Annotated in this window: 52 protein-coding genes (1 of these 52 only partly in view); 27 read left to right on the forward strand and 25 right to left on the reverse strand. The window is 71.9% G+C overall.

The features are described from left to right. Positions 1 to 334: PAS domain S-box protein (locus AC0699_RS17795; RefSeq protein WP_478660935.1), on the reverse strand; the 334-nt coding region annotated here is incomplete at its 3' end. Between the two features lie 385 nt (positions 335 to 719). Here AC0699_RS17795 and AC0699_RS17800 point away from each other — a divergent pair. From AC0699_RS17800 to AC0699_RS17820, 5 genes are all read left to right on the forward strand, one after another. After that, on the forward strand, positions 720 to 2,201 hold the full coding sequence (locus tag AC0699_RS17800; protein ID WP_478660937.1) for an alpha/beta hydrolase: 1,482 nt from the start codon (positions 720 to 722) through the stop codon (positions 2,199 to 2,201). A gap of 87 nt (positions 2,202 to 2,288) precedes the next feature. Next, positions 2,289 to 2,873, forward strand: a complete 585-nt coding sequence (locus tag AC0699_RS17805) for a TetR/AcrR family transcriptional regulator (protein ID WP_478660939.1) — start codon at positions 2,289 to 2,291, stop codon at positions 2,871 to 2,873. Further along, positions 2,870 to 4,279, forward strand: coding sequence for an MFS transporter (locus tag AC0699_RS17810; RefSeq protein WP_478660941.1), 1,410 nt, complete (start codon positions 2,870 to 2,872; stop codon positions 4,277 to 4,279). Before AC0699_RS17805 ends, AC0699_RS17810 begins: the two co-directional genes overlap by 4 nt. Before the next feature lie 77 nt (positions 4,280 to 4,356). Then, positions 4,357 to 5,322 (forward strand): amidohydrolase family protein, encoded by a 966-nt coding sequence (locus tag AC0699_RS17815; RefSeq protein WP_478660943.1) that lies wholly within the window; start codon positions 4,357 to 4,359, stop codon positions 5,320 to 5,322. A 183-nt stretch (positions 5,323 to 5,505) separates the two neighbouring features. Beyond that, positions 5,506 to 6,198 (forward strand): DUF4232 domain-containing protein, encoded by a 693-nt coding sequence (locus AC0699_RS17820; RefSeq protein ID WP_478660944.1) that lies wholly within the window; start codon positions 5,506 to 5,508, stop codon positions 6,196 to 6,198. A 129-nt stretch (positions 6,199 to 6,327) separates the two neighbouring features. On the opposite strand, the gene AC0699_RS17825 is transcribed toward AC0699_RS17820, so the two are convergent. The 3 genes from AC0699_RS17825 to AC0699_RS17835 all read right to left on the reverse strand — a co-directional run bounded on the left by AC0699_RS17825 (position 6,328) and on the right by AC0699_RS17835 (position 8,193). Next, entirely contained in the window at positions 6,328 to 6,954 is a 627-nt protein-coding gene (locus AC0699_RS17825) for a hypothetical protein (RefSeq protein WP_478660946.1), read from the reverse strand. A gap of 206 nt (positions 6,955 to 7,160) precedes the next feature. Further along, positions 7,161 to 7,370 (reverse strand): DUF397 domain-containing protein, encoded by a 210-nt coding sequence (locus AC0699_RS17830; protein ID WP_478660948.1) that lies wholly within the window; start codon positions 7,368 to 7,370, stop codon positions 7,161 to 7,163. Further along, positions 7,351 to 8,193, reverse strand: a complete 843-nt coding sequence (locus AC0699_RS17835; RefSeq protein WP_478661089.1) for a helix-turn-helix domain-containing protein — start codon at positions 8,191 to 8,193, stop codon at positions 7,351 to 7,353. Before AC0699_RS17835 ends, AC0699_RS17830 begins: the two co-directional genes overlap by 20 nt. 112 nt (positions 8,194 to 8,305) lie before the next feature. Between AC0699_RS17835 and AC0699_RS17840 the strand changes: the two genes are divergently transcribed. From AC0699_RS17840 to AC0699_RS17860, 5 genes are all read left to right on the forward strand, one after another. Further along, positions 8,306 to 8,527: a hypothetical protein gene (locus AC0699_RS17840; RefSeq protein WP_469766934.1), complete on the forward strand. Its 222-nt coding sequence runs from the start codon at positions 8,306 to 8,308 to the stop codon at positions 8,525 to 8,527. A 335-nt stretch (positions 8,528 to 8,862) separates the two neighbouring features. Then, complete coding sequence (locus AC0699_RS17845; RefSeq protein ID WP_478660950.1) at positions 8,863 to 9,726, forward strand: putative protein N(5)-glutamine methyltransferase; 864 nt, start codon at positions 8,863 to 8,865, stop codon at positions 9,724 to 9,726. Positions 9,727 to 9,735: 9 nt separating this feature from the next. Then, positions 9,736 to 10,986 carry an MFS transporter gene (locus AC0699_RS17850; RefSeq protein ID WP_478660952.1) on the forward strand — a complete coding sequence of 417 codons (1,251 nt, stop codon included), beginning with the start codon at positions 9,736 to 9,738 and terminating at the stop codon, positions 10,984 to 10,986. Positions 10,987 to 11,020: 34 nt separating this feature from the next. Beyond that, positions 11,021 to 12,490 (forward strand): ABC transporter permease, encoded by a 1,470-nt coding sequence (locus AC0699_RS17855; RefSeq protein WP_478660954.1) that lies wholly within the window; start codon positions 11,021 to 11,023, stop codon positions 12,488 to 12,490. A gap of 81 nt (positions 12,491 to 12,571) precedes the next feature. Beyond that, positions 12,572 to 13,261, forward strand: coding sequence for an ABC transporter ATP-binding protein (locus AC0699_RS17860; RefSeq protein WP_478660956.1), 690 nt, complete (start codon positions 12,572 to 12,574; stop codon positions 13,259 to 13,261). Positions 13,262 to 13,484: 223 nt separating this feature from the next. On the opposite strand, the gene AC0699_RS17865 is transcribed toward AC0699_RS17860, so the two are convergent. From AC0699_RS17865 to AC0699_RS17880, 4 genes are all read right to left on the reverse strand, one after another. After that, positions 13,485 to 14,063: a class F sortase gene (locus tag AC0699_RS17865; protein ID WP_478661091.1), complete on the reverse strand. Its 579-nt coding sequence runs from the start codon at positions 14,061 to 14,063 to the stop codon at positions 13,485 to 13,487. A 117-nt stretch (positions 14,064 to 14,180) separates the two neighbouring features. Further along, entirely contained in the window at positions 14,181 to 14,657 is a 477-nt protein-coding gene (locus tag AC0699_RS17870; RefSeq protein ID WP_478660959.1) for a sortase, read from the reverse strand. A gap of 363 nt (positions 14,658 to 15,020) precedes the next feature. Continuing rightward, on the reverse strand, positions 15,021 to 15,959 hold the full coding sequence (gene murQ, locus AC0699_RS17875; protein WP_478660961.1) for an N-acetylmuramic acid 6-phosphate etherase: 939 nt from the start codon (positions 15,957 to 15,959) through the stop codon (positions 15,021 to 15,023). Between the two features lie 100 nt (positions 15,960 to 16,059). After that, positions 16,060 to 17,013 (reverse strand): MurR/RpiR family transcriptional regulator, encoded by a 954-nt coding sequence (locus tag AC0699_RS17880; RefSeq protein WP_478660963.1) that lies wholly within the window; start codon positions 17,011 to 17,013, stop codon positions 16,060 to 16,062. A gap of 131 nt (positions 17,014 to 17,144) precedes the next feature. On the opposite strand from AC0699_RS17880, the gene AC0699_RS17885 reads away from it, so the two are divergent. Together AC0699_RS17885 and AC0699_RS17890 are read left to right on the forward strand one after the other, a co-directional pair. Then, entirely contained in the window at positions 17,145 to 17,498 is a 354-nt protein-coding gene (locus AC0699_RS17885) for a hypothetical protein (protein WP_453659580.1), read from the forward strand. After that, a complete protein-coding gene (locus AC0699_RS17890) occupies positions 17,495 to 17,761 on the forward strand; it encodes a DUF4031 domain-containing protein (protein WP_478660966.1) in 267 nt (88 codons plus the stop codon). Before AC0699_RS17885 ends, AC0699_RS17890 begins: the two co-directional genes overlap by 4 nt. A gap of 136 nt (positions 17,762 to 17,897) precedes the next feature. Here the strand turns inward: AC0699_RS17890 and AC0699_RS17895 are convergent, their stop codons facing one another. Next, positions 17,898 to 18,563, reverse strand: a complete 666-nt coding sequence (locus AC0699_RS17895) for an HD domain-containing protein (RefSeq protein WP_478660968.1) — start codon at positions 18,561 to 18,563, stop codon at positions 17,898 to 17,900. 103 nt (positions 18,564 to 18,666) lie between these two features. On the opposite strand from AC0699_RS17895, the gene AC0699_RS17900 reads away from it, so the two are divergent. The 3 genes from AC0699_RS17900 to AC0699_RS17910 all read left to right on the forward strand — a co-directional run bounded on the left by AC0699_RS17900 (position 18,667) and on the right by AC0699_RS17910 (position 20,821). Next, on the forward strand, positions 18,667 to 19,320 hold the full coding sequence (locus AC0699_RS17900) for a maleylpyruvate isomerase family mycothiol-dependent enzyme (protein WP_478660970.1): 654 nt from the start codon (positions 18,667 to 18,669) through the stop codon (positions 19,318 to 19,320). A 153-nt stretch (positions 19,321 to 19,473) separates the two neighbouring features. Next, positions 19,474 to 19,848 (forward strand): DUF6479 family protein, encoded by a 375-nt coding sequence (locus tag AC0699_RS17905; RefSeq protein WP_478660972.1) that lies wholly within the window; start codon positions 19,474 to 19,476, stop codon positions 19,846 to 19,848. Between the two features lie 283 nt (positions 19,849 to 20,131). Beyond that, positions 20,132 to 20,821, forward strand: a complete 690-nt coding sequence (locus tag AC0699_RS17910; RefSeq protein WP_478660974.1) for a copper homeostasis protein CutC — start codon at positions 20,132 to 20,134, stop codon at positions 20,819 to 20,821. Between the two features lie 483 nt (positions 20,822 to 21,304). Here AC0699_RS17910 and AC0699_RS17915 read toward each other — a convergent pair whose 3' ends face one another. Further along, complete coding sequence (locus AC0699_RS17915) at positions 21,305 to 22,525, reverse strand: lipase family protein (protein WP_478660975.1); 1,221 nt, start codon at positions 22,523 to 22,525, stop codon at positions 21,305 to 21,307. Positions 22,526 to 22,783: 258 nt separating this feature from the next. Then, positions 22,784 to 24,754 carry a HelD family protein gene (locus AC0699_RS17920; RefSeq protein WP_478661095.1) on the reverse strand — a complete coding sequence of 657 codons (1,971 nt, stop codon included), beginning with the start codon at positions 24,752 to 24,754 and terminating at the stop codon, positions 22,784 to 22,786. A 324-nt stretch (positions 24,755 to 25,078) separates the two neighbouring features. On the opposite strand from AC0699_RS17920, the gene AC0699_RS17925 reads away from it, so the two are divergent. Further along, positions 25,079 to 25,267, forward strand: coding sequence for a hypothetical protein (locus AC0699_RS17925; RefSeq protein WP_478660977.1), 189 nt, complete (start codon positions 25,079 to 25,081; stop codon positions 25,265 to 25,267). A gap of 366 nt (positions 25,268 to 25,633) precedes the next feature. After that, the gene (locus tag AC0699_RS17930; RefSeq protein ID WP_478661097.1) at positions 25,634 to 26,713 is read left to right on the forward strand and encodes a glycosyltransferase 87 family protein; all 1,080 of its coding nucleotides are present in this window, start codon (positions 25,634 to 25,636) and stop codon (positions 26,711 to 26,713) included. 32 nt (positions 26,714 to 26,745) lie between these two features. Here the strand turns inward: AC0699_RS17930 and AC0699_RS17935 are convergent, their stop codons facing one another. Next, on the reverse strand, positions 26,746 to 28,386 hold the full coding sequence (locus AC0699_RS17935) for a DNA repair helicase XPB (RefSeq protein WP_478660979.1): 1,641 nt from the start codon (positions 28,384 to 28,386) through the stop codon (positions 26,746 to 26,748). Between the two features lie 176 nt (positions 28,387 to 28,562). Next, positions 28,563 to 31,139: a helicase-associated domain-containing protein gene (locus AC0699_RS17940; RefSeq protein WP_478660981.1), complete on the reverse strand. Its 2,577-nt coding sequence runs from the start codon at positions 31,137 to 31,139 to the stop codon at positions 28,563 to 28,565. 81 nt (positions 31,140 to 31,220) lie between these two features. On the opposite strand from AC0699_RS17940, the gene AC0699_RS17945 reads away from it, so the two are divergent. After that, positions 31,221 to 32,234, forward strand: coding sequence for a hypothetical protein (locus AC0699_RS17945; RefSeq protein WP_478660983.1), 1,014 nt, complete (start codon positions 31,221 to 31,223; stop codon positions 32,232 to 32,234). A gap of 212 nt (positions 32,235 to 32,446) precedes the next feature. After that, entirely contained in the window at positions 32,447 to 33,100 is a 654-nt protein-coding gene (locus AC0699_RS17950; protein WP_478660985.1) for an HAD family hydrolase, read from the forward strand. On the opposite strand, the gene AC0699_RS17955 is transcribed toward AC0699_RS17950, so the two are convergent. After that, entirely contained in the window at positions 33,079 to 33,327 is a 249-nt protein-coding gene (locus tag AC0699_RS17955) for a hypothetical protein (protein ID WP_478660987.1), read from the reverse strand. The genes AC0699_RS17950 and AC0699_RS17955 overlap by 22 nt on opposite strands. 211 nt (positions 33,328 to 33,538) lie before the next feature. Here AC0699_RS17955 and AC0699_RS17960 point away from each other — a divergent pair, with 211 nt between their 5' ends. Next, on the forward strand, positions 33,539 to 33,922 hold the full coding sequence (locus tag AC0699_RS17960; protein ID WP_385414414.1) for a cold-shock protein: 384 nt from the start codon (positions 33,539 to 33,541) through the stop codon (positions 33,920 to 33,922). A gap of 64 nt (positions 33,923 to 33,986) precedes the next feature. Here the strand turns inward: AC0699_RS17960 and AC0699_RS17965 are convergent, their stop codons facing one another. The 4 genes from AC0699_RS17965 to AC0699_RS17980 form a co-directional block, all read right to left on the reverse strand. Further along, positions 33,987 to 34,868 (reverse strand): 1,4-dihydroxy-6-naphthoate synthase, encoded by an 882-nt coding sequence (locus AC0699_RS17965; protein ID WP_478660991.1) that lies wholly within the window; start codon positions 34,866 to 34,868, stop codon positions 33,987 to 33,989. Then, positions 34,865 to 35,653, reverse strand: a complete 789-nt coding sequence (locus AC0699_RS17970) for a futalosine hydrolase (protein WP_478660992.1) — start codon at positions 35,651 to 35,653, stop codon at positions 34,865 to 34,867. The genes AC0699_RS17965 and AC0699_RS17970 overlap by 4 nt, the downstream gene beginning before the upstream one ends. A 22-nt stretch (positions 35,654 to 35,675) precedes the next feature. After that, positions 35,676 to 36,152 carry a DUF2771 domain-containing protein gene (locus tag AC0699_RS17975; RefSeq protein ID WP_478660994.1) on the reverse strand — a complete coding sequence of 159 codons (477 nt, stop codon included), beginning with the start codon at positions 36,150 to 36,152 and terminating at the stop codon, positions 35,676 to 35,678. Positions 36,153 to 36,298: 146 nt separating this feature from the next. Further along, a complete protein-coding gene (locus AC0699_RS17980) occupies positions 36,299 to 37,669 on the reverse strand; it encodes an MFS transporter (RefSeq protein WP_478660996.1) in 1,371 nt (456 codons plus the stop codon). Positions 37,670 to 37,949: 280 nt separating this feature from the next. On the opposite strand from AC0699_RS17980, the gene AC0699_RS17985 reads away from it, so the two are divergent. Beyond that, positions 37,950 to 38,858, forward strand: coding sequence for a DUF3027 domain-containing protein (locus tag AC0699_RS17985; protein ID WP_478660998.1), 909 nt, complete (start codon positions 37,950 to 37,952; stop codon positions 38,856 to 38,858). A gap of 156 nt (positions 38,859 to 39,014) precedes the next feature. Here AC0699_RS17985 and AC0699_RS17990 read toward each other — a convergent pair whose 3' ends face one another. Further along, positions 39,015 to 39,371, reverse strand: a complete 357-nt coding sequence (locus AC0699_RS17990) for a hypothetical protein (RefSeq protein WP_478661000.1) — start codon at positions 39,369 to 39,371, stop codon at positions 39,015 to 39,017. Positions 39,372 to 39,798: 427 nt separating this feature from the next. Here AC0699_RS17990 and AC0699_RS17995 point away from each other — a divergent pair, with 427 nt between their 5' ends. Next, on the forward strand, positions 39,799 to 42,930 hold the full coding sequence (locus AC0699_RS17995) for a sacsin N-terminal ATP-binding-like domain-containing protein (RefSeq protein ID WP_478661002.1): 3,132 nt from the start codon (positions 39,799 to 39,801) through the stop codon (positions 42,928 to 42,930). Positions 42,931 to 43,374: 444 nt separating this feature from the next. On the opposite strand, the gene AC0699_RS18000 is transcribed toward AC0699_RS17995, so the two are convergent. After that, positions 43,375 to 45,828, reverse strand: coding sequence for an HAD-IC family P-type ATPase (locus AC0699_RS18000; RefSeq protein WP_478661004.1), 2,454 nt, complete (start codon positions 45,826 to 45,828; stop codon positions 43,375 to 43,377). A gap of 154 nt (positions 45,829 to 45,982) precedes the next feature. Next, positions 45,983 to 46,255: a DUF2530 domain-containing protein gene (locus AC0699_RS18005; protein WP_478661007.1), complete on the reverse strand. Its 273-nt coding sequence runs from the start codon at positions 46,253 to 46,255 to the stop codon at positions 45,983 to 45,985. Between the two features lie 188 nt (positions 46,256 to 46,443). On the opposite strand from AC0699_RS18005, the gene AC0699_RS18010 reads away from it, so the two are divergent. Continuing rightward, the gene (locus AC0699_RS18010) at positions 46,444 to 47,910 is read left to right on the forward strand and encodes an NCS2 family permease (RefSeq protein WP_478661009.1); all 1,467 of its coding nucleotides are present in this window, start codon (positions 46,444 to 46,446) and stop codon (positions 47,908 to 47,910) included. Between the two features lie 30 nt (positions 47,911 to 47,940). On the opposite strand, the gene AC0699_RS18015 is transcribed toward AC0699_RS18010, so the two are convergent. Then, positions 47,941 to 48,123, reverse strand: a complete 183-nt coding sequence (locus tag AC0699_RS18015; RefSeq protein ID WP_478661011.1) for a ribbon-helix-helix protein, CopG family — start codon at positions 48,121 to 48,123, stop codon at positions 47,941 to 47,943. A gap of 133 nt (positions 48,124 to 48,256) precedes the next feature. Here AC0699_RS18015 and AC0699_RS18020 point away from each other — a divergent pair, with 133 nt between their 5' ends. From AC0699_RS18020 to AC0699_RS18035, 4 genes are all read left to right on the forward strand, one after another. Further along, entirely contained in the window at positions 48,257 to 48,694 is a 438-nt protein-coding gene (locus AC0699_RS18020; protein ID WP_469766972.1) for a MarR family winged helix-turn-helix transcriptional regulator, read from the forward strand. A 28-nt stretch (positions 48,695 to 48,722) separates the two neighbouring features. Beyond that, positions 48,723 to 50,084 (forward strand): MFS transporter, encoded by a 1,362-nt coding sequence (locus AC0699_RS18025; RefSeq protein ID WP_478661015.1) that lies wholly within the window; start codon positions 48,723 to 48,725, stop codon positions 50,082 to 50,084. Between the two features lie 63 nt (positions 50,085 to 50,147). Beyond that, positions 50,148 to 50,717, forward strand: coding sequence for an RNA 2',3'-cyclic phosphodiesterase (thpR, locus tag AC0699_RS18030; protein WP_478661018.1), 570 nt, complete (start codon positions 50,148 to 50,150; stop codon positions 50,715 to 50,717). Between the two features lie 272 nt (positions 50,718 to 50,989). Beyond that, positions 50,990 to 51,979 (forward strand): aldo/keto reductase, encoded by a 990-nt coding sequence (locus AC0699_RS18035; protein WP_478661021.1) that lies wholly within the window; start codon positions 50,990 to 50,992, stop codon positions 51,977 to 51,979. A 147-nt stretch (positions 51,980 to 52,126) separates the two neighbouring features. Here the strand turns inward: AC0699_RS18035 and AC0699_RS18040 are convergent, their stop codons facing one another. From AC0699_RS18040 to AC0699_RS18050, 3 genes are all read right to left on the reverse strand, one after another. Continuing rightward, the gene (locus AC0699_RS18040) at positions 52,127 to 52,987 is read right to left on the reverse strand and encodes a geranyl diphosphate 2-C-methyltransferase (protein ID WP_478661023.1); all 861 of its coding nucleotides are present in this window, start codon (positions 52,985 to 52,987) and stop codon (positions 52,127 to 52,129) included. 65 nt (positions 52,988 to 53,052) lie between these two features. Continuing rightward, positions 53,053 to 54,414: a family 2 encapsulin nanocompartment cargo protein terpene cyclase gene (locus tag AC0699_RS18045; RefSeq protein WP_478661026.1), complete on the reverse strand. Its 1,362-nt coding sequence runs from the start codon at positions 54,412 to 54,414 to the stop codon at positions 53,053 to 53,055. Between the two features lie 35 nt (positions 54,415 to 54,449). After that, positions 54,450 to 55,858, reverse strand: the 3' portion of a protein-coding gene (locus tag AC0699_RS18050; protein WP_478661028.1) for a family 2B encapsulin nanocompartment shell protein. The gene runs 16 nt beyond the window's last position; only the last 1,409 of its 1,425 coding nucleotides appear in the window; the start codon falls outside the window, past its right edge; it ends in the stop codon at positions 54,450 to 54,452.

The following is a 55,858-nucleotide window of genomic DNA, read 5'->3' on the forward strand; positions in this document are numbered from 1 at the left end:
GGCGGACCTGGCGGTTCTGGGTGTAGCCGTTGCGGTGGTGGGCGTGGTGTTCGCGGAAGCGTCCGGGTACGAGGATCTCGACGGGGCGGCCGAGGAGCTCTTCGCGGCGGTAGCCGAAGAGGGCTTCCGTCTGGGCGTTGACGAGGCGGATGGTGCCGGCGTCGTCGACGATCACCATGGCGTCGGGTGCGGCCTCCAGCAGCCCCCGGAACCGCTCCTCCGCCGACGCCGCCGGCACCTCGGGTTTCGAGGCGGCCCCGCACCGGCAGGGCCCGGCGGTGCCCGCGTCGCCTGGGTCGGACTCCAGCGAGACTGCAGCGGTCGTACCTTCCATGGTGCCTCCCGGACGGGGTTCTGCCGCTTGTGGTGTCCGCGGCTGCGTATCCGGACATCTCACCGCAGTGCGTCCGGTTGTACCCCGGGGAGTCCGATTCTGACCGCCTCTGTCTTATATGGTCGCTCACCGGTGACCGCCCGGTCTGCGACGCCGGCTGCGGCGCTGCAGACGGCGCTTCAGACATGTGGCGCAGCCGCGTCGCCGCGACGGCTCGGGCCCAGCGCGCGGGCATGTGCCGTGGGACGGCTCAAGCCCCGAGCCGGGGTGGCGGCCGTTCGCCATCGTCAGGGTCTGCACCCCTCACGGTGCTGGGGTAACCCCCACCTCCAACAGGCCAGTTGACGGGATGGGGCCCGGCCCCGGATTCCGCGAGGCTCATCGCATGAGAATCACGCGGACCATGCAGATCACGCTCCTCGCGACCGCCGTCGTCGCCACCGCCGCACCCATGGCCGTGGCGACGACGCCCGACGACACAGTGCGTTGGGAGACGTGCACCGGCACCAGCCTCGACCCCCGCCAGGAATGCGCCACCCTCGCCGTCCCGCTCGACTACGACAACCCCCGCGGTCCGCAGATCTCCCTCGCCATCTCCCGGATCCGCAGCGACAAGCCCGAAGCCCGGCGCGGCACGCTCCTGCTGATCCCCGGCGGACCCGGCGGCTCCAGCATCAACGGCCCGTCCACGACCGGGCGGAAACTGCCCCAGTCGGTACGTGACGCCTACGACATCGTGGGCTTCGACCCGCGCGGCCTCGGCCGCAGCACACCCGTCAGCTGCGGCCTGACCCACGACCAGCTGTCCCTGCAGAACCTGCGCCCGTGGCCCGCCGCCGACGGCGGCATCGACGCGAACGTGGCGTCCGGCCGCCGTCTCGCCGACGCCTGTGCGCAGAACGGCGGCGAGGTGCTGCGCAGCATCAGCACCCGCAACGAGGCGCGGGACATCGACCGCATCCGCGAGGCCCTCGGCGAGCGGAGACTCTCGGCGTGGGGCGTGTCGTACGGGACGTACGCGGGCGCCGTGTACGCGCAGATGTTCCCGCACCGCACCGACCGCTGGGTCCTGGACAGCAACGACGACCCGGACCCGAAGCGGGTCGCGCGGACCTGGCTCGCCAACTACGCGACCGGCGTCGAGGACGCGTTCCCCGACTTCGCCGCCTGGGCCGCCGACCCCGGCAACCCGGACCGGCTCGCCGAGCACCCCGAAGACATCCGCCCGATGTTCCTGGCGCTCGCCGCCCGCCTCGACCGCTCGCCCCTGCCGTGGCCCGGCGCCAACCCCGAGCAGCTGAACGGGAATGTGCTGCGCCAGGCCCTGCTCGACAGCCTCTACTCCAAGGACCGCTTCCCCGCCCTCGCCCGGCTGATCTCCGCCGCCCGCGACGGGGACCCGCTGCCCGCCCCGCCGGTGCTGCCCGACGAGATCATGCAGAACACCGCGGCCGTCTCCGCCGCCACCATCTGCAACGACGTCGACTGGCGGGGGGCCTCGGTCCCCGCGTACCGGCGGGATGTGGCGAAGAGCCGGAAGAGCCACCCGCTCACCGCCGGGATGCCGGTGAACGTCATGCCGTGCTCCTTCTGGCAGGACCGGCCACGAGAGCGCCCGACCACCATCACCCCGCACGGCCCGTCCAACATCCTGATGATCCAGAACGAGCGCGACCCGTCGACGCCACTCGCCGGTGCACTGAAGATGCGCGAGGCCTTCGGCGACCGGGCCCGCATGATCACCGTCGACTCGGTGGGCCACGGCGCCTATCGCGCGAACGGCAACGCCTGCGGCGACCAGGCCGTGACGGACTTCCTCGTCACGGGCGAGCGCCCGGCCCGTGACACGTTCTGCGCCCGGCCGTAGGCGCCACGCCGCACGAACCGGCCCGTCGTGGTGGGACGCGACACAAGCGAGTAGACACTGTCTACCCATGTCGGGTAGACAGTGTCTATGAATGATCAGGACACGGGCCTACGAGCCCGTCTGGTGGAAGTCGGCGTCGACCTCGTGGCCAGGGAGGGCATTCAGGCCCTGTCCCTGCGGGAGATCGCCCGCCAGGCCGGGGTTTCGCACGGCGCTCCCCGGCGCTACTTCCCCACTCACCTGGAGCTGCTGTCCGCCATCGCGCGACGCGGCTTCGCCGAACTCGCCCGCAGGGCCGCCGAGGCGATCGGTGACGGGCACGCGAGCCCCCGTGCCCAGCTCATGGCGCTGAGCGGGAGCTACCTCGACTTCGCGCTGTCGAATCGCGGCATGTTCGAGCTGATGGCCCGCCACGACCTGCTGGAGAGCAACCATCTCGGCCTGCGGGAGACGAGTCTGCCGCTGTTCGACGTCGTCGTGGACCTCGTGAGCCGGGCGGAGCCACGGAGCGACGTGCCGCCGCGGGTCGTCGCGGGCGCGCTGTGGGCCAACCTCCACGGCATCGCCCAGCTGTGGGGGTGGGGAAGCCTCCCGCTCGTGACGGGAGCCGACGACGTCGAACCGCTGCTGCGCGCCGCGCTCGACGCGCACCTCGGGCCGGAAGCCCGATGAACCCAAGCCACCGACAGCGCTTCATCCTCGGCGGCAGCATCACCGGGGCCGCGATCGTCGCTCTGGACGGGACCGCGCTGACCATCGTGCAGCCCCTCATGCAGCGGGACCTCGACGCCTCCTTCGCCCAGGTCCAGTGGACCAGCACCGGGTATCTGATCGCCGTGGCAAGCCTGCTCGTCTTCGCCGGACGCCTCGGCGACCGGTACGGCCATCAGCGCGTCTTCACCATCGGGATCCTGGGCTTCGCCGCCACCTCGGCGGCCATCGGCCTGGCGGACGGCATCGGCTGGGTCATCGGCCTGCGCGTCCTCCAGGGGATCTTCGGCGCGCTGCTGCAACCGGCCACCCTCGGCATGCTGCGCGCCGCGTACCCGCGCGACCGGCTCGGCATGCCCATCGCCCTGCGCACCAGCGCCATCGGACTGGCGGCCGCCGCAGGGCCGCTCATCGGCGGCGCGCTCGCCGCCCACCTGGGCTGGCGCGCGGTCTTCTTCCTCGGCGTCGCCCCCGCGCTCGCGGCCGGCCTGCTGGCCCTCGCCGTACGCATCCCGGAGACCCGGGACGCCTCCGACGCGCCCGTACGACTCGACCTGCCCGGTGCCTGCCTGCTCGCGGTGGCGCTGGCGTGCCTGGTGCACACCCTCGTCGGCCTGCCGGAGGCCGGCCGAACAGCCCCGACCTTGCTGGGACTTGCCGCCGTGGCCGCCACCGGCACCGCCTTCGTCCTGCACGAACGACGCGCCCCGAGCCCGTTGGTGCCCGCGAGCGTGGCCCGGTCCGCGACCATCACGTCCGGGCTCGGCGTCCTGGTGGCCGCGTCTGCCGCGATGTTCGGAGCCCTCTTCCTCGGCACGTACTACCTGCAGGACGTCCTGGCCCTGGACCCGCTCCGCAGCAGCCTCACCGCACTCCCCGGTCCCGTGATGATGGTGCTGGGCGCGCCCGTCGCCGCCGTGCTGGCGCGCCGACAGGGCCCCCGCCGTACCGCAGTTGCGGGCATGGTGCTCGTCGCCGTCGGCGTCCTGCTGATGTCCCGGCTCGACCAGGCGTCGGCCTCCTTGGCGATCGGCGGGTGCTTTCTCGTGCTCGGCGCGGGATTCGGCACGGTGATGGTCACCGCGACGGCCGCCATCGTCCACCAGTCGTCCGTGGACACCGCGGGGGTGACCGGCGGACTCCAGCAGACCGCGATGAACCTCGGCCCGACACTGGGCATCGCCGTCGCGACGACGCTGACGACCCTCGCCGCGCCCACCGTGTCCGCCGCACCCGCCGCGCCGAGTGCCGTCACAGGCGGCGCGTTCACGGATGCGATGGGGACCGCGCTGGTGGTCCTCGCGGCCGTGGCGGTCATCGGCGCGCTGCTGGCCACCAGGCTGCCGGGGCTCAGAGCGACGCCCTGAGCGCGGGCGTGAGCGTGGTCCGCCACGCCCTTCCGGTCCGGTGGACACCGCGCAGGACCGGCGCGACGCTGGAAGGGATGCGGACCGATGTGCACGCCCACCTGTGGAGCGAGGGCTATCTCCGCCTCCTGGAGTCCTACGGGCGTGAGGACACCGCGACGCAGCGCGGCCTGGGAGCGGGGGACAGCACGGAGGAGTTCGACGCCCGGTTCGCGATGAACGACGCCGCCGGCATCGACCACCAGATCCTGTCCGTCTCACCGCAGACGCCGTACTTCCGGGAGGAAGCGCAGGCGGTGACGGCCGCGCGCGTTGCCAATGACCTGTACGCCGAGGTCGTACGCGACTGGCCCGAACGGTTCTCGGCATTCGCCGCGCTGCCCCTGCCGCATCTGGACGCCTCACTGGAGGAACTGGCGCGGGCGCTCGACGTACTCGGGATGGCGGGGGCCGGGCTGACGACGTCGGTCCTCGGACGGAGTCTCGGGGACCCGGCCTTCCTGCCGCTCTTCGAGGAGTTGGACCATCGGGGGTCGGTACTGAGCCTCCACCCGGCGGGGCGGGACGCCGGGTCGCCGCTGATCGCCGAGAACCGGATGCGGTGGATGGTCGGCGCGCCGATGGAGGACACCATCTGCGCGATGCACCTGATGATCGAGGGCATCCCCAGCCGCTTCCCGCGCGTGCGGATCGTGCACTCGCACCTGGGCGGCGCACTGCCGATGCTGCTGCCCCGCGCGGACGAACACGTCCCCTGGGAGGCCCCGGACATCGCCGAGATGCCGACGGTCGCTGCCCGCCGCATGTACTACGACACCGTCGCCCACGGCCACGAGCCCGCCCTGCGTGCGGCGGCCGAATCGTACGGCGCGGACCGGCTGATGCTCGGCACGGACTTCCCGTACCAGACCGGGCACGGACTGCGCCGGGCCGTCACCTTCATCGAGGAGACGCTGATGCCGGAGGTGGCCGAGGAGGTGCTGGAGGCGGGGGCGGAGCTGCTTCCGTCGGGTAGCGGAACCGGGCAGGGCCAGCGGGAGTAGTTCTTTCGCCGGCGTCCATTCCTTGCAAAGAACGCTCGGAGCCCGAGGCTCAAGCCTCGGCCCGTGCGGCGTGAGCCGTCCTCCGTGGTGGATTCGGCAAGGCTCCGTCACCATCCTGTGAAGGTTCTGCGGGACGCTTGTGCTCAGTCCAGCGCACTCGCGCTTCTCACTCGGGGGAACAAGATGACCAACCAGGCACGTCGTACCGTTCGCAGAGCCGCCGTCGTTCTCGCCGCCGTGTCCGCACTGGCCCTGACGGCTTGTGGGCCCAAGGAAGGCCCGACCGACCAGACCGGCGGCGGGGCCGAAGCGCCCACCGTGAGCCCGACCAAGCCCGCGAGCCCCTCGAAGCCGGCGGCCCCCTCGAAGCCCGGGAGCCCCTCGAAGCCGGCGACGCCCGCCGGCTCCCCGGGCAAGGGCTCGTCCGGCGGCGGTGACGGTTCGTCGTCCGACCCCGACTACAACGTCTTCCCGTGCAGCACGTTCGACGTGAAGTTCACGGCGACCCTCGCGGATGCCACGACCAGCAGCTACCTGCTCAAGATCACCAACAAGAGCGGCAAGCCGTGCAGGGTGCTGGGCCACCCGATCGTGACCTTCGGCGACCTGGACGGGCAGGCCACGGAGCGGGGTGAGGCCCCCGGCATCGAGGACGCGATGAAGCTCGCGCCGGGCGAGACGGCGTACGCCGGGCTCATGGGAGGGGCGAACGACGGCAAGGGCAAGACCGTCGACTCCATCGCGATGACCATGAACACCGAGTCCGACCTGGAGCAGAAGCCGCTCACGGCGTCGACTCCCGGCTTCTACGTCTCGCCCGACAAGAACTCCGTGACTGCCTGGTTCGGCAACGCGGAGGACGCCCTCAGCCTGTAGCGGGCGTGGTCCTTGAGCGAGCGCCGGCGGAACGCACGATTGCCGTGCCCGGCCGAAGCGGGCACGGCAATCACTTCTGCGTCCCCGAGGGGATCAGGACGGTCAGGCGGTAGGCATTCCGCCTCTGGTTCACGGTTCCGGCGTGGCCCCGGGCTCGGGTGCGTCGCGCTCGACCCAGGTGCCGCAAGAGTCGATCACCGCCCCAGTGCGCTCGCAGACGATGGTGTGCACGGTCCCGGACGTGGTGATTACGTCGACGACGATGTCACTGCCATCGGTAGGGCCGACGTCAATGGACACCCCGCAGGCGCCGACGGGCACGTCTCCTCCCTCATCGGAGAGGTCGTCCCAGTCGATGGTCCCGAGAGGAGTGAGTTCGTCTCCGACGAACGCGATTCCGCCACTGGTCGCCGCGTAGAAGGCCCCACCGCCGGCCGCTTCCTGGCGAACGGTGTCGATTTCGAAGCACCCGTCGTCACCGGGCCTGTCCTTGTCTTTGTCTTTGTCCTTGTCTTTGTCCCTGTCCTTGCCAGAGTCAGGGTCGGGGTCCGCCGAGGGGAGGGAACCCCAGCCGGTGGACAGGACGGTCGACGCGAGCTGCGCATTCGGTTCGAGGTCCTGCGCCTGGGCAGGTGCGCCACCCAGCGCGCCTACCAGCGAGACGGCGGCCAGCGCGGTGACGCCGCCGGTTGCCAGCCGTGTGGACCACCACGAACGCCGCGCGGGCGGCGATACGACCTTGCCTTCAGGGCGCATTCAATGCTCCTTGTCGATTCGGTCAGGGAGATTTCCCGGAAGTCCCTCCATTCTTTGTGACCGGTCGACAATTTCCAGTCGGCCCACCGCATTCCCTTGGCCGATCATTCGATCAGCTCAATAATTGCCGTCGGATGCTCCGAACGAATTGCCCGCGCACAGGTGAACTTCCGGAGATTTCCCGGCTGTACGGGTCGGTTTGACCATCACGAGGTCTTGAGGTCCGCGACGAAGGCGGCCCAGGCGGCGGCCCGGAACACGAGCTTCGGGCCGTCGGGGTTCTTGGAGTCGCGGACGGGGACGACGCCGGGGTGGGCGTCGGCGACTTCGAGGCAGTTGCCGCCGTCGCCGCCGCTGTAGCTGGACTTGTGCCAGGTGGCCGTGCTCAGGTCGTACTCAGGGCCTGTGCTCTTCATGGGCGTCATCCTCCGCCACCGATTCGATCAAGGCCAGGGATTCTTGTGGTGACAGTGCGCTGGCCGCTACCAAATCGTAGGTCAGTTCGTGACGGGTCACCGTGGCCGGGTCGTCCAGCAACCATCCTGTCCCCAGGCCGTCGACGTAGGCGAGTGGGGGTGCGTCGGGGAAGGACATCAGCTTCAGCCCGCCGTCCAGGGCGGCGTGCGCGCCCGCCGAAAACGGCATCACCTGCACGATCACGCGGTGGCGGCGGATCAGTGCGGCGATGTGGCCCAGGGCCTCTGTCATCACGGCCCCCTCGCCGACCTCCCGCCGTAGCACCGCTTCGTCCAGAACCGCCCACAACAGCGGCGTTGTTGGATCGTCGAGGAGCCGCGCCCGCTCCAGCCTTGCCTCGACCAGTTCGTCGATGACCTCTTCCGGCGCCGTCGGCTGGTATGCCCGGCACACCGCCCGCGCGTACGCCTCCGTCTGCAGCAGGCCCGGAATCAGCAGCGGCGCGTACTCCTTGATCGCCGTAGCGACAGCCTCCGCCTCCGCCGCCTCGGCGAAGTGGTCCGGATACTTCGACTTGTTGGCGGCCTTGCAGTTCCGCTCGAAGAACCCGTTCGTCCCCAGTATTTCGTCGATCCTGCGCGCGATGTCCGGCTGCATTCTTCGCGTACCCGCCTCCAGCTGCCCGATGAACGACGCGCTCACGAAGAGCGGTTCGCCGAGCTCGCGCTGGTTGAGGCCGGCGTTCTCGCGGGCATGGCGCAGCTCCGCGCCGAGCAGAGCCCTGGGAGACGTGGAGGGGTCGAGATCCTTCGGTCCAGGCAATGTCAACTCCGTGTCACGCACGTGGGGTTGTTGGGCCGTCGATACTGGTCAGGCTAGCCCTCCGGCCACCACGCTGTGTAGAGAACGTACACACTCAGAGTGGAGGTGTCCGATGGTGCTCGTGCGATCGGCGGAGCGGCTGCGGGCCGCGGAAGAGGTTGTGGCGCAGCTACGGGGAGAGCTCGACGAGGTGGGGGTGACCCTGCCGTCCCTGCGGGTGGACCTTGTGTCGCTGACGAGTGAGTCGGTGACGTACCCCCTGGTCGACCTGGGGCGTTGCAACCTGGACACGGCGCTGCGGATTGCCGCCGTCCTCCACGAGGCGCGCAAGTGAGGCCCGGGGACTACGCGATTGATTCGCGCGACGGGCGCATCGGTCGCGTGATGGGGCGCGAGGGGCCGTACGTGCAACTGCGGCCGCCGGGTGGCGGGCGGGAGTGGGACTGTCCGCCCGAGGCGCTCAGTCCGGCGCCGCCCGGCGAGGTGTTGCGGGCGCGGGTGCGGGAGCGTAATCGGGAGAGGCGGCTGCCGGGGTAAGGTGGCCGCTCCAGCAGTGCCAGGACCGGACCTAGGAGGTGGGACCCATTACCGCTGTTGCAGGCCGGGTGCTCGCCTCCGCGTCGTCATAGGTGTGTGAGGGAGCCCCGTTCGGTATTCCGAAAGGCTCCCGTGTCGCTTTCATCTCTGGATCCGTCCGTCATCGTCAACCGCCTTCGCTCCGCCGGCTGTGTCTTCGCCGAGGACGAGGCGGAGCTGCTTCTCTCCACCGCCCGTACGCCCGTCGAGCTCGCCGCCATGGTGGAGCGGCGCGTGGACGGGCATCCCCTGGAACACGTCCTCGGGTGGGCCGAGTTCTGTGGTCTGCGGATCGTCGTGGACCCAGGGGTTTTCGTGCCCCGCCGACGTACCGAGTTCCTCGTCCGGCAGGCCGTGGCCGCCCGGCCGGACGCGTCCGTGGTCGTCGATCTGTGCTGCGGCACGGGCGCGGTGGGGGCCGTGCTGGTCGCCTCGCTGCCCGGTGCCGAGCTGTACGCCGCCGACGTCGACCCGGCGGCCGTGCGGTGTGCCCGGCGGAATGTCCCCGAGGGCGCCCGCGTGTACGAGGGGGACCTCTTCGATGCGCTGCCCGGTGAGCTGCGCGGACGTATCGACATCCTGGCCGCGAACGTGCCGTACGTACCGACGGAGGAGGTCGGGCTGCTGCCCGCCGAGGCCCGTGTGCACGAGCCGCTCGTCGCGCTCGACGGCGGCGCGGACGGGCTGGACGTGCTGCGGAGAGTGGCCGGGGAGGCGGGGGAGTGGCTGGCGCCCGGTGGCTGTCTGCTGTTCGAGACGAGCGAGCGGCAGGCGGCGTCCGCGGTGGAGGTGGTCGCCCGCAGCGGGCTGGTGCCGCGCGTGCTCACGTCCGACGAGCTGTACGCCACGGTCGTCATCGGGACCCGGCTGCCCGGCTGCCCGGCTGACAGCGGCGGCCAAGTTGCCCAACCGATCGAGCCGGAAGTGGCCCTGGGGAACGGGCCATCGGGGCCGTAGCGTCAAGGTGTGACGACGAATCGCTTCCTGCCGCCCGCCGGACCGCCCCGGATCCTCGCTCTCGCCCAGCTCTCCAACTCCCTCGGTGACGGGGCGTATTACGTCACTTCCGCGCTCTACTTCACGCACGTCGTCGGCCTCGCCCCGGCGAGGATCGGCATCGGGCTGACCCTCGCCTGGGCGATCGGGTCGGTCGTGGGCGTACCGCTCGGGCGGCTCGCCGACCGGCGGGGGCCGCGTGGGACGGCGGTGCTGCTTGCTCTGGCGACGAGTGCGGCGGTGGCGTCGTTCCTCGTCGTACGGTCCTTCTGGCCGTTCCTGCTGGCCGCGTGCCTGTACGCCGCCGCGCAGTCGGGGCTCGCCGCCGCCCGGCAGGCGTTGCTGGCCGGGCTTGTCGCGCCGGCGGAGCGGACCGGTGTACTGGCGCATCTGCAGTCGACCCTGAACGCGGGGCTGGCCGTCGGCGCCGGGCTCGGCGGGCTCGCGCTGTGGTCCGGAACGAGGACCGCCTATCTCGCGGTGTTCGGGCTGGACGTGGTGAGCTTCCTGGTGTGCGCGCTCGTGCTGCTGCGGCTTCCGGCAGTCGGGCCCGTGCAGTCCTCCGGCAAGGGGCCGGCGCTCGTCGTCCTGCGCGACCGGCCGTACCTGCTGATCACCCTGCTCAACGCGGTGCTGCTGCTGCGGATGCCGTTGCTGAGCCTCGGGATACCGCTGTGGATCAGCGAGCGGACGGACGCTCCGGCCTGGCTCGTATCGGCGCTGTTCGTGCTCAACACGCTCGCTGTCGCCGCGTTTCAGGTGCGGGCGGCTCGTGGTGTCACCTCGCTGGGTACGGCGGTGGGCGCCGTGCGCCGGTCCGGCGTGATCATGCTCGTCTCGTGCGCGGTCACAGCGACGTCCGGTGTGGTGGGGGTGCCGGTGTGGGCGGCGGTCGTCGCACTCGTCGCGGGTGCGGTCCTGTACGTGGCCGGTGAGATGCTGCACTCCGCCGGCTCCTGGCAGATCAGCTTCGACCTCGCCCCGGACGGCCGGACCGGCGAGTACCAGGGCTTCTTCGGCACGGGCGTGACGGTGGCCCGCACCCTGGGCCCGCTCGTGCTCACCGCACTTCTCGTGACCTGGGGTGTCCCGGGATGGCTGCTGCTCGGCGGGCTCTTCCTGGCCGCGTCGTACGGACTGGGGCCGGCGGTGCGGTGGGCCGAGCGGAGCCGGCGTACAGAGGACGCCACAACACTCATGCGGCTCTCATCCCGGCCTTAACCCACCCTCACGCCGCGTCCATAGCTTTCGCGCCATGTTCTTCACCTACCTCAGGCGCGAGCTGCGCCGCCGCAGGAAGGCGGCGCTCGTCGTCGCCTCGGGGCTTGCTCTCGGAATCGCCCTGGTCATCGTCGTCAACTCGGTCTCGGCCGGGATGAGCCAGGCGCAGGGCAAAGTGCTGGAGTCGCTGTACGGGCTCGGCACCGACATGACCGTCACCAAGGCCGCCGCGCCGCCCGGGGAGGGGGAGACGGTCAGGCGGCCGCGGTTCGAGTTCGACGCGAAGGGCGAGGGTGACGACGCCGAGCAGAGCCAGGACATCGTCATGGTCCAGGGCTTCGAGACGCTCGCGTCGTCGACCGTCGCGCAGGTCGGCAAGCAGGACGGGGTCGCGGACGCCGTCGGCGGGCTGAACGTGCGGGTCATGAAGGTCAACGGGCAGTTCAAGCCTGGCGAGTTCAAGCAGGACGAGCAGGGGCCCGGCCAGGGACAGCGGGGCGGCGGTCCGGTCACCGGTGAGGTGCGAGGCGGCGGAGCCGACTTCGACGTGAACTCGTACTCCGTGTACGGGACGGACGTCGCCCATCAGGAGCTCGGTCCGCTGACCTCGTCGAAGATCACGTCCGGGCGTACGTTCGCCGCGTCGGAGACCGCCGCGAAGGTCGCCGTCGTCGACAGCGCGTACGCCAAGGAGCAGAAGCTCTCGGTCGGCAAGACGCTGACGATCTCCGGGACGAAGTTCGGCATCGTCGGGATCGCGACGGCGGACAGCGGGGACGCGGCCGCCAATGTCTATCTGCCGCTCGCGCAGGCGCAGACCCTGGCCGACGCGAAGGACAAGGTCACGACGGTCTATGTGAGGGCGACCGACTCGCAGCGGATCGAGAGTGTGAAGGCGGGCATTCAGAAGAACGTCTCCGGGACGACGGTGACGACGTCCGCCGATCTGGCGGAGACGGTGTCGGGGTCGCTGTCCACGGCCTCCGACCTGGCGACGGGCGTGGGCAAGTGGCTGTCCATCGTGGTGCTGGCGGCGGCGTTCCTGGTGGGCGGGCTGCTGACGTCGTCGGCGGTGAGCCGGCGGGTGCGGGAGTTCGGCACGCTGAAGGCACTCGGCTGGAAGAGCCGCAGGGTCACCGGGCAGGTGGCGGGCGAGGCGCTCGTCAACGGACTGATCGGCGGGGCGCTGGGGATCGGGCTCGGACTGGCGGGCGCGTGGGCGATCACCGCGTTCAGCCCGACGCTGACGGCGCAGCTGGGCGGCGGTTCCGGCGGCGGCCAGGGGATGGGCGGCCGGATGGTCGTCGGCGGTGGTGGCCCGGGCGGTCCCGTGCGGGAGTCCGCCTCCCGCGCCCTGGACATCGCGCTCACCGCGCCGGTCTCCCTGACGACCATCGGCCTGGCCGTGGCGCTCGCGGTGACCGGCGGGCTCATCGCGGGTCTGTTCGGCGGCTGGCGCGCATCGCGGCTGCGTCCGGCGGACGCGCTGCGGCGGGTCGAGTAGTCCCGCCCCCTTCGATCACGTGCTTACACGCGCTTTCTACGCGCTTACTACGCGCTTTCTACGTGCGGCTGGAGTTGGAACATGTATGAGCTGAGTGGGGTCAGCAAGCGGTACCGGCGCGGTAAGGACACCGTGCAGGCCCTCGACGGGGTCGATCTGGTCATCGAGGACGGCGGGCGGCTGGTCATCCAGGGGCCGACCGGTGGTGGCAAGTCCACGCTGCTGCAGATGCTCGGGGGCCTGGACCGGCCGAGCGAGGGGTCCGTCGTGCTGGACGGCGTGGACCTGGCCTCTTTGCCGGAGGCGCGGCTGACGCGCGTACGGGCCGAGAAGATCGGCTTCGTCTTCCAGAGCTTCAACCTGGTGCCGACGCTCACGGCTCAGGAGAACGTCGAGACCGCGCTCGTACCGCTCGGGCTGAAGGCGGCGGAGCGGCGGGAGCGGGCGGGCGAGGCGCTCGCGTCGGTGGGGCTCGGGGAGCGGCGAGGACATCTTCCCGGTGAGCTGTCCGGCGGGCAGCAGCAGCGGGTGGCGATCGCGCGGGCGCTGGTGAAGCGGCCGGCGGTGCTGCTCGCCGATGAGCCGACCGGCAACCTCGACGAGTCGATGCGTGACGAGATCATGGAGCTGCTGGAGGGGCTGTGGGAGGAGAACGGGCTGACGTTCGTGATGGTCACTCATGACTCGGCCCTGGCCCGGAGGTCGCCGCGGGTGGCGACGATCCGGAAGGGGCGGGTGACGATCCGGGAGCAGTCGGTGGGAGCGGCGTAACCCGTGGCTCGGGCGGGGTTCGGTGGCTGTGTGGCTCGGGCGGGGCTCGGTGGCCGTGGGGTCCGGGCAGGGTTCGGCGGCCGTGCGGCCGTGCGGCTCGTGCGGGGCTCGGCGGCCGTGCGGTCCGTGGGGCCGTGTGGCCCGCGTCGTCCGGTGCCGGCTGCGGGTCGTGGGGGACCGCGGTCCGGCCCGGGCGGTGGGCCCGGGCCGGGTGCGCACGGCGTCACTTCACCGCGGTCAGCGTCGCGTAGACCACGACGTTGCCCTGCCAGCCCGTGCGCTTGGCGTAGTTGCCGCCGCAGGTGATCACCCGCAGTTCGGGCCGGCCGGAGCTGCCGTAGACCTTCTTGTCGGGGAACTTCTTCTTGGCGTAGACCTCCACCGCGGTGACGGTGAACACGGCCGTGCGCAGGTCCGCGCGGCTGATCTCGATCGTGTCGCCCTTGGTCAGGGCGCCGAGGTCGTGGAAGACGCCGGGGCCGGTGCGTGTGTCGACGTGCCCGGTGGTGACGGCTGTCCCCGCCGAGCCGGGAGCCGTGCCGCCGCCGTACCAGCCGGCGAGGCCGGGTCTGTCGGCGGGCGGGGGCCGCAGTGCCCCCGCCGCGTCGAGGCCCAGTCGTACCAGCGGGGCGTCCACGCCGATGGCGGCGGCACGCAGCCGGACCGGATCCGACGGGGGCAGCGGCCGCACGGCGGGAGGCCCGGGAGCGGGACGTACGGAGGTGGGAAAGGCCTGGGCGGGCGAGGGCTGCGGCGGTCGCTCGTCGCGTGCCGCGTTGATCACCAGTACGAGGCCCGCCATCAGCGCGCAGGCCAGAAGCTTGACCGAAGGGACGTACTCGACCGAAGGGATGTACGGGTGTGGGGGAGCGCCGCTCCCGGGCCCGGTTTCCATCGCGGTCAGGGCTCGGACGCGGGGTCAGGCCCGGATGCCGCTCCGGCGGCGGCGCATCCTGACCACACCGCCGGCGGCGGCGCCGGCGAGCAGCGCACCGCCCACGGCGAGCTGCGTACTTTTGTCCGTGGTGTCCCCGAAGCCGGCGTCGACCGCACCGCTCGGGTCGTCGTCATCGTCGTCATCGCCGTTGTCACCGCCGTTGACCTCGTAGCTGTCCGTGAGCTTGGTCCGCGGCGGGCACTTGATGGTGACCGTGTCGCTGCCGGAGGCCCCTTCCGGAAGCTTGAACTCGCCGGTGAGCTCACCCTCACTGCCACCCGCGAAGAGGTGGAACGCCCCGCCCGCCTCGGACTGGCCCTTGCCGTAGGTCTCCTCGCCGCAGGCCGTGGTGGTGACGGTGACCGTGTCGCCCGGGGAGGCGTTCCTCGGGCTGATACTCAGGTCCGAGTCGTCGGCGACGGCAGTGGCCGGGACCGACAGACCAAGGGCCGCGACCATCAGCCCGATACCTACACCAACTCGTGTGCCGCGCATATGAATCCTCCAACGGAGCCGGAGCAGTGTCCGGTCTGTCTGTCTGGTGCCTGTGCTGTTCCCTGCGCTGTTCCCGTGCTGGGTTCTGCTCACGAGGCAACCGACAGTCCGTCAGATCAGCAACCTGACACATTGACAGTTCTTCACCCGGGTAGGCGCACCGGCCGCTCCCGCTTGATCGTTTATGCAGGTCACGGGAGCGGAGGCGAGCACCGCGGAGGAGCCACCGGAAGGACTGCGAACGGGCTAGGGCCTGTCGTTCGGATCAGGCCCCGGCAAGATCCGAACGACAGGCTCTGGGGCCGGCCTGATCCGCGGACAGACCATCTAGGGCCCGTCCGGCGACCGGAGCGCCTCCCGGAGGTGGCCGTTCGACTGCTTGAGGCGGGACGCGGCCGTCGCGGCGTCGAGGTGGGAGAGCAGCATCAGGATCGCCGTCTTCACCTCGCCGTCGGCGGCGGTCAGGGCCGTCTCGATCTCGTCGTCGGCCGCACCCGTGGCCAGGGCGACGATGTGCCGGGAGCGGGCGTGGAGTTTCTCGTTCGAGGCGCGGACATCGACCATGAGGTTTCCGTAGGTCTTGCCGAGACGGATCATCGTGATGGTCGAGATCATGTTGAGGACGAGCTTCTGGGCCGTGCCCGCCTTCAACCGGGTGGAACCGGTGAGGAGTTCGGGGCCGACCACGACCTCGACGCCGTGCTCCGCGGCCGCGGCCAGCGCGCTGTCCGCGTTGCAGGAGAGGCCGATCGTCAGGGCGCCCCGCGCCCGGGCGTGTTCCACCGCGCCGATCGCGTACGGGGTGCGGCCGGACGCGGAGACGCCGACCACGGTGTCGAGGGCGGTGAGGCCGAGCCCGTCCAGGTCGGCCGCGGCGAGCTCCTTGGAGTCCTCCGCGCCCTCGACGGCCGTCACCATCGCGGTGGGGCCGCCCGCGATCAGGCCGACGACCTCGTCAGGGGCCGTGTTGAAGGTGGGCGGGCACTCACTCGCGTCCAGCACGCCGAGCCGGCCGGCCGTGCCCGCGCCCGCGTAGACCAGACGGCCGCCGCGGGCCATCCGTTCGGCGGTCGCGTCGATCGCGGCGGCGATGGCCGGGAGCTGTTCGGCGACGGCGGCGGGAACGGTCCGGTCCTCGCCGTTCATGATGCGGGCGATGTCTGCGGTGGGGAGCTGATCGATGTCGGCGAGCTCGGGGCGGAACGCCTCGGTGGTGAGGCTCGCCAGTTGCGCACGCAGTTCGGTGGAGCGGGGGGTGGCAGTCATGGGGCGCGACTCTCTCGGTGTGGCTCGGTGTGGCTCGGTGTCTCTCGGCGTGTCTCGTGTCTCTCGGTGGCTCTGCTGTCTCTCGGTGAGGTCAGCGAGGTCAGCGGGTGCGGGGGCTGTGGCGGTGCGCGAGGGCCTCGTACGAGGCGGCGAGGGCCGGCGCGGCCTTCTCGTACGTACGCTGCGCGACGCCGATGAACAGGCAGTCGACGACCAGCAGCTGGCTCGTGCGGGAGGACATGGCCGCCGGGCGCAGCTCGCTCTCGCGGGCGGTGGAGGTGGTGAGGATGTGGTCCGCGTACTGCGAGACCGGCCCGTCCGGGCGCCCGGTGATCGCGACGGTCGTCGCACCGCGGTCGAAGGCGACGCGCAGGGGCTCGATGATGTCGCCGGTCGAGCCGGAGTGGCTGATCGCAATGGCGACGTCGCCGGAGCGGAGCTGCACGGCGTTGGTGACGGCGAGGTGCGGGTCGCTGTGGGCGTGGGCGATCAAGCCGATGCGCAGGAGCTTCTGTGCGAGGTCCTGGGAGACCAGACCGGACGCGCCCACGCCGTAGATGTCGATGCGGCGGGCAGCGGCGAGGGCGCTGACGGCGGCGCCGAGCTGGATGGTGTCCAGACCCGCCGCGGTGTCGGCGAGGGTCTGCTGCTCGTCGTACGCGAGCTTGGCGACGACATCGGCTATGGGGTCGTCGACCGCGATGTCGGCGGTGACGGCCGGGGCGCGGCCGGACTGCTGCTGTGCGGCGAGGCCGGCGAGCGCGAGGCGCAGATCGCGGTAGCCGGGGTAGCCGAGGAGCCGGGCGGTGCGGACCACGGTGGCCTCGCTGGTGCCGGTGAGCTCGGCGAGGCCGGTGACCGTGAGGGCCGCGCAGCCGGCCGGGTCGCCGGCGACGGCTTCGGCGACCCGCTGCATGGAGCGGGTCATGGACGGCGCGAGCGTACGCACCTTCGCAGCGAGCGCGGCGGGCGCCGGCGGGGCGTCGCCGCCGGTGCCCGGACCGGTGCCTGTCCCGCCACCTGCGGTGAAAGAATCCTTCAGGTCATTGGTCACCCTTGAAAGATATTTTCGCCTTCCTTGAACGGTCAACCCCCTTTGTCCCGTGGGCCTGCTGACCCGCGGGTCGGCCGACCGGTTGACCTGCCGCCCTATGGACCGGCGGCGGCCGGGGTGACAATGACTGCATGGAAGTCAACCCACTCGAGCAGGCGCTGCATGCCGCCCGCGCCCTCGTGCTCGCGGACCTCGCCGCCCGCGACGTCGCCCATGCCGAGGTCGTCTCGCTCGTCGAGGAAGCGGTCGTGGAGCGCCGTTGGTGGGTCGAGCAGTGGCCCGAGGGCGCCGAGTACGTGGCCGGGCTGATCGCCCAGGATGTGCAGGACGCGCTGCTGGAGCAGTACGGGCGGTGGCCGATCTGCCCGGTCTGCACCTCGGGCGAACCCCATGCCCTCGATGTGGAGCCGGAGTTGGGACCCGACCCGCACTGGGTCTGCGGGAAGGCGGGTGTGGTGGTCGCCCCGGTCGGCGGACTCTCGTGACGGTCTACATCGACCCGCCGAACTGGCCGGGACACGGCCGTATGTGGTCCCACCTGGTCAGCGATGTGTCGTTCGAGGAGCTGCACGCCTTCGCCGCGTCCATCGGCTGCCCGCCGCGCGCCTTCGAGCGCGACCACTACGACGTCCCATCGGAGCGTTACGAGGACGCGGTGCGCGCGGGTGCGGTGGAGGTCGGGTCCAAGGTGCTCGTACGGCGGCTCACCGAGGCGGGGCTGCGCCGGCCGAAGCACCGGCAGGTGTAAGGGGGTTGGCCGCGGGGGTGTCCGCGGGGGCCCGTGGTGGGTGACTGCGGAGGGGGCCCGTGGTGGGTGTCCGTGGTGGGTGTCTGCGGAGGGGGCCCGGTGGGTGTCTGCGGGGGCGTGTCCGCCTACTACCCGCTCAGGTCGCGAGGTCCTGCAGCTCCGCCGACACGTTGCGGCGGGCCGCAGCCTCCCATGCGCGCTCGCCGTAGGGGGTACGGAAGAGGCGCGGCAGGCCGAGAAGGTGGCGCAGCACGTCGGCACGGCCGGCGCGGAACGCGTCGTCCGGGACGAAGGCGTACTCCTCGCGGACCGCGGCGGCATAGGCGGCGTACGCGTCCGGCGCCGACGCGAGGATCGCGAGGTCCGCGTCGCAGAGGACCATGCCGTTGCTGTCGCCCTCCTGCGCGGCGTGGCTCTTGGTGAGGCGGACCAGCCGGGCGACCTCGTTCGTACGGGCCTCGTCGATGTCCAGCTCGGGCAGGGCGCGCTCGGCGAGACGGGCGGAGCGCTCCTCGTTGGTGGACCGCTCCGGGAGATAGACCGCGTCGTGGAACCAGGCGGCCAGGCGTACGAGGTCGGCGTCGTCCGCGTACTCCGCGAGCGTGTCGATGTGGCCGAGGACGGCGACCAGGTGATCGGTGGTGTGGTAGCGCCGCTGGGGCTCGGCCCAGCGGGCGAGCAGGTTGTCGGCGTAGCGGTACGGGGACGGCGCGTACTCGTCCGTGCCGCGGGCCGCGGCCACGGCGGAGGCCCAGCGGCGGCGCAGGTCGTCGTGGGCGGCGTGCGGGGGCAGGGCGGACATGCGGGTCATTGTGCCGTGGTCTGCGTTGTCCCGGGGTGCCGGGTGGAGGGCGCACCGGGACCGACCGTTGCGGCCGCCCGGCCGCGGCGGTTTGCTGGCGGGCATGACTGACATCCGTGACCCCGAACTTCCCGGACTTCTGCTCCGCACCGAACGCGATGCGCTCGTTCCGCTGTTGCGCGCCCGGCCCGACGAGGACTTCGCGCTGCGGACCGCGTGCCCCGGCTGGACCGTACGGGACGTGCTCGCGCACTGCTCCGCCGCGCTGATGCGGGTGGTGGAAGGGCGGTTCGAGGAGGGGGTGTTCAGCCCCGAGTCGAACGACCGGGACATCGCCGAACGTGCCGACTGGTCCAACAGCGCCGTCGTCGACGAGCTGGAGCGCGGGATGACCGAGGCGGGGCCGGTCATCGCGGCCGCCGGGCACGGGCTGCTGGACGGGATCGCGCTCGGGGAGTGGGTGCACGCCGGGGACGTACGGGAAGCGCTCGGTGAGCCCGGTGCGTACGAGGGGGACGGGCTGGTGCACGCCCTCGCCCTGCTGGCCGGGCTGACCCGGGCCCGGAAGACACAGCCGCTGCTGGCCCGGCTGGACGGCCATGACGCACCGCTCGTCCTGGGTGCGGACAGCCCGGACCCGGCGACGTACACGGGGTCCGCGGCCACGCTGATCCGGCTGCTGGCGGGGCGGCCGCTGACAGAGACGCGGTACGAGCTGACGGGCGCGAAGGAGCGGGACCTGGTCTTCTTCGACTGATGCGATGCTTCCGCCGTGGATTTCGCCGTGGCTCCGTCGTGGCTCCCGGCGTCACCTCCGCCGTCACTTCCGCCGGCGTGCTGGCGTAAGAGGCATACCGGGCGATAATGGATAGCGCCTGTGCGTCATCCCCGGTGTGCGGAGGCTGACACCATGAACGCATTGCTGATGGTCCAGAGCGGTCCGGCCACTGATCTGGCCGCCACGCCGCTGGCCGCGATCGGCCCACTCACCTTCGGAGTCATCCTCATCGTCCTCCTGGGGGGCGCCATGTGGTGGGACGGGAGGCGGCGGGCCCGGCTGCGTACGCCGCGCCCCGAGGACCAGCCGAAGACGCCCGACCACCGTGAGCACATCGAGGAGGTCCGGGAGGAGGACGAGGGCACCTTCCCCGACGACGGCGGGCGGCTTCTTCCGTACAACTTGAACACCCATTCGTCGCACAGCACCGGCAAGGGCCCTGAAGACCGGCCGAAGCACGGCAGGCGCAGCGGCGGAGCCTTCGGGAGCGGCAGCCTGGGCGGCTGATCGGCCATCGGGTCGACGAGCCCTGCCGCGGTGAGCGGCAGGGCCGCCGCGTTGCAGGCGCACGCCCGGAACGGGTTCGAGCGGGTCGCAGGCCTGGCTGCGCCGCGTGACGGTATCTGGTGCGGAAGGTCGGCGGGGAGCTGGCGGGGAGTCGGCGGGGAGTCGGCGGGGGCCGGCGGAGGGGCGGGTGCGGGGCGGGTGCACGGTCGGAGGGTGCGGACTAGGCTGGGTCCGTTATTGGACTAGACCTATTCACCCGAAGATCTATTGGCGGAGGATGGCCATGAGCAACCGTGCACTCCTGGAGGTGATCGCCCTCGACGCGCAGGACGCGGTCGCCGCCCAGGCCGGAGGGGCGGACCGCCTTGAGCTGGTCAGCGACATTGCGGCGGACGGGCTCACTCCGACCCGGGAGACCTTCGCCCGGATCCGCGCGGCCGTGGACATCCCGCTCCGGGTGATGCTGAGGCTCGCGGACGGGTTCGTGTCCGGCGATGTCGAGGCGTTGGTGCGGGCGGCGCGGAGGCTGCGGGCCGAGGGGGCGGAGGAGTTCGTCCTGGGCTTCCTCGACACGCACGGCAACCCCGATCTTGTGACGGTCGAGCGGCTCGTGGCGGAGCTGGAGGGCTGCCGCTGGACCTTCCACCGGGCGATCGACCGCGCGGCGGACCGCGAAGCCCTGCGCAAGCAGCTCGCGGACGTCCCCGGCCTGGACACGTACCTCACCGCGGGCTCGGCGGCCGGCGTCGACGACGGGCTGCCGGTGCTGCTCGCGGAGGCGGCCCGGCGGGGTGACCCGGGCTACGAGGCGCAACTCCTCGTCGGCGGCGGCCTCCGCCTCGACCACCTCCCCGCCCTGCGGGCGGCGGGCCTGGACGCCTTCCACATCGGCGGTGCGGCGCGGCCGCGGGGGTGGGAGGCGCCGGTGGACGCGGGCGCGGTACGGGAGTGGCGCGAGGCGCTCGACGGCTAGCCCCGCCGAGGGGGGCGGGGGCCCTCCGGGCCCTCCGACCCTGGCGGGGTGACGGTGTGCCCGGTGCCGTGACGGCGGCCGGTGTGTCCGTCCTCAATCGCCGGACGGGCTTGGTGTGGCTGCTGCCGGTGGGTGGTGAGGGTGCGGGGTGACGGTGTGCCCGGTGCCGTGGTGGCGTCCGGTGTGTCCGTCCTCGAACGCCGGACGGCTGGGGTGTGCCGGTGGGTGGCGGTGCGGGGCCCCTCCGGGCTCGACTCCTCGGGACCGGCGGGGCGCCGGTGCCGAGGGATACCCGGCACTTCCGCCGGTCCCTGCGGGGCCGACCCTGCACGGCCCCGCCCCGGGGCCGTCTCCCGACTGCGGCCGTGGGGTGTGAGGCTTGGCCCGTCCGCCAGGTGCCCCGTCGAGGTCAACGAGACGTTAGGGTGCCCTTCCGTCTTGTGACGTAACTTCGGATCGACCAGCCCTCGCCGGTGGCGCGCTTCAGTCGGTCTTCGCCGACTCGTCGAAGAACCTGACGATCCGGGGCAGGGCTTGACGCACCGATCCGTTGTGGTCGTAGTCGCCGACGTCGGTCAGCCGGTGTGCGGCGCCGTTCCTCGTCAACTGGTCGGCACAGTACGCCGCGTGACTGAAGTCGACGTCCTTGTCGCCCCGGCCGTGGAAGATCTCCACCGGTACGTTCGGCCGCCAGTCGCACGTGTTGTCCATCTGGCGCAGCTTGTCCTTCAGGACACCGTCGGGCTTGCGGATCTTGTTCAGGAAGTCCTCGGTGAACAGGTCCTTGGAGGCCGCCGGGAGTTCGCTGACGATCTGCCCGGCGGTGTGATGGCCGTCGAAGAGACCCTCCACCTTGCTGTCGTAGGGGGAGCGGAAGACGTCGCCGGGTGACGTGTAGAGGCCGTACATCTTGTTCCAGGCGGTGACGAAGTAGGCGAGGTAGATGCCGGATTTGGCGATCTTGTCGTCGGCCGCGGCGGCCTCGAAGGCCGAGAGGTTGTAGGGGCCGCTGACCGGGGCGAGTGCCCCCAGCCTGAAGTAGCGGTCGGCGCCCTTCTGCTGAAGTGCCCGGCCTACCAGCATGGTCGCGGGGCCGCCCTGCGAGAATCCGCTGACCTGGACCTTCCGCTTCAGCTCCCGGCCGTTCCGGTGGGCGAAGGTCCGGGCCGCGCGTAAGCCGTCCACCGAGGCCGCGACGGTGGCCCGAGGGTCACCGTAGGGGTGGAAGCCTTCGCCCGAGCCGAGGCCGACGTAGTCGGGCGCCGAGACGGCCCGCCCGGTCGAGGCGAACAGCAGGGCGACGAGCCGGTCGTTCGACTTCGGATTCTCCGAGGCGACGTCCTTGCGGTGGACGGTGGTGCCGTGCAGCCAGGAGACGGTGGACAGGTGGCGCGCCCCGTTCTTGGGCAGGACGACGAGCTGGCTCGCGGTCGTGGCGGCGCCCGCGCTGTCAGTGGTGCGGTAGGTGACCCGATAGGCGGTCACGCCGTAGCGGACCTGGGACGAGTCGATCTTTCCCCGGAGTTCCCCGGCCACTTCCTCCGCTGTGAGGTCGGCCGCTTGCTCGACGGAGACGACGGCCCCGCCTTGTGCCCGGTCGCTGTGGGAGCCGGCTGCCGCCGAGACCGGAGCCAGCAGGGCGGACACACTGCCGAGGACCCCAGCACCAGCCAGAATCCGGATTTTTGTTCGCCGTGAAGTCATGGATGGATCATGCCCGTCGGCCGCTCCGCCGGGACATGCTGCGACCCCCCGGGCCGCAAAGGGGGAAAACCCCCTCGGGGCCCGTAGGGGATGCCGGATGCCCCATCCCCTACGGGACAGGTCGGATGCCGGAGGGTGCGGGGAGTGGACCGTTCCGTCGACGCCTGACACCGGGCGAGAGCCCCTGGGGCCAGGATTGCCGCACGGCCAGGGCCGGCTCCGGGCGCCCAGAACCCGCGCCGTCCCCGGCCCCCGGGCTCACGCCAACTGCCACGGCAGTGGGGACGCGTGGAGCACCGTGAGGCCCGAGACCGCGCGGGTCAGGGCCACGTACAGGCGACGCAGGCCGGTGCGTTCGTCGGGTTCGGCGGCGACGATGGAGGCGGGGTCGTCGAGGACCACGTAGTCGTATTCGAGGCCCTTCGCGAGGGACGCCGGGACCAGGGTCAGGCGGGCGTCGGGGGTCGTCTCCTCGCCGGGGGCCAGGTACGGGAGGCCCGCCGCGGTCAGGGCCGCCGCGAGGGACGGGACGCGGGCGTCGGCCGCGATGAGGCCGATGGAGCCCTCGTGGCGGAGGGCCGACAGGCAGGCGGTGACGACGTCGCCGTCGTCTCCCGACGCGCGGATCTCCAGGGAGCCGGGGGACTCACGGACCGAGCGGACCTCCGCCAGGCCCGGTGACATGTGGGGCAGCAGACGGGACGCGTACGCGATGACCTCGCGGGGGACGCGGAAGCCGGCCGTCAGCTCCTCGACCGCCGCGTCGGGCTTGCCGAGGTGCGACAGCGCCTCCGACCAGCTCGCCGTCGCCCACGGGGTGGTGCCCTGCGCCAGGTCGCCCAGGACCGTGGCCGAGCCCGTCGTGCAGCGACGGCCCACCGCCCGGTACTGCATGGGGGACAGGTCCTGCGCCTCGTCCAGGACCACATGGCCGAGCGAGTGCGTGCGCTCGACGAGATCGTTCGCCTCGTCGATCAGGACCGCGTCCGCGGCGGACCAGCGAGCCGCACGGGCCGAGCGCGGGGGCTTGGCCCAGAGGATCACCTTCTGTTCGTCGGCGGTCAGCACCCCGTCCGCGTGTTCGGCCAGGAAGTCCGGTTCCGAGAGCAGCCGCAGCACCAGCTTCGCCGGGTCGACCGGCGGCCAGATCGCCTTGACCGCCGCCTTCACCGCCGCGTTGCGCGCGACCGCGTCCTGGACCCGGTCGTCCGGCGCCTCGCCCGACTGTTCCATGCGGACGAGCACCGCGTGCGCGATGCGCTGCGGAAGGGCGTCGCGGGCGGCGCCGTAGCGGATGTCCCGGTCCAGCAACTCCTGGACGATCTCTTCGAGTTCGTACGCGGGGATGCGCCAGCGCCGCGAGCCGCGGACCACCATGAGGGGTTCGACGGGCATGGTCACGTGGGAGCGAACGGCGCGCCGCAGCACCTCCGCCATCCGGGCGTCGCCCTTGACGACCGCCGCCGCGGCCTCGTCCGTCCCCCGCACCTCGACTTGGGCGACAAGGTCGTCGACGGTCGCCTGCTTGACCTCCAACTCGCCGAGGGCCGGCAGGACTTGCTCGATGTAGTGCAGGAAGGACCGGTTCGGCCCGATGACCAGCGTGCCGGTACGGGCCAGCCGCTCCCGGTGCGCGTAGAGGAGGTACGCGACGCGGTGCAGGCCGACGGCCGTCTTCCCGGTGCCGGGGCCGCCCTGGACGCACACCGTGCCGGCCAGGCCCGACCGTACGATCTCGTCCTGCTCGGGCTGGATCGTCGCGACGATGTCCCGCATCGGCCCGACACGCGGCCGCTCGATCTCCGCCTGGAGCAGCTTGCTGGTCCGCTCGCCCTCGGTGGGGTCGGTGAGGTGCTCGTCCTCGTACGCCGTGAGGTCGCCGCCCGTGTAGCCGAAGCGGCGGCGCAGGCCGACGCCCATCGGGTCCTTCCTGGAGGCCTGGTAGAACGGCTGCGAGACCGGCGCGCGCCAGTCGATCACCATCGGGTCGCCGTCGGAGTCATGGACGTGCCGACGCCCGATGTACAGCGGTCCATCAGCCGCCTCCGGCGCCGGGCGCTGCCCCTCCTGCCTCGTGAGCAGATAGTCGAGGCGTCCGAAGAACAGCGGGGTGTGGGCGAGGTCGGCCAGGGCCTTGATCCGCTCGTTGATCTGGGCTTCCAGGACCGCGGCGTTGACCCAGTTCGCCGTGACATCGCGGATGTCGAGGGCCTGGACGTCCTCGCGCATCGCGCGCAGCGCGGCGCGGGAAGCGGTCAGATGGGAGCGTTCATGGGCGAGTGGATCGTGCGCGGGCACGGCGCGGCCTCCGAAGGTACGTTGGACTTACGGCATGGCTGCGCGTCCGGTTTCCGTCCGGACGGCGGCACTCCTGCGAGGGAGGCGGGCAAGACGGGCGATTGTAGTCAGCCCGCCGAGCCCGGGCGAATGGTTTTTCGCGGGGCGGGGTCCGCCCCGTAGGGGACGCCGTATATCCGAAGTCGTACGCGTCCCGGTTCAGGGTTCAGACCGCAGGTCGATGTGTTCCGGGCGCTGCAATCGCATCCTGGACACATGAGCTCAGCCACCTTCAACCCATCCACCAGGCCCGGTCACGGCGCCACCGCCACCGGCGTCGCAGCGCACCACGCGCACCGCCTCGGCGACATGCTGCGCGCGGTCAAGGTCTTCATGACCACGGCGTTCGGCGTGGCGGTCCTCGGGGAGTACAGCGAAGAGGCCGGCGTCCGCCGCCACCTCTGACCGCGCTGCTGCCTCTCCGCGTCCGCCGCCACCTCTGACCGCGCTGCTGCCTCTCCGACTCCGCCGCCACCTCTGACCGCGCTGCTGCCTCTCCGACTCCGCCGCCACCTCTGACCGCGCCGCCGCCTCTCCGACTCCGCCGCCACCTCTGACCGCGCCGCCGCCTCTCCGACTCCGCCACTACCTCTGACTTCGCCGCAGCCTCCGAGGCCGCCGCCGCGACCCCGCTGATCGACTAGGGTCGCGGCCGTGACGAACCCGTACCGGAACGTGACCGCCCGCTCACTGAACGCATCAGGCGGCGCCCTCGCACTCGTTCTGTCGCTCTCCGCGCTGGCCGTTCTCTGCGTCGCCCAGCACATCCCCATGGCCGACACCCTCGTCTACCGGGCGGAGGGCGCGGCCGTGGCGCACGGCACCGATCTGTACGAGTTCACCGTCACCGAGTGGCAGCTGCCCGCCACCCATCCGCCCTTCGCCGCGATCCTCTTCGTGCCGACGACCTGGCTTCCCGTCGCCGTGCTCAAGGTCGCCTTCGTCGCCGGCAACGCCCTGCTCCTCGCCCTGCTCGTACGGCTCTCCTGCCGCTTCGCCGGCATGCCGGCGGCCCCCGCTCCGTATCTTCTCGCCGCGATCGCGCTCGGGCTCTGGCTCGAACCCGTCTTCCAGACCCTGCTCTTCGGGCAGATCAACCTCGCCCTCGTCTGCATCGTCCTGTGGGACCTGTCCCGCCCGCCCGGCGCCCTCGGCAAGGGCTTCGCCCTCGGCGTCGCGGCGGGTGTGAAACTCACCCCGGCCGCCTTCATCGTCCTGCTGCTGATCACCGGGCGAGTACGGGCGGGGCTCACCGCGCTCGCCTCGCTGGCCGGCACGGTGCTGCTCGGCGCGCTCGTCCTGCCGGAGGCCAGCGCCGACTTCTGGACCCGGCGGATCCTCGGCACCGGCCGGGCCGGCGAGGCGTGGATCGTCGACAACCAGTCGCTGCAAGGCCTGTTCGCGCGCGTCCTGCACCTCGAGGAGCCGGGCGGGGTGTGGGCGGCCGCGGCGGTGGTGACGGCCGTCGCCGGGCTGTGGATCGCCCGCCGCGCGCCGGGGCCCTGGGCCGTCCTCGCCGTCGCGTTCACCGCCCTGCTCGTCTCGCCGGTCAGCTGGTCCCACCACTGGGTGTGGTGCGTCCCGCTGCTGGCGGTGCTCGTCGCCGAGGGCCACCGACGCACGGCCGCGCTGGTGATGGTGCTCTTCCTGGCCCGCACCATGTGGCTCGTACCGCACGCGGGTGATCTGGAACTCCAACTGCCGTGGTGGCAGCAGCCGTTGGCGTCGCCCTATCCGCCACTGGGCGTGGCGGTGCTGGTCCTCGCGGCGCTACGGGCCCGTACGGCCGCCGCCACGCTGCCCGTGCAGCGCACGGCCCGGGAAATGAGTACGCGCGCCGGTACTCGTTAGCACCCCGCGTCGTGGCGGGGAGTCCATGACCGTCAGTCCGCCAGCAGGTCGTCCGCGTCCATGATCCGGTAGGCGTATCCCTGCTCCGCCAGGAAGCGCTGGCGGTGCGCCGCGAAGTCCTGGTCGATGGTGTCGCGGGCCACCACCGAGTAGAAGTGCGCCTTGTGGCCGTCGGCCTTCGGGCGCAGGACGCGGCCGAGACGCTGCGCCTCCTCCTGGCGGGAGCCGAAGGTGCCGGAGACCTGGATGGCGATCGTCGCCTCGGGCAGATCGATCGAGAAGTTCGCGACCTTGGACACGACGAGGACGCTGATCTCGCCGTTCCGGAACGCGTCGAAGAGCTTCTCGCGCTGCGAGTTGGGGGTCTCGCCCTTGATGACCGGGGCGTCCAGATGCTCGCCCAGCTCGTCGAGCTGGTCGATGTACTGGCCGATGACCAGGGTCTGCTGGCCCGTGTGCTTGCGGACCAGTTCCTCGGTCACACGGCGTTTCGTCTCCGTCGTCGCGCAGTAGCGGTACTTCTCCTCGGTCTCCGCCGTCGCGTACGCCAGCCGCTCGGAGTCGGTCAGATTGACCCGGACCTCGACACAGTCCGCGGGCGCGATGTAGCCCTGCGCCTCGATCTCCTTCCACGGTGCGTCGAAGCGCTTGGGGCCGATGAGCGAGAAGACGTCCGACTCACGGCCGTCCTCGCGGACGAGCGTCGCCGTCAGGCCGAGCCGGCGGCGGGCCTGGAGGTCGGCCGTGAACTTGAAGACCGGCGCGGGCAGCAGATGGACCTCGTCGTAGACGATCAGCCCCCAGTCGCGGGAGTCGAACAGCTCCAGGTGGGGGTAGATCCCCTTCCGCTTCGTCGTCAGCACCTGGTACGTGGCGATGGTGACCGGGCGGATCTCCTTCTTCGCGCCGCTGTACTCGCCGATCTCCTCCTCGGTGAGCGAGGTGCGCTTGATCAGCTCGTGCTTCCACTGGCGGGCCGAGACCGTGTTGGTGACGAGGATCAGGGTCGTCGCCTTCGCCTGGGCCATGGCGCCCGCGCCGACGAGGGTCTTGCCCGCGCCGCAGGGGAGCACCACGACGCCCGAGCCGCCGTGCCAGAAGCCCTCGACGGCCTGCTTCTGGTACGGGCGCAGGGACCAGCCCGCCTCGTCCAGGTCGATGCGGTGGGCCTCGCCGTCCACGTAGCCGGCGTGGTCCTCGGCGGGCCAGCCGAGCTTCAGCAGGGTCTGCTTGATCTGGCCGCGCTCGGAGGGGTGCACGGCGACCGTGTCCGCGTCGAGCCGGGCGCCGACCAGCGGCTGGATCTTCTTGGAGCGGAGGATCTCCTCCAGAACGGGCCGGTCTGTCGTGGTCAGCACCAGTCCGTGGGCGGGGTGCTTCTGGAGGGTCAGGCGGCCGTAGCGGGCCATCGTCTCGGCGACGTCGACGAGCAGCGCGTGCGGGACGGGGTAGCGCGAGAACTCGACGAGCGCGTCCACGACCTGCTCGGCGTCGTGCCCGGCCGCGCGCGCGTTCCAGAGGCCGAGCGGGGTGACGCGGTACGTGTGGATGTGCTCGGGGGCGCGCTCCAGCTCCGCGAACGGGGCGATGACGCGACGGCACGCGTCCGCCTGCTCGTGGTCGACCTCGAGCAGGAGAGTCTTGTCGCTCTGGACGATGAGTGGTCCGTTCACGCGTGTGCCCTTTCCTCATGGCGCCGTGCGGTCCCGTGCGGTCGCGGCCGGTCCCGTGCAGCCAAACCTCCAGTTTGCCTTATCGGGCGGTGCGGCCGGGTGGCGTCGGCCACACCATCTTGGCCACACCGCCGGGGCAACCCCACCCGTGCTTCAGATCAGCTGGCGTCGGTTCGTCAGGCCGGTTCGTCCGCGAGCTCGGCGACTCCGGTGATGCGGTGCAGCGGGTACGTACGGACCTCGTCGGCGGTGTGGTCGTACGCCGTGACGAAGCCGCCCTCGACGCGGACCGGTGCGATGACGCGCTGGCTGGCGGCGCCGTCCGCGTTGACGTACCCGATCCAGATCGCGGAGCCGGTGAGCGCCGCGGCCTGGACGGTCGCGAGGGTCTCGGCGGGAGTGGTGCGGGGAAGCTCGCCGTCGGCGGTGTGCGGGGCGGGTTTGCGTACGGCCGTGGCGGCCAGATCGCCCGCCCTGATCGCCTTCACCGCGGCGCCGAGCAGCGTGTCGTCGGGCACGGGCGGCCCGTCCGGGACGGGCGCGGGCGGGGTGCGGTGCGGGGTGCGGCGGGCGTCCGCGCGGGTGATCAGCACGTCTCCCTCGGCGGACTCGGCGGCCGGCGCGTACCCCATGGCCCGCAGCCCTTCGAGCAGCGTGGCCGGGTCGGCCTGGGCGGCCAGCACGGTGGGCGCGAGGCGCCGCATCCGCAGCCCGTGCGAGCGCCGGTCGGCGAGGATCTCGTCCAGCAGCGCGTCGTCGTCGCAGCGTACGTAGGCGGAGGCGGCACCGATACGGAGGTGGCCGTGCTTACGGGCCACATCGTCGATGAGATAGCTGAGCGGCTGCGGTACGGGCGTACGGCTGTGCCGCGCCAGGAACGTGTGCAGATCGGCCGCGGCCTGCCCGGCGTCCAGCGCCCGCCGCACGGACCCCGGCGTAAACCGGTACACGGTCGCGCCACCCTTCGACTCCACGTCCGCCACCACCCCCAGCGCTTCCGCGAGCGGCCGCTCCAGCGGCCCCGGCGCGACGGCGGTGAGGTCGGCCTGGAGAAGGACGTGGTCGAGCGGCTCGGGGAGGAGGGGGGCGATCGCGGCGGCCGCGAGCGCGGCACGCGCGGCGAGTTCGACGTGGCTGTGGGCGCCTTCGGCGGAGCCTGCTCCCGGCCCGGCGGACGCGGTGGCCGTGGCTGCCGGGCCGGCGGGCGCGGGCGGCTCGCCCAGGAGCGTGCGGGCCGCCGTGGCGAGGGCGCCGCGGCCTGTGATGCCGAGGAGTTCGGCCTCGGTGAGGGTCCAAGTGGCGATGCGGGAACGGAGGTCCGGGGCCTCCGGGGAGGTGGCGCGGACCGGGCGTTCCCAGCGCAGGCGGGCGAGGACGGTGTCCGGGACCGGGGCGGAGCCGGCGGGAAGGCCGGCGAGGAGGGTCAGGACGCGATGGCGGACCTCGGGCGCCGGGCCGCGGTCCAGATCGGGGCCGAGCGCGGCGAGCGTACGGCCCTTGGCGTCCTGGCCGCCGATCAGGCCGGACGTACGGGTCGCGGTGAGCCAGGCCGTCGCGAGCGACGTCCAGCGCGCGGGCGCGGGGAGGTCGAGCCACTCGTCGTACGCGGGCGTCGGCGCGAACCGCTCGTCCGCCTCGCCGTCCGAGGCCAGCAGCCCCGCCGCGTAGGCCAGTTCGATCCAGAACGCGGCGATCTGCTCGGAGACGTCGAGCGCGGCTGCCGTGCGCTTGAGGTCACGGACGCTCAGCCCGCCCGCCCTCAGCACCGCGGGTCCGCTCGTCTGCCACTCCTTCAGCAGCTCCTCGACCGTCGCGAGCGCGGTGTACGCCTGCCCCGCGGCCGTACTGTCCACAACCTGTGGACGGTGTTCGGCCGCGACCACCACCTCCGGCGGCACCGGCTCCGGCTCCTGGTGGGCCCGCCCGCCGCGCAGATGCAGCGCCGCCTCGCGCGGCAGCACCACCGTCCGCGGCGACGTGGGCAGCAGCAGACCCCGGTCCCGCAGCCAGCGCACCGGCGGCGTGGGATCGGCGGTCACCTCTCCGTACGGCGGCCCCCACACCAGCCGGTCCAGCACCGCCAGTGCCTCCGGCGGAGCCGTGTCCAGGAGCGCCGTCATCCGCTCCCGGTCCGTGAACAGCGCGGTCAGCGCGGCGACCGCCGACACCGGGTCGTGGGTCGTCGGCAGCCCCGCCGCGGCGACGATCTCCTGCAGCCGCCCCGGCGACATGCCCGCGGTGGCCTCGGCGACCGTCGGGCCGAGCCCGGTCGGGGACGGGTGCGCCGGGGACGGCACGAGCAGTTCGCGCGCGGTACGCACCAGCCGCAGCCGCTCGTCGTCGCCCCACACCAGCGCCTGCTCGCGCAGCACGCCCAGCGCGCGGGGCAGCGCCGCCTCGACCGCCGGGTCGCCGTCGTCTCCGGCCAGCAGCGCGCGGACCGTGTCGTACGACGCGGGCTCAGCGGCCACGGCCAGCGCCTGCGCGGTCTGCTGCGTGAACCGGTCCAGCCGCTCCAGCGCCCGGACCACCGAGGCCCGGGTGCCGGCGCGGGTGGCGAGCTGGGTCAGGTCGTTCGGGACCGGGGACAGCAGATCGGGGCGGGCGCGCAGCAGTGCCGCCAGCCCTTCGTCGCCGCCGGTGCGCAGCGCCTCGGCCAGCGTGCGCGGTGCCGCGCCGGCCGTACTTGCGGATGCTTCCGCGGGCGTTCCTGTGGGCACGTGCGCCTCCCGATCGAGCTCACCGGTCCCCATCCGCCCCACGTTAGCCCCTGCCGCCGCGCTAACGTCGGGTCAGGCGCCCTCCGATACCGGGCGCGCTGTGGAGGGGCGTCCGTGGGGATCGAGAGCGACCAGCTTGTCTTCGATTATCTGAGCCGGGTCGGGGACCTGGCCCAGCAGCGCCAGTTGCCCTCCGGTACCAGGATGAGGCTCGTGTCGTCGCTGCGGAACGAGATCGACCGGCAGCGCGCGAAATACGAGACGGACAGCCCGGCGGCCGTCCGACGCATCCTGGGGCGGCTGGGGACGCCGGACGAGGTGGTGGACGCTGCGGCGGGCGGTGCCCCGGCCGCACCCGCCGCGCCCTCGGTGCCTGCCGTGCCGGAGCAGCGGACCCGTTCCGGCCGGCGGATCATGCCGCGTACGCGCAGGTCGGAAGGAAAGGACACGAAGGGCACCCGGCCCTCCACCGCCGCGTCGCCCCCGCACTTGGCCGGGATGGACGAGCTCGGCCCGTCCGCGGGCGCCGCACCTGACTGGTGGCGGGTCGAACCGGGGCCGGGCGGGGGGCCGGGCGGGCAGGGAGAAGACATCGGCGGGTTCGTCGGCGGGGTGGAGATTCCGGAGCTTCTGAAGCCTCCGCGCACGGAGGAGGACGCGGCGGAGGCCGCCGATGAGCCCGGGGCGGAGGAGGCGGACGCCGACGCCGCGGCACCGGGGCGGTGGCGCCCGCGTCTTCGCCGCCGCCGTACGAACGGGGCGGCCTCGGCTCCCACCGCCGCGCGCCCGTCGCTCGGCAACCCGTTGCTTCTCTTCGCCGCCGCGCTCCTGGCCGTCGGCACGGTCCTCGGCTCCTGGATCGCCCTCGCCGGCGGCTGGCTCCTCGCGTACGCCTCCCGCGCCCTCTCGCGCAGGGAAGCGAAGGGGGCGGTCATCGGCCTGCCCGCCGCCGTCGCCGCCGGCGCCGCTGTCTGGCTCTGGGGCCGTGTCGACGGCCGCTGGGGCGAACCGATCCCACGGGGCGGCGAGGCGATGCGCGAGGCGCTGTCCTCGACCTGGCCGTGGGTGGTGCGGGGGGCGGCGCTGGCGACCGCGCTCTATCTGGTGTGGCGAGCGCGCAGGAAGTAGCCGGTGGCCGGGGCGTCAGGGCGCAGGCGGCGGGCTCCGCTCCCCGTGCTGCCCTTCCCGCGGTGTGCGCTCCGCAGCGTGGGCCCGCTGCAGGCGCCACCGTCCGCCGTGTCCTGAAGGCGGCGGCTGACATCGAAACCCGTCAAGAAGCGGGTAAGGGACGGCCAACTGCAGGCGCCGCCCGGTGGCGCCTTGCGGGCACAATGGCCCGCATGGCTCCGGACCCCGCGACACCACCGCTCACCGTCGGCTTCGACCTCGATATGACCCTGATCGACTCACGCCCCGGTATCCGGGCCGCCTACCAGGCACTCTCCGCGGAGACGGGCGTCTGGATCGACGCCGATCTCGCGGTCACCCGGCTCGGACCGCCGCTGGAGGAGGAGCTCGCGCACTGGTTCCCGGACGACCGGATCCAGGAGATGGGCGACCGCTACCGCGAGATCTATCCCACGCACGCCATCACGCCGACTCCCGCGATGCCCGGCGCCCGTGAAGCCGTCGCCGCGGTCCAGTCGCTCGGCGGCCGGGCGATCGTCGTCACCGCCAAGCACGAGCCGAACGCCAGGCTGCACCTCGCCCACCTCGGCATCGAGCCGGACGAGGTGATCGGCTGGCTGTGGGCGGAGGCCAAGGCGGAGGCGCTGCGCGAGCACGACGCGCGGGTGTACGTCGGCGACCACACCGGGGATGTGCGTGGCGCCCGTACCGCGGGAGCGCTCTCCGTCGCCGTGCCGACCGGGCCGTGCGAGGAGGGTGAGCTGCGGGACGCCGGGGCGGACGTGGTCCTGCCCGACCTCACCGCGTTCCCGGCCTGGCTCGGCGGGTACGCCGACACGTACGCCTACGCGGAGGAGCGTGCCTGACGGCGCTGCGCGGCGATCGACCGCAGCACGCCCGCGCCCGCGACGAGGAACCCGATGCCCATCAGCATGCTCACGAGGTACGCGGCCGTCGGGAACGGATCCGTACCGAGGAACAGCGGGGCCACCGTGACCAGAGTGGCCACCGCGCCGATGATGAAGACGATCGCACCGACACGGACGAGCCCGTCCCCGGGGCCGGTCGAATTGGCTTGGGTTTCATGAGTCACCCGACCAGGGTAGTTCCCAGCGCGTAGGAACCGCCGGGGACGTCTTGTCAGTGGCCCCCGGACCATTAGCCTTGTGTGGTGGCGGGTCGGGCGACCCGCTGCAGTGCTATCCAGAGCAGTTTTGCGAGCGGTTCCAATCGGTTTCCGAGCGGATTCCGGGCGGATTCCGAGCGTTTTCGAAATCCCGACGAGTACGAGGACGAGGACAGACGTGCCTACCGGCAAGGTCAAGTGGTTCAACAGTGAGAAGGGCTTCGGCTTTCTCTCCCGCGACGACGGCGGCGACGTCTTCGTCCACTCGTCGGTGCTTCCTGACGGAGTCGACAGCCTGAAGCCGGGGCAGCGGGTCGAGTTCGGCGTCGTCGCGGGTCAGCGGGGTGACCAGGCGCTCTCGGTGACGGTCCTGGACCCGACCCCGTCCGTCGCCGCCGCCCAGCGCCGCAAGCCGGACGAACTGGCGTCGATCGTGCAGGACCTGACGACGCTCCTGGAGAACATCACGCCGTCGCTGGAGCGGGGCCGCTACCCCGACAAGGCCCACGGCAAGAAGATCGCGGGCCTGCTGCGCGCGGTCGCCGACCAGCTCGACGTCTAGGGCGTCTCGTCCGGCGCGTCCGGACGAACGACCGCCGGACGAACGACAACTAGACGGACGACAACTACACGAACGACAGCGCTTCCGGGCCGAGGGGCGGCACCAGCCCCTCGGCCGCGGCGCGCGTGAGGAGCCCGCGGACCGCGGCGTAGCCGTTCTCGCCGAGCCCCGCCGTGAACTCGTTGACGTACAGCCCGATGTGCTGATCGGCCACCGCCGGGTCCATCTCCTGGGCGTGCTCCAGTACGTACGGGCGGGACGCCACCGGGTCGTCCCATGCCATCCGCACGGACGTACGGGCCGACTCGGCCAGCAGCGTCAGCATCTCCGGGCCCAGCGACCGCTTGGCGACGATCGCGCCGAGCGGGATCGGCAGACCCGTCGTGGACTCCCAGTGCTCGCCCATGTCAGCAAGGCAGTGCAGGTCGTAGTTCTGATAGGTGAACCGCGCCTCGTGGATCACGAGCCCGGCGTCCACCTTGCCGTCCCGTACCGCCGGCATGATCTCGTGGAACGGCAGGACGACGATCCGGCCCACGCCCTCCGGCACCTGATCCGCCGCCCACAGCCGGAACAGGAGGTACGCCGTCGACTTCTCGCTCGGCACGGCGACGGTCTTCCCCGCGAGGTCCGCGGCGGACCAGGGTTCGTGGGTGAGGCTGTGCTCCTTTGGTTCCCTCACCAGCAGAAGCGGGCCGCAGCCCCGCCCCAGCGCCCCGCCGCAGGGCAGCAGCGCGTACTCGTCGAGGACGTAGGGCAGTACGGCGTACGACACCTTCAGGACGTCGAACTCGCCGCGCTCGGCCATGCCGTTGGTGATGTCGATGTCGGCGAACGTGACATCGAGACGGGGCGCGCCGGGGACCCGGCCGTGCGCCCACGCGTCGAAGACGAAGGTGTCGTTCGGGCAGGGAGAGTAAGCGATCTGGATCCGCCGGGGTGTCATCCGGACTCCTCCTCGAAGACAGGGCCGAGCAGCCCGAACGCGTGCCGCAGGGACTCCAGCGCCTCGCCGATCCGCCAGGCGGAGCGGTCGCGCGGGCCGACGGCGTTCGACACGGCCCGGATCTCCACGACGGGCACACCGTGCGCGGCGGCGGCCTCGGCGACCCCGAAGCCCTCCATCGCCTCGGCGGCGGCCCGGGGGTGACGCGTGATCAGTTCGGCGGCGCGCGCGCCGGTGCCGGTGACGGTGGACACGGTGAGGACCGGCCCGTACACCGCGTCCAGGGTCTTGGCGATCCGGCCCGAGAGGGGCGACGGAACATGCACCGACCGCCCGAAACCCAGCTCCTCGACGGCGAGGAATCCGTCGGGCGTCTGTGCGCCCAGATCGCCCGCGACGATCGCGTCGGCCACGACGACCGCGCCGACCGGCGCGACCGGCTGGAACCCTCCGCCGATCCCGGCGGACACGACGAGGTCGTAGCCGGGACGGGCAGCCGGACCGACTGCTCCCGCTGGCCGGCCCGGGTCCTGTCCGGCGGCTCCGTGCACGCCCGGGCCCGCCTGCTCGTACACCGCCGCGGTCAGCGCCGTCGCCGTCGCCGCGGCCGCGGCCGCCGGGCCCACACCCGCCGGGAGGACGTCCACGCGCACTCCCGCGCCCGCACAGCGGCGCAGGGCGTGGCCGCCCGGGAGGGGGTGCGTGGTGGACGGGCCGTGGGCGGAGAGGCCGGCGGAGACGGAGTCCGCCTCCGCCGGCACCGCGGTCACGACGAGTACGCGCATGGCTGGGTGGTGCCGGGCCGGCTCAGACCTTGTTGAGCTTGAAGTGCCAGATGCCGGTCAGCCTCTTGCCGGAGGTCTCCACGATGGAGACCTGCGCGGTGCTGGAGGCCTCACCGGTCGGGCTGGTGAAGAACGCGCTGGCCGGGATGGTCCGGTACGTCTTGTGGTACGGCTCCTGCTCGGCGCGCTCACCACCGATGAAGATCGTCCAGCCGTTCTCGGCGATCTCCGGGTCGACGCCGAACCGGATCTTGTCGTCCGAGGCGACGTCGATGGACTTCTCGGCCTTCTCGTTCAGGCAGCCCTGGGCCAGCGACTCCTTGATGGCATTGCCGTCGTTGTAGCAGGCCGCCTCGGAGTGGACCGACTCGGTCCCGACCGTCACGGTCGCGATCGGCGTCGGCTTGTCGCAGGCGGAGAGTACGAGGAGGCCGGCGGACACGGCACCGAGGGCGGCGGCGGCCCGGCGGTGCTTGCCGGTAAAGAACGCAACGGTCATGGTCCGAAGGCTATCGGGCCCCCGGTGTCCCGCAGCGCGGGGGTGCGGCGTGGCGCCGAGCCTCACCGTGCCCGGGGCACCCGGCGCACCGGCCCGGGGCGCCGGGCGTCACCGCACCCGGGGCACAGTGCCTGGAGCACCGGGCGTCACTGCACCCGGGGTGCGGCGCTCACCCGGTGCGACGGGGGCAGTGTGCTGCGCCGGGAGGCCACCAGCAGGCCGTGCAGGGCCAGCGCCGCACCCGTCGCCAGGATCGCCGCCGCCACCGCCATGCCGAGCACCCCGTTCAGCGGCAGGGCGATCCCGATCGCTCCGCCCACCACCCACGACATCTGCAGCAGCGTCTCCGAACGGGCGAACGCCGACGTCCGTACCGACTCCGGAACGTCCCGCTGGATCATCGCGTCCAGCGACAGCTTCGACAGTGCCTGCGAGAGCCCCGCCACCCCGGCCAGCACCGCCACCATGAACGGGCTGAAGAACACGGCCGCGAGGATCGCCGCCGACAGCGCGAGCGACAGGCCCGTGGCGACGATCACTTCCGGGGGGCGGTTCCTCACCCACGCCCCGATCGCCGTACCGCAGGCATTTCCGACACCCGCCGCGATGCCCACCATGACCAGCGACACCGCCGCGCTCTGCCCGGCCATCGGATGCACCCGCAGCAGGAACGCAAGGAAGAAGATCAGGAACCCGGAGAGCATGCGGTGCGCCGCGTTCGCCTGCAGTCCGTGCAGCACCGACGGGCCGACCGTGCGCAGGCTCGGCTTCCGTTCGCCGTGCGTCAGCATGTGCGCCTTGCGCTCACCCTTCGCCGAGTCGACCTTGTGCGGCAGGCTGAACGCCAGGAAGGTGCCCGCGACGAAGACGGCGCACGCCCCGTACAGCGGCCAGGCGGGGCCGAACCGCTGCAGCGCGGCGCCGACGGGCGCGGCGATCCCGGTCGCGACCAGCCCGGCCAGGGTCACCCGGGAATTCGCCTTCACGAGGGCGAACCCGGGCGGCAGCAGCCGGGGTACGACGGCGCTTCTGACCACTCCGTACGCCTTCGACGCCACCAGCACCCCGAGCGCCGCCGGATACAGCTCCAGGCCGCCCGTAGCGACCGCGCCCGACATGGTGAGCGCCAGTACCGCCCGGGTCATCATCGCGCCCGCCATCGCGGCGCGGCGGCCGTGCGGGATGTGGTCCAGCAGCGGGCCGATCACGGGAGCGAGCAGAGCGAACGGCGCCAAGGTGATCGCGAGATAGAGCGCCACGCGCCCGCGGGCCTCGTCGGTGGGCACCGAGAAGAAGACCGTCGAGGCGAGCGCGACGGTGATCATGACATCGCCGGCGCCGTTGACCGCGTGCAGCTCGATGAGTTTGCCCAGCCCGGATTCGCCCGCCCCATGGGCGTGGGTCGCCCGGCGAATACCCTTCGCCGTACCGGTGAACGGCAGGTGCAGAGCACGGCCGACCGCCCGGCCCGCCCTGTTCAGCGGCCCGGAACCGTCGGACGACCTCGCGGCTGTCACGTCGTCATAGTGCCCTAAGCACCTTCGACCCGAACCGGGATTCGGACGGGCAGGTGGGCGGCACGCCACGGAGGGGGTAGCGTGCGTAGCGCGCCACCGGCGGTAGTTCTCGGCCGCGCGCCTCTTCGCCATCCCGCAGAATGGGTGACGGTAGGTGTGCCCGAGACAGATTGCCCGGGCGCGGACGTCGATGCGGCCCACTGGTCCGCTCCGCCCGCCGCCCGTACATCGCGAATCGGCCGGCGCACCCGTGAGACGGCGTAGGAGAGAAGCGAGACCTGTGAGTGCTGCGACGACGCGAAGCCGTACCCCCGACCGTCTGTGCGCCGAGGCGGTAGACCTCGCGCGGACAGCTGCCGAGGAGGCAGCCGCGCCGGGGGTGGTGGGCGAGCATGTCTCGCTCGTGTCCGAGGGCGACAGGGTCGTCACCCACCTCTTCGAGTGCCAGGAGCCGGGGTACAAGGGGTGGCGCTGGGCCGTCACCGTCGCCCGGGCGTCCCGCGCGAAGGTCGTCACCCTCGACGAGACCGTGCTGCTGCCGGGGCCCGACGCGCTGCTGGCGCCGGAGTGGGTGCCGTGGAGCGAGCGGCTGCGGCCGGGGGACATGGGGCCGGGGGATCTGCTTCCGACCGAGGCCGAGGACCTGCGGCTGGAGCCCGGCTACACGGGCGAGGACGCGCCCCCGCCGAACTCGCCGGTCTCCGGCGAGATGGCCGACCGGGTCGACGCGGAGGACGCGGAGATCGTCTCCCGCGCCCCGTCGCGAGGTGCGATCTCGTCGGTCGCGGAGGAGCTCGGGATGCGGCGGGCGCGGGTGCTGTCGCGGTACGGGCTGCATGTCGCCGCGGACCGCTGGGAGGAGTCGTACGGCGCGAAGACGCCGATGGCGCAGGCGGCGCCCGCGACCTGCGTGTCATGCGGGTTCCTGATGCCGCTGGGCGGGTCGCTCAAGCAGGCTTTCGGGGTGTGCGCGAACGAGTTCTCGCCGGCGGACGGGCGGGTCGTGTCGCTCTCGTACGGGTGCGGCGGGCACTCGGAGGCGGCGGTCATGCCGAAGCCACCCCGGCCCGCGCCGCCGGTGCTGGACTCGATGCGCCCCGACGAGTTCCCGCTCCGGCCCGCCCCGGACAGCGGGTCGGTCCCGGACCACGTGGACGCGGCGTCGCCGGACGATCTGGGCCACTCCTAGGCCAGGACCGGGCCCGGCCGAAACAGGACCAGGAAAGGGCCCGGCCAGGAAGAGTTTCAGGCCAGGACAGGGCCAGTGGCAGGAAAGGCCCCGGCGCCGAGGGTGCCGGGGCCTTTGCCATGAGGCCGCCTGTGTGCGGGGTGCGGGCCCGCCCGGTCAGCCCGTGCGGGTGACGGTCTCGTAGCCCGCATCGCTGAACAGGGAGATCCGCAGGCGCCCGACGCCCGCCGGGAACGATTCCGTCAGCGAGAGGCGGATCCGGTGGGTGCGGGAGCTTCCCGCTTCGAGGCGGGCGCCATCCGTCAGGTCCGCCTCGTATCCGGACCCGCTGACGCCGCCCACCGGCCGCCAGCGGCCGGTCGAGGGGTCGAGCAGGGACACGTTGACGGCGCCGCGCACCAGGGGGCCGCCGGACTCGGGCGTGATGGTCAGGACGTCGGACGCGTTCTCGACGGCCTCGCCCCGGTGATCGTGCGGCGGACGCCGCCCGCGGACACCGGCAGCCGCTCCCACACGCCGTCCACCAGATGCTCGATGACGACCTTGGACGGGTCGGCGGCCACGCGCTCCACCGCGGCGTTGACGTGCTTGCCGTAGGCGACGGTGATGAGGCCCTGCCGGTCGATGGCGTCCTTGCCGGACTTTGTTGGTGATCTCCGCGGTGAAGGAGGTCCGCTGGCCGAGTCTGAAGGAGCCGCTGATGTCGACGTTCGTCGGGAAGCCGGTCCCGGCCGTGGCGGCGGCGGCCGCGCCCCCTCCCCGGGGTTGCAGGTGGTTCTGAAAATCTTTTCCGGGGTCTTTTCCAGCCGTGCGGGGCAGGCGAGGAGAAGAGCTTCCAGCGGTACGCGGTACCTTCGGGCCGCGGCGTCGAGCAGCGGTGGGCGGCGCAGGCAGCGGTTCAGCGGTACACCGGTAACAGAGCCAGAGAGCGGAGACAGGCGTGAGCGTCAGGACGACCGAGGGGGCCGACCCGTTCGGGACGGCGCGGCTGCGGCGCGGGGTGCTCGACGCGTGGGGGGCCAGTCCCGCCCGCTTCCGGGAGGACGCCAACGCCGAGGAGGACCTCGCGCTCGGCGGCTACCGCGACCGTGTCGTCGTCGAGCTCGCCCAGAACGCCGCGGACGCCGCCGCCCGCGCCGGAGTGCAGGGGCGGCTGCGGCTGACCCTGCGGCCCGGCCGGGGCACGGAGCCCGCCGTGCTGGTGGCGGCGAACACCGGCGCGCCGCTGGACGCCGCGGGTGTCGAGTCGCTCTCCACCCTGCGGGCCTCGGCCAAGCGCGAGCACGACCAGGGCGCCGTGGGCCGGTTCGGCGTCGGCTTCGCCGCGGTCCTCGCCGTCAGCGACGAGCCCGCCGTCGTCGGCCGGCACGGCGGGGTCAGGTGGTCGCTCGCGGAGGCCCGCGAGCTCGCCCAGCAGACCGCGCAGGCCAGCCCCGGCCTCGGCGACGAGCTGCGCCGCCGCGACGGCCACGTACCGCTGCTGCGGCTGCCGCTGCCCGCCGAGGGAACCGCCCCCGACGGCTACGACACCGTCGTGATCCTGCCACTGCGCGACGGCACCGCCGAGGACCTGATCGAGCGGCTGCTCGCCGGGATCGACGACGCCCTGCTGCTCACCCTGCCCGGCCTGGGCGAAGTGGTCGTGGAGACCCCGGAAGGGGTACGGACGCTGCGCCGTTCGGAGCACGGCCCGTACGTCCACGTCGACGACACCGCGCGCGGCGTCAACCGCTGGCGGGTCGTCAGCCGCCACGGGGCGATCGAGCCCGCGCTGCTCGCCGACCGGCCGGTCGAGGAGCGGCTGCGGCCGCACTGGGCGGTGACCTGGGCCGTGCCCGTGGACGGGGAGGGCCTGCCGGTCTATCCGGCGACGGCGCCGGTCGTCCACGCCCCCACCCCGACGGACGAACCTCTCGGCGTACCCGCGCTGCTCATCGCCACGCTCCCGCTGGACACCGCCCGGAGGCACCCGGCCCCCGGCCCGCTCACCGACTTCCTGGTGCGGCGCGCGGCGGAGGCGTACGCCGAACTCCTCGGCGACTGGCAGCCCGTCAGCACCGGCACCATCGACCTGGTGCCCGGCCCGCTCGGCAAGGGCGAACTGGACGGCGCGCTGCGCGCGGCGATTCTGGAGCTGCTGCCCCGGGTCGCGTTCCTCGCCCCGGCCGCGCCGTCCGAAGACCTGGTCGCGCTGCGGCCGCTGGAGGCCGAGGTCGTGGAGGGCGCGGGCGCCGAGACCGTACGCGTCATGGCGGAGGTGCTGCCGACGATGCTGCCCGCCGGGCTGGAGCGCCGGGTCGAGCTGCGCACCCTCGGGGTCGCGCGCGTCCCGCTGACCGAGGCGGTCGACCGGCTCGCCGGGATCGAGCGCGACCCGTCGTGGTGGTGGCGGCTGTACGACAGCCTCGCGGGTGTCGACCCCGAGCGGCTGTCGGGACTGCCGGTGCCGCTGGCGGGTCCGGGCGAGGAAGAGGAACCCCGGCGGACCCCCCGTACCACCATCGGCCCCCGCCAGGTCCTGCTGCCGACGCCCGAAACCCCTGCCGGGCTCGCCCGGTTCGGGCTGAAGGTCGCCCACCCGGACGCCGCCCACCCCCTTCTGGAGAAGCTGGGCGCGCTGCCCGCGACCCCGCGCGCGGTGCTGACGACACCGCAGGTGCGGGCCGCCGTCGCGGCGTCGCTGGAGGACGGCGACGGGATGTGGGACGAGGACGCGCCGGACAGCGAGGAGCTGGCGGAGATCGTCCTCTCACTGGTCCGGGACGCGGACCTGGAGCCGGGGGACGAGCCCTGGCTGGGTGCGCTCGCGCTGCCCGACGAGGACGGCGAGCCGGCGCCCGCGGGTGAACTCGTCCTGCCCGGCAGCCCGTTCGCGTCCGTCATGCGTGAGGGTGAACTCGCCCTCGTCGACGCCGAACTGGCCGAGCGCTGGGGCGAACAGCCGCTCGCCGCCTGCGGGGTGCTGGCGAACTTCGCGCTCGTACGTGCCACCGATGTCGTCCTCGACCCCGACGAACTGGAGCCCCGTGACGGGGACTTCGCCGAGCCCGACGACGCCGGGCTCCTCGACGCGGTCGACGTGTGGTGCGAAGACGTGCTGGACCGGCTGCCGGACACCCCGGTGCCGCCGGTCGCGACCGAGATCGTCGCCGTACGCGATCTGGACCTGGTCGACGACGACCACTGGCCGCAGGCGCTCGTGCTGCTCGCACGGCCGCCGCTGCGGGACGCGCTCACGCAGACCGTGCGGGTGCTGCTGCCGGACGGTACGACGGAGACCGTGCGCCCGTACACGGCGTGGTGGCTGCGCGACCACCCGGTGCTGGGCGGGCGCCGCCCGGCGGGCCTGCGGGCGTCCGGCGGGGACCCGCTGCTGGTCGGCCTGTACGACTCCGCGGACGCGACCGGCTTCGAGGACGAGCAGGTGCTGCACGCCCTGGGCGTGCGGACGTCCGTCGCCGCGCTCCTCGGCGAGCCGGGCGGCGCGGCCGAGCTGCTGGGCCGGCTCGCCGACCCGGACCGCCCGGTGACCGCGTCCCAGCTGCACGCCCTCTACACCGCGCTGGCCGATCTGGACCCGGAGCAGGTGACGCTCCCGGACGAGCTGCGCGCGGTCGTCGACGGCGAGGTGCGGGTCGTGGACGCCTCGGACGCGCTGGTCGCGGACGCCCCCGATCTGCTCCCCCTGACCACGAACCGCCCGCTGCTGCCGGTCGCCCCGGACCGGGCGGCGGACCTGGCCGAGCTGTTCCAGGTGGGGCGGCTCAGCGAGGCGGTCGAGGCCGAGGTGACGACGGTCGGCGAGGAGCACGACGTACCCCCGTCGGTGCACGCGCTCCTCGGCCCCTCGACCCCTGCCTCGTACGTGGAGCACGAGGAACTGCTGGCGGGCGGCGTCGAACTCGACTGGCGCCGCACGCCCGACGGCGTCATCCACGCCGCCACCCTGGAGGGCGTCGCGGCGGGCCTGGCCTGGGCGGCCGGCCAGTGGCCACGCCGCTTCGAGGTCGCGGCGCTGCTGGAGGACCCGTCGCGGACGGAGGAACTGGCGCGGGACCGCTGGTTCGACTAGTCCCGGGGCTCCGCCCCGGACCCCGCGCCTAGGGCGTGTTGCGAAAGTAGCGCCGTCCGCCCGGAGGGCCGGGGCCCGCGGCGTCTGGTGCGTGCGATCGCAAGGCGGAGGATCGCCCTCGTACTGGACGTACTTGGGCGACTCCGACAACGCAGCGAGGTGCCGTAGCTGTCGTCGCGGCCCCGACAAGATCGCCCGGACAGGGCCTAGTCCCGGGGCTCCGCCCCGGGCTGCGCGCCTGGATCTCCCCCTACGCCTGCGGGCGTGGGGGGACCCCAGCGAGGCTGGACTTCGGGGGTCAGCCCCGGAATCAGCCCGTTGGGGTCTCCAGGCGAAGCTCTGGGGGAGATTGAGGACACGGCCGGAGGCCGTACCGGGGTCTGGGGCCTGTCCCAGTTCGGGAAGGGGCGGGTAGGGGAACAGGCCCCGCGCAGCGCCCCACCCCTACGCCGGGAACCGCCGGTCCACCCACCGCCACGCGAACTCCAGCAGCACCCCCGCCACCACCGCGACCCCCACCGCCGCCCACGGCATCGTCGTCCCCACCAGCCTCAGCGCGAAGAAGTCCTGCAGCCACGGCACCATCAGCACGATGAGGAAGCACAGCCCCATCGACGCGACCAGAGCGACCCGCCACCAGGTGTACGGGCGGGCGACGATCGCCAGGACCCACATGGCGACCAGGAAGAGGGTCAGCGTCGCCGCGCTGGTCTCGGCCCCCAGCGCGGCGGCGCCGCTGTAGTGGGCGCGGGCCAGGACGTACGTCACGAAGGTGGCCGCCGCCGCGATGATGCCGCCGGGGATCGCGTACCGCATGACGCGGCGCACGAAGTGCGGTCTGGCGCGTTCCTTGTTGGGCGCCAGGGCGAGGAAGAAGGCCGGGACGCCGATGGTCAGCGTCGACAGCAGGGTGAGGTGGCGCGGCAGGAAGGGGTACTCGACCTGCGAGCAGACCACCAGGATGGCGAGCAGGACCGAGTAGACCGTCTTCGTCAGGAACAGTGTCGCGACGCGCGTGATGTTGCCGATGACCCGGCGGCCCTCGCCGACCACCGACGGCAGCGTCGCGAAGCTGTTGTTGAGGAGGACGATCTGGGCGACCGCCTTCGTCGCCTCGGAGCCGGAGCCCATGGAGACGCCGATGTCGGCGTCCTTGAGCGCGAGGACATCGTTGACGCCGTCGCCGGTCATCGCGACCGTGTGCCCACGGGACTGGAGCGCGCCGACCATGTCCCGCTTCTGCTGCGGGGTGACCCGCCCGAAGACCGCGTTCGCGTCGAGCTCCTCGGCCATCGCTTCCCGCTCGGCGGGCAGCCTGCGCGCGTCCACGGTGCTCGCGGCGCCGGGCAGGCAGAGCTTCGCCGCGACCGCGCTCACCGACACCGCGTTGTCACCGGAGATGACCTTGGCGTGGACGCTCTGCTCGTCGAAGTAGCGCAGCGTGTCCGCGGCGTCGGGTCGCAGGCGCTGCTCCAGGACGACCAGGGCGGCGGGCCTGGCACTTCTGACGACATCGGGGGAGTCGAGCTCGCCGGCGACACGGGCGAGGAGCAGCACGCGCAGTCCCTGCTCGTTGAGGTGGTCGATCTCGCCGAGGGTGGGGTCCTCGGCGGGCAGCAGCACATCGGGCGCGCCGAGCAGCCACGTGGAGCTCTGCCCGTCGCCCTCGCTCAGCGCCGCGCCGCTGTACTTGCGCGCGGAGGAGAAGGGCAGCGACTCGGTGCAGCGCCACTCCTCGCTGTCCGGGCAGGCCTCGATGATCGCCTGCAGCGACGCGTTGGGCCGTGGGTCGGACTCGCCGAGCGCGCCGAGGACCTTGCGTACGTACGCCTCGTCGGAGCCGTTGAGCGTACGCAGCTCGGTGACGTCCATACCGCCTTCGGTGAGCGTGCCCGTCTTGTCGAGGCAGACGACGTCGACGCGGGCGAGCCCTTCGATCGCGGGCAGTTCCTGGACGAGGCACTGTTTGCGGCCGAGCCGGATGACACCGATCGCGAAGGCGACGGAGGTGAGGAGGACGAGGCCCTCGGGAATCATCGGCACGATGCCGCCGACGGTGCGGGCGACCGAGTCCTTGAAGTTGTCGCCCTTCACCGCCAGCTGGCTGATGATCAGGCCGAGGGCGGTCGGGACCATCATCCACGTCACGTACTTGAGGATCGTGGAGATCCCGGAGCGCAGTTCGGAGTGGACGAGGGTGAAGCGGGAGGCCTCCTCGGCGAGCTGTGCCGCGTACGCCTCGCGGCCGACCTTGGTGGCGGTGAACGCACCGCCGCCCGCGACGACGAAGCTGCCGGACATCATCCTGTCGCCGCGTTTCTTGAGGACGGGGTCGGCCTCACCGGTCAGCAGTGACTCGTCGACCTCGAGACCGTCGGCCTCGGCGACCTCGCCGTCGACGACGACCTTGTCACCCGGCCCGAGCTCGATGAGGTCCCCGAGCACGATCTCGGACGTGGACACCTCGCCGGCGGCCCCGTCGCGCCGGACGACGGGTTTCGCCTCGCCGATGACGGCGAGCCCGTCGAGGGTCCTCTTGGCGCGGAGTTCCTGGATGATGCCGATGCCGGTGTTGGCGAGGATGACAAATCCGAACAGGGTGTCCTGGAACGGCGCGACGATGAACATGATCAACCAGAGCACGCCGATGATCGCGTTGAAGCGGGTGAAGACGTTGCCGCGGATGATGTCGGCGGTGGAGCGGCTGCTGCGAACCGGTACGTCGTTGACCTCGCCCCGCGCGATCCGCTCGGCCACCTCGGCGGCGCTGAGCCCGCCGGGCCGGTGCCGCACGGGCGGCGCCACGGGGTGCACCGGGTCGAGTTCCGCGCCCGCGTCGATGGCCGCCCCGCCTCGCTGCCCGGGCCCGCCGCTGCTGCTCTCCGACCGCTGAGTCATGCTCCCGACGGTACGGCGGGCACGCGGCGTTCACCCCCTGAGCCGGTTGAACAGGGTGGAGCATCCGGGGTCCCCGTACGGGGCCGGGGGCTGAGCCCCGGTTACGGGAAGGCGCGGGGGCTGCGCCCCGCTGCTCCGGCCGCTGCTCGGCCCGCTACTCCGCGCGCGGCGCGTCGCCGCGCGCCGCCTCTGCGCGCTTTATCGCCGCGTCGCGCCTGCGCACGTACCAGATACCGATGAGCCCCAGGCCCGCGCCGGCCAGGCACGTCCACACCCACCACGTCAGCTCGCGGTCGGCGAACCAGCTGTAGAAGGGGACCTGGACCACGAAGAGGACGAACCACAGGATCGTGCCGCCGGTGATGGTGGCGACGACGGGCCCCTCCAGGGGCTCGGGTGCCTCGTGCTTGGGGGTCCACTTCGCCATGCGGTCAGTGTAGGTGGCCCGCCGGCGACCCCGACGGCCCCTACGACCCCCGTTGCCCGCATGCGTCTACGCGCGGAGATACCGATCTCCCACTCATACGTTCATACTGAAGCGGTTTGTGTCCGACCGGTTTCGTTCGTATGAACATCCAAGGAACTGGCCAAGAACCACCCCCGACGAGGTCTCGCATGCCCCCCACGGCCACCGCTCCTGCGGACGTCCAGCAGCCGCAGCGGCCGGACTCCGGTCCCGGCGCCCTCGGTCGGCTCGACCGCTTCTTCAAGATCTCCGAGCGCGGCTCCACGCTCCCCCGTGAGATCCGCGGCGGCTTCGCCACCTTCTTCGCGATGGCCTACATCATCGTGCTGAACCCGATCATCCTCGGCAGCGCGAAGGACATGTACGGCCACCAGCTCGACGGCGGCCAGCTGGTCACCGCCACCGTGCTCACCGCCGCGTTCTCCACGCTCCTCATGGGTGTCATCGGCAATGTCCCGATCGCGCTGGCCGCCGGACTCGGGGTGAACACCGTGGTCGCGCTCCAGCTCGCCCCCCGGATGAGCTGGCCCGACGCGATGGGCATGGTCGTCCTCGCCGGTTTCGTGGTGATGCTGCTGGTGGCCACGGGCCTGCGCGAGCGGGTCATGAACGCCGTGCCGCTCGGCCTGCGCAAGGGCATCGCGATCGGCATCGGCCTCTTCATCATGCTGATCGGCCTCGTCGACTCCGGCTTCGTCTCCCGCATCCCGGACGCCGCCCACACCACCGTCCCGCTCCAGCTCGGCCTGACCGGCCATCTGTCCGGCTGGCCGGTGCTGGTCTTCGTGATCGGCGCGCTGCTCACCCTCGCACTGATCATCCGCAAGGTGCCCGGCGCGATCCTGATCTCGATCGTCGTGATGACGGTCGTCGCGCTCGTCGTCCAGCTGGTCGCGAAGCTGCCGGGCCAGGCGTGGGGCCTGACGGTCCCGGAGTGGCCGGGCAACCCGGTCGCGACGCCCGACTTCGGTCTGGTCGGTCAGGTCAGCCTGTTCGGCGGCTTCGAGAAGGTCGGCTTCCTCACCGGCGCGCTGTTCGTCTTCACCGTGCTGCTGTCCTGCTTCTTCGACGCGATGGGCACGATCCTCGGCGTCGGCGACGAGGCGAAGCTGATGGACAAGGAGGGCAACTTCCCCGGCATCAACAAGGTGCTGATCGTCGACGGCATCGCGGTCGCCGCGGGCGGCGCCACCTCGTCCTCCGCCAACACCTGCTTCGTGGAGTCCACGGCGGGCGTCGGCGAGGGTGCCCGTACGGGTCTCGCGTCCGTCGTCACCGGCGGACTCTTCTCGGTGGCGCTGTTCCTCACGCCGCTCGCCACGATGGTGCCGTCCCAGGCGGCGACGCCCGCCCTGCTGGCGGTGGGCTTCCTGATCCTGGCCGGATCGGTGAAGGACATCGACTGGAGCGACTTCACCATCGCGGTGCCGGCGTTCCTGGCGATGGTGATGATGCCGTTCACGTACTCGATCACCAACGGCATCGGTATCGGCTTCATCGCCTTCAGCGTGCTGCGGCCGGCGACCGGACGCGGCCGTGAGGTGCCGGTCGCGATGTACATCGTGTCGGCGGTCTTCGTCTTCTACTACGCGATGCCGGCGCTGGGCCTCGCCTGAGCGAGGCCTCCCCGATCGAGGCCTCCCGGCTCACGTCAGCCCGTAGAACTTCCCCGTCTCGTCGACGGCCGCCTTGAAGCGTTCGTCGAAGTCGTCGCGAATGAGCGTCCGGACCACGTAGTCCTGGACGCTCATTCCGCGTTTGGCGGCATGCTGCCGGAGCCGGTCCAGCAGCTCTTCCTCTATGCGCACGCTGAGCACTGTCGATGCCATGTCGGCCAGAGTCCCGGGCGGGAACCGGCCAGTGCGTCACTTTCTGGATCCTTCTCACTCAAATGGGTGATCCATCGAGCTGGGCCGAAACCCCAGTGGTAATTAGACTGGGTAATGAGTTATCCTAATGAACATGCCTGACCTGTCCCACGGTGACAACGCCGCCGCCGTGAACTCACTTCGCTCCGCCGTCATGCGGCTGGGCCGGCGCCTGAAGCATCAGCGCGTCGACGAATCGCTGAGCCCGACCGAGATGTCGGTGCTCGGCACCCTGGCCCTCTGCGGTTCGGCCACCCCTGGTGAGCTGGCCCGCAAGGAGCACGTCCAGCCGCCTTCGATGACGCGCATCGTGGCGCTGCTGGAAGCCAAGGGACTGGTACGGCTGGAGCCGCACCCCGACGACCGCCGGCAGAAGGTCGTCAGCCAGACCGAGCAGGCCGAGGCCATGCTGGAAGAGAGCCGCCGCAAGCGGAACGCATGGCTGGCGTCCCTCGCCGAAGGTCTGGACGATGACGAGTGGGCCAAGCTGCGTGCAGCGGCCCCCGTGCTGGAGAAGCTCGCGCATCTGTAGAACCGAGGCCGCAAGGAGGCGAACCCCTTTGAGTACGGGATCCGGAGCAGACTCCGCCCCCGCACCGAACTCCGACCACGACACCCCGACCGCGCCGACCTCGGGGAGTACCGGACCTTCCGGGACGTTCTCCTCGCTCAAGGTCCGTAACTACCGCCTGTTCTTCACCGGAGCGATCGTCTCCAACACGGGCACCTGGATGGCCCGTATCACCCAGGACTGGCTGGTCCTCAGCCTCACCGGCTCGTCCGCGGCCGTCGGCATCACCACGGCCCTGCAGTTCCTGCCGATGCTGCTCTTCGGTCTGTACGGCGGCGTCATCGCCGACCGCTACCCGAAGCGCCGCATCCTGCTGATCAGCCAGGGCGCGCTCGGTCTGTGCGGGCTCGCGCTCGCCGTCCTCACGCTCTCCGGTCAGGTCCAGGTCTGGCACGTCTATCTGATCGCGTTCCTGCTCGGCATGGTCACGGTCGTCGACAACCCGGCCCGGCAGTCCTTCGTCTCCGAGATGGTCGGCCCGCAGCAGCTGCGGAACGCCGTCAGTCTCAATTCCGCGAACTTCCAGTCGGCCCGGCTGGTCGGGCCGGCCGTCGCCGGTGTGCTGATCACCGCCGTCGGCAGCGGCTGGGCGTTCCTGCTCAACGGCCTGTCCTTCCTCGCGCCGCTGACCGGCCTGCTGCTCATGCGCACGGGTGAGCTGCACAAGGTGGAGCGTGCGCCCCGGGGCAAGGGCCAGCTGCGGGAGGGACTGAAGTACGTCGCCGGGCGGCCCGAGCTGATCTGGCCGATCGTGCTCGTCGGCTTCATCGGCACGTTCGCCTTCAACTTCCCGATCTGGCTGACCGCGTTCGCGGACAAGGTCTTCCACGCCGGGGCCGGTACGTACGGCCTGTTCAACACGCTGATGGCGGCGGGCTCGCTGGCGGGCGCACTGCTCGCGGCGCGCCGCGGCTCGTCCCGGCTGCGGATGCTGGTCGGCGCGGCGGCACTGTTCGGTGCGCTGGAGATCGCGGCCGCGTTCTCGCCGTCCTTCTGGTTGTTCGCGCTGCTGCTCGTCCCGATCGGCATGGTCGGCCTGACGGTGAACGTCACCGCCAACTCGTCGGTCCAGCTGGCCACGGACCCGGTGATGCGGGGCCGCGTGATGAGCCTCTACATGATGGTCTTCGTCGGTGGCACGCCGCTGGGGGCGCCGATCGTCGGCTGGATCACCGACATGTACGGCGCGCGCGCCGGGTTCGCCACGGGCGGCGCGGTCGCGATGGCCGCGGCCGGTGCGATCGGTCTGGTCCTCGCCCGGCTCGGCGGCCTGCGTGTCCAGCTGGATCTGCGGCCGGGCCACCCGCACGTACGCTTCGTCCCGCGCGAGCGGCTCACGACCGCATCCTGACCCCGGTGCGACCGGGTCCGGCGACAGGCCCCGCCGGGACGCGAACGCTGCAAGACTCGCCGTATGAGACTCTTCGCTGCCGTGCTGCCGCCCGAGGAGGCCCTGCGGGAACTCGGGCGGGTCGTCGACCAGCTGCACACACTCCCCGGTGCGGACGGACTGCGCTGGACCGGGCGGCCCGGGTGGCACTTCACACTCGCGTTCATGGGAGAGGTCGACGAGCGGCTCCTGCCCGATCTGCAGGAGCGGCTCGGCCGTGCCGCCCACCGCAGCGAGCCGTTCCGGCTGCGGCTGCACGAGGGCGGGCACTTCGGCCGGCGGGCCCTGTGGGTCGGTGCCGCGGGCGGCCTCGACGAGATGCGGATGCTCGCCGAGCGCGCGGACGCGGCGGCGCGGCGGGCGGGGGTGGCGATGGACGAGCACCGCGCCTACCACGCGCATCTGACGATCGCCCGTACCCGCGAGAACACGGACCTGCACCCCTACGTCGACGCGCTGCACGGCTTCGAGGGCACGCCCTGGACCGTGTCCCGGCTGGTCCTGGTCCGCAGCAACCTGCCCGGCGGCGGCGTCCCGGGGGCGCGGCCCCGCTACGAGGAGGTGGGTGAGTGGCCACTGGGCGCGACCGGCTGACCCGCGGTCCGGGCGCCCGGACCTGCCCGTTACGCTCGAAGAGTGGACCCGAAAACCCGTAACCGGATCATGGCCGGTGTGCTTGTGCTGATGTTCGCCGTCGTCGCGGTGGCGGCCGCGCTGGGCAACTGACCCCCTCTCCTCCTGGAAACCGGCCGGAAGCCGGCCGGTTTCGTCCTTCAGGACGGTGTCCGGGGCCGGCGCGACGCCGAGCCTTCGGATGACCGGAATGGCCTTGCTTCGAGCGGACTCGAAGGCGTTGGCTGGCCCCCATGAAGTACACGCAGCTCGGACGCACCGGACTCAAGGTCAGCCGACTCGTCCTCGGCACAATGAACTTCGGGCCCCAGACCAGTGAGGCCGACAGCCACACCATCATGGACGCCGCACTGGGCGCGGGTCTGAACTTCTTCGACACGGCCAATGTGTATGGCTGGGGCGAGAACAAGGGCCGCACCGAAGAGATCATCGGCTCCTGGTTCGCCCAGGGCGGCGACCGCCGGGACAAGGTGGTCCTCGCCACCAAGGTGTACGCCAACATGGGCACGGAGGGGGAGCCCTGGCCCAACCACGACAAGCTGTCCGCCCTCAACATCCGCCGCGCCGTGGAGGCCAGCCTCAAGCGGCTGCAGACCGACTACATCGACCTCTACCAGTTCCACCACGTCGACCGGGACACCCCGGTCGAGGAGATCTGGCAGGCCGTCGACGTCCTCATCCAGCAGGGCAAGATCCTCTACGCGGGCTCCTCCAACTTCCCCGGCTGGAAGATCGCCCAGACCAATGAGACCGCCCGCAGGCTCGGCTCGTACGGGCTGGTCAGCGAGCAGTGCCTGTACAACCTGGCCGAGCGGCGGGCCGAGATGGAGGTCATCCCGGCGGCACAGGAGTACGGCCTCGGGGTGATCCCCTGGTCGCCCCTGCACGGTGGGCTGCTCGGCGGCGTGATCAAGAAGGAGGCCGAGGGGGCGCGGCGGACGGCCGGGCGTTCCGCGGACGCGCTGGCCGACTCGTCCGTACGTGAGCAGGTCCAGGCGTACGAGGACCTGCTCGACAAGCACGGACTGGCACCGGGCGAGGTGGCCCTGGCCTGGCTGCTCACCCGGCCGGGCGTCACGGGACCGATCGTCGGCCCGCGCACCGCGGACCAGCTTGCCTCGGCGCTGCGGGCGGTCGACCTCGAACTGTCGCAGGAGCTGCTGACGGAACTCGACACGATCTTCCCGGGTCCTGGGCCGTCCCCGGAGGCCTTCGCCTGGTGATCCGGCGGGGACGGGGACGTGACTCCGGGGGGACGGGGAGCGCCTCCGCCCCTCGTCCCCGTCCCGTCCCCGCCCCTGTCCGGTCCCCGCCCCTGTCCGGTCCCCGCCCCCGTCCGGTCCCGCCCCCTCACCCGCTGCCGGAAGCGGTCAGATGCGGTCGGCGACGATCATCAGGTAGTGGAAGCTCCCCTCCTTGTACGCGGTGAGGAACGGGTCCTCGATGCCCGTCGCGACCGAGCACTTCTGGCGCAGTTCCCAGTAAGGAATGGTGCGCGCCGTCAGGTCGACGACCTCGATGGGCACGAGGTTGTTGGCGGCCATGGCCTTGAAGTACTCGCTGCGCGGGTGGATGTTGCAGGTGTAGTGCTCGTCGATGCGGCTGACGGCCTTGGAACGCAGCCCGTTCACATCGTTCGAGCAGCCGGTGATGCAGACGTAACGGCCGCCGTACTCCAGCAGCCGGGAGAACTCGCCGAAGAGCTCGAACAGATCCACGTACATGGTCGTCTCGTTGGTCCACACGGCCCGGCGCGAGCGGGTGGCGAACCCGGTGTCCAGCATGTTGCGGAAGTGGAACTGCACGCGGTCGGTCACGCCGCGTTCCGCGGCCTGCTTGTTGGCGAACCCGACCTGGGACTCCGAGATCGACACCCCGTCGACCTGGCAGCCGAACCGCCGCTCGGCCATGAAGCTGGTACCGCCCCGGCCCGAGCCGGCGTCGAGGACGCGGTCGCCGGAAGAGATGTGGCCCAGGTGGTCGAGGAGCAGCTCCGCCTGTGCGGTCTCCAGCCGGTGCAGCTCCGCGATGATCCGCTCGTCCCGGGTGTCCTCCGGGCCGGCCAGCACGGAGGGGTCGTAGTCGCCGATGCCGTAGTGGTGGTGGTAGAGGCCGTCGATGTCGCCGAGCTTCAGGTTCACCGGGTCCTGCTCGGCGTTCCAGTAGGCGGCCACGGACTTCTGGTAAGGGGTGCGCAGGACGGGGGACTGCGTGGGAACGGTCGTCGTCATGAGGAAACTCCTTGCATGGGTGGGGGGTTGGGAGTGGAGGATCCGGGCTTGGGAAAACGCCTGGCTCAGGCCGTGGCCGCTTCGTTGTAGCGAGGGCTGCCCGCGTGCCATTCGCGGTTGCCGCCCACCCAGGCCCATGTCCCGGCCAGGAACCGACGCAGCTGAGGGGAGCCCGCGGCGGCGAGGACGGACGCCTCGGCCTCGTACGTGTGCATCAGCTCGTCGTGGATCTGCACGCTCTGCTCGACCGCTTCCTGCATCGAGCAGTTCTCCTCGGCGGCGATGAGCATGGGCAGGCTGAAGTCCGTGGGACCTTCCTTGCCCATCGAGTACAGATCGTTCATGAGCACGGTGGCGGTGCCGGCCAGATTGAAAGCGCGGCGCACCCGGGGGTCGGCGAACTCGGCCTGCGGAACCTCGTATCCGGCGATCGCGTCGACCAGCACCATGCACGGGATGAAGCTGTTCTCGTGCCGGTGCATCAGGTACTCCCAGACCGGCGGCCGGTGGCCGGTCGTGTGCCACATCCCCTCCTGGCCGTACGCGACGAACATGATGGCCAGCTCGTGGCGGAGCCGGCGCACCTGCGTCGTCGTGGCGTACCGGGCGAGGTTGTCCAGCCCGGAGCGGAGGGCCATCGCGACCGGGTCCTTCCGGACGATCTCCTCCAGCTGGGGTGCGTAGCGCAGTGGGAGCTGCGCCTGGTCGATCACCGAGTGGCAGATCGCCAGCCGTCGGCCGATCAGGTCGTGACGCGGCTCCTCCACCTCGCCGTCGACGATGTGGTCGTCGACGGCCCACTCGGACAGCCCGCACTTCGCCGCCGCCAGCAGGCGGTCGGGGTCGTCCGATTCGGGGTGGGCGAGCATCATGAGGCGCCCGAAGCCGGCCGAACGGACCTTGTCGAGATGGCCGGGGTAGATCCCGACCTCCTCGGCCCATGCGACGAGCCGCTCGTTGACCACCTCGCCGAGGGCGGGGTCGTCGCGTACGGCGGGCGGGCAGTACAGCGCCGGACGCGCCTGGTCCGGTCTGCGGCTCGGAGCCGGAGCCGATCCGGGAGCGGGTCCCGGAACCGACGCCGGCTCGCCGTGCGCGATACGGGCGGCCGAGGTGCCGAGACCGGTGGGACCGCCGAGCACGGGGTACGGGGCAGGAGGCCGGGGCAGGCGCGGTTCGGTGACCTGCACGGGCACGGACGGCGGGGGGATCAGGACCCTGGCCGCCGAGGTGCCGGGCCCGGTGGGCCCGCCGGGGATCCGCCGTACGACGGAAGCCGATCCGGCACCCGGTACCGATCCGGGGCCCGGCTCCGTTGCCGGCAGGTCCGGCCGCCCCGGGCGCGCCGGATCGGACAGCAGGGCACCCACCAGGTCCGCCACCTCGTGCGCGGCCGCGGAGGCGGTCATACGGGACAGCAGTGACACCGCTTCAGCCCTCCTTCACCAGTGGATCCGGGCACTCAGGCACGCGGGCGTACCTCGACGTTCTCGAGGATCCCGATCGCGTCCGGCACGAGAACGGCCGCGGAGTAGTAGGTGCTGACGAGGTACGAGATGATCGCCTTCTCGTCGATGCCCATGAAGCGCGCGTTGAGGCCCGGCTCGACCTCGTCCGGGAGCCCTGTCTGGTACAGCCCGATGACACCCTCGTTGTCCTCGCCGGTACGCATGGCGATGATCGACGAGCTCTGGTGCCGGGTGACCGGGATCTTGCCGCACGGGAGGATCGGCACGCCCCGCCAGGCGGGGATGTGGTGGCCGTCGACGTCGACGCTGGTGAGGTTGATGCCCCGCTTGTTGCACTCCTTGCCGAAGGCCGCGATGGCACGCGGGTGCGCGAACAGGTACTGGGTGCCGCGGCGCATGCTCAGCAGGTCGTCGAGGTCGTCCGGGGTGGGCGGTCCCGACTGGGTCTGGATGCGCTGGTCGAAGTCGGCGTTGTTGAGCAGGCCGAACTCGGGGTTGTTGACCAGCTCGTGCTCCTGGCGCTCCCGCAGTTCCTGGATGGTGAGGCGCAGCTGCTGCTGGGTCTGGTTCATCGGCTTGTTGTAGAGATCGGCGACCCGGCTGTGCACCTTCAGCACGGTCTGCGCCACGCTCAACTCGTACTCACGGGGCGTGAGTTCGTAGTCGGCGAAGGCGCCGGGCAGGGTCCTCTCGCCGAAGTGGCCGGCACTGAGGTCGATCGCGGCCTCGCCCGCCCTGTTCACCTTCTTGTGGCCGTTCGAGCTGTGCGCCTGAATGTGGTCCCGCAGCCTCTCGTGCTGGCCCACCACCGTCCTGTACGCGGTGCGCGGCAGCGCGAGGATCGTGACGGCGGTGGTGGCGCGGGCGGTGAAGTCCCACTTGCCGTCGGTCCCCGTGAGCACATCGCAGCCGAAGGAGTCGCCGTCCCCGAGCCGTCCCAGGACGGCCTCGTCCCCGTACGGGCCTTGGCCGACCTTCTCCACCTTGCCGTGCGCGATCAGATAGACGTGGTCGGCCTTCTTGCCCGATCCCACGATGACCTGGCCCGGCTCGTATTCCTTCTGGACGAACTTGTCGGCCAGCGCGCCCAGCGCCGAGGTGTCGTCGAACCCCTGCAGCGGGGGCAGTTCGGCCAGCTCCGCGGGGATGACCTGGACCTTGGAGCCGTTCTTGACGAAGGACACCCGGCCGTCGCCGACCGTGTACGACAGCCGGCGGTTCACCCGGTAGGTGCCCCCGGGTACATGGATCCACGGCAGCTTGCGCAGCAGCCATCGCGAGCTGATGCCCTGCATCTGGGGTTCGGACTTGGTGGTCGTCGCAAGGTTGCGGGCCGCCGCCGTGCTGAGGCTGAGCTGCTCCTGGTGCTGCGACTGAGCGCTGCCCGCCGTGCGGGCGGGTC

Source organism: Streptomyces sp. NPDC043870 (genome assembly GCF_056435785.1).

Excerpts from the sequence above, each read along its gene's own strand:
- AC0699_RS17800 (WP_478660937.1), top strand. The coding sequence starts at position 720 with ATGAGAATCACGCGGACCATGCAGATCACGCTCCTCGCGACCGCCGTC.
- AC0699_RS17805 (WP_478660939.1), top strand. The coding sequence starts at position 2,289 with ATGAATGATCAGGACACGGGCCTACGAGCCCGTCTGGTGGAAGTCGGC.
- AC0699_RS17810 (WP_478660941.1), top strand. The coding sequence starts at position 2,870 with ATGAACCCAAGCCACCGACAGCGCTTCATCCTCGGCGGCAGCATCACC.
- AC0699_RS17815 (WP_478660943.1), top strand. The coding sequence starts at position 4,357 with ATGCGGACCGATGTGCACGCCCACCTGTGGAGCGAGGGCTATCTCCGC.
- AC0699_RS17820 (WP_478660944.1), top strand. The coding sequence starts at position 5,506 with ATGACCAACCAGGCACGTCGTACCGTTCGCAGAGCCGCCGTCGTTCTC.
- AC0699_RS17825 (WP_478660946.1), bottom strand. The coding sequence starts at position 6,954 with ATGCGCCCTGAAGGCAAGGTCGTATCGCCGCCCGCGCGGCGTTCGTGG.
- AC0699_RS17830 (WP_478660948.1), bottom strand. The coding sequence starts at position 7,370 with ATGAAGAGCACAGGCCCTGAGTACGACCTGAGCACGGCCACCTGGCAC.
- AC0699_RS17840 (WP_469766934.1), top strand. The coding sequence starts at position 8,306 with ATGGTGCTCGTGCGATCGGCGGAGCGGCTGCGGGCCGCGGAAGAGGTT.
- AC0699_RS17855 (WP_478660954.1), top strand. The coding sequence starts at position 11,021 with ATGTTCTTCACCTACCTCAGGCGCGAGCTGCGCCGCCGCAGGAAGGCG.
- AC0699_RS17860 (WP_478660956.1), top strand. The coding sequence starts at position 12,572 with ATGTATGAGCTGAGTGGGGTCAGCAAGCGGTACCGGCGCGGTAAGGAC.
- AC0699_RS17865 (WP_478661091.1), bottom strand. The coding sequence starts at position 14,063 with ATGGCGGGCCTCGTACTGGTGATCAACGCGGCACGCGACGAGCGACCG.
- AC0699_RS17870 (WP_478660959.1), bottom strand. The coding sequence starts at position 14,657 with ATGGTCGCGGCCCTTGGTCTGTCGGTCCCGGCCACTGCCGTCGCCGAC.
- murQ (WP_478660961.1), bottom strand. The coding sequence starts at position 15,959 with ATGACTGCCACCCCCCGCTCCACCGAACTGCGTGCGCAACTGGCGAGC.
- AC0699_RS17885 (WP_453659580.1), top strand. The coding sequence starts at position 17,145 with ATGGAAGTCAACCCACTCGAGCAGGCGCTGCATGCCGCCCGCGCCCTC.
- AC0699_RS17895 (WP_478660968.1), bottom strand. The coding sequence starts at position 18,563 with ATGTCCGCCCTGCCCCCGCACGCCGCCCACGACGACCTGCGCCGCCGC.
- AC0699_RS17900 (WP_478660970.1), top strand. The coding sequence starts at position 18,667 with ATGACTGACATCCGTGACCCCGAACTTCCCGGACTTCTGCTCCGCACC.
- AC0699_RS17905 (WP_478660972.1), top strand. The coding sequence starts at position 19,474 with ATGAACGCATTGCTGATGGTCCAGAGCGGTCCGGCCACTGATCTGGCC.
- AC0699_RS17910 (WP_478660974.1), top strand. The coding sequence starts at position 20,132 with ATGAGCAACCGTGCACTCCTGGAGGTGATCGCCCTCGACGCGCAGGAC.
- AC0699_RS17915 (WP_478660975.1), bottom strand. The coding sequence starts at position 22,525 with ATGACTTCACGGCGAACAAAAATCCGGATTCTGGCTGGTGCTGGGGTC.
- AC0699_RS17920 (WP_478661095.1), bottom strand. The coding sequence starts at position 24,754 with ATGCGCGAGGACGTCCAGGCCCTCGACATCCGCGATGTCACGGCGAAC.
- AC0699_RS17925 (WP_478660977.1), top strand. The coding sequence starts at position 25,079 with ATGAGCTCAGCCACCTTCAACCCATCCACCAGGCCCGGTCACGGCGCC.
- AC0699_RS17930 (WP_478661097.1), top strand. The coding sequence starts at position 25,634 with ATGGCCGACACCCTCGTCTACCGGGCGGAGGGCGCGGCCGTGGCGCAC.
- AC0699_RS17940 (WP_478660981.1), bottom strand. The coding sequence starts at position 31,139 with ATGGGGACCGGTGAGCTCGATCGGGAGGCGCACGTGCCCACAGGAACG.
- AC0699_RS17950 (WP_478660985.1), top strand. The coding sequence starts at position 32,447 with ATGGCTCCGGACCCCGCGACACCACCGCTCACCGTCGGCTTCGACCTC.
- AC0699_RS17965 (WP_478660991.1), bottom strand. The coding sequence starts at position 34,868 with ATGACACCCCGGCGGATCCAGATCGCTTACTCTCCCTGCCCGAACGAC.
- AC0699_RS17970 (WP_478660992.1), bottom strand. The coding sequence starts at position 35,653 with ATGCGCGTACTCGTCGTGACCGCGGTGCCGGCGGAGGCGGACTCCGTC.
- AC0699_RS17975 (WP_478660994.1), bottom strand. The coding sequence starts at position 36,152 with ATGACCGTTGCGTTCTTTACCGGCAAGCACCGCCGGGCCGCCGCCGCC.
- AC0699_RS18000 (WP_478661004.1), bottom strand. The coding sequence starts at position 45,828 with ATGACTCAGCGGTCGGAGAGCAGCAGCGGCGGGCCCGGGCAGCGAGGC.
- AC0699_RS18005 (WP_478661007.1), bottom strand. The coding sequence starts at position 46,255 with ATGGCGAAGTGGACCCCCAAGCACGAGGCACCCGAGCCCCTGGAGGGG.
- AC0699_RS18010 (WP_478661009.1), top strand. The coding sequence starts at position 46,444 with ATGCCCCCCACGGCCACCGCTCCTGCGGACGTCCAGCAGCCGCAGCGG.
- AC0699_RS18015 (WP_478661011.1), bottom strand. The coding sequence starts at position 48,123 with ATGGCATCGACAGTGCTCAGCGTGCGCATAGAGGAAGAGCTGCTGGAC.
- AC0699_RS18020 (WP_469766972.1), top strand. The coding sequence starts at position 48,257 with ATGCCTGACCTGTCCCACGGTGACAACGCCGCCGCCGTGAACTCACTT.
- thpR (WP_478661018.1), top strand. The coding sequence starts at position 50,148 with ATGAGACTCTTCGCTGCCGTGCTGCCGCCCGAGGAGGCCCTGCGGGAA.
- AC0699_RS18035 (WP_478661021.1), top strand. The coding sequence starts at position 50,990 with ATGAAGTACACGCAGCTCGGACGCACCGGACTCAAGGTCAGCCGACTC.
- AC0699_RS18040 (WP_478661023.1), bottom strand. The coding sequence starts at position 52,987 with ATGACGACGACCGTTCCCACGCAGTCCCCCGTCCTGCGCACCCCTTAC.